The 51,554-nt window shown below is 71.3% G+C and carries 43 protein-coding genes, 1 pseudogene and 1 riboswitch; of the genes and pseudogenes, 26 read left to right on the forward strand and 18 right to left on the reverse strand.

Features of this window, described 5'->3' with window-relative positions; genetic code table 11:
- Nucleotides 1-23: 23 nt before the first annotated feature.
- Nucleotides 24-650 carry a peptide deformylase gene (def, locus tag CCL05_RS25300; protein ID WP_086562795.1) on the reverse strand — a complete coding sequence of 209 codons (627 nt, stop codon included), beginning with the start codon at nt 648-650 and terminating at the stop codon, nt 24-26.
- Between the two features lie 263 nt (nt 651-913).
- Nucleotides 914-1,747: a C40 family peptidase gene (locus tag CCL05_RS25305; RefSeq protein WP_086562796.1), complete on the reverse strand. Its 834-nt coding sequence runs from the start codon at nt 1,745-1,747 to the stop codon at nt 914-916.
- 724 nt (nt 1,748-2,471) lie between these two features.
- On the opposite strand from CCL05_RS25305, the gene CCL05_RS25310 reads away from it, so the two are divergent.
- From CCL05_RS25310 to nuoN, 14 genes are read left to right on the forward strand one after another with little or no spacing between them, the layout of a single operon-like run.
- A complete protein-coding gene (locus CCL05_RS25310; protein ID WP_003992243.1) occupies nt 2,472-2,831 on the forward strand; it encodes an NADH-quinone oxidoreductase subunit A in 360 nt (119 codons plus the stop codon).
- A 13-nt stretch (nt 2,832-2,844) separates the two neighbouring features.
- Nucleotides 2,845-3,399: a NuoB/complex I 20 kDa subunit family protein gene (locus CCL05_RS25315; RefSeq protein ID WP_010041554.1), complete on the forward strand. Its 555-nt coding sequence runs from the start codon at nt 2,845-2,847 to the stop codon at nt 3,397-3,399.
- On the forward strand, nt 3,396-4,139 hold the full coding sequence (locus tag CCL05_RS25320; RefSeq protein WP_086562797.1) for an NADH-quinone oxidoreductase subunit C: 744 nt from the start codon (nt 3,396-3,398) through the stop codon (nt 4,137-4,139). The genes CCL05_RS25315 and CCL05_RS25320 overlap by 4 nt, the downstream gene beginning before the upstream one ends.
- On the forward strand, nt 4,136-5,482 hold the full coding sequence (locus CCL05_RS25325; RefSeq protein WP_086562798.1) for an NADH-quinone oxidoreductase subunit D: 1,347 nt from the start codon (nt 4,136-4,138) through the stop codon (nt 5,480-5,482). The genes CCL05_RS25320 and CCL05_RS25325 overlap by 4 nt, the downstream gene beginning before the upstream one ends.
- Nucleotides 5,479-6,339, forward strand: a complete 861-nt coding sequence (nuoE, locus tag CCL05_RS25330; RefSeq protein WP_086562799.1) for an NADH-quinone oxidoreductase subunit NuoE — start codon at nt 5,479-5,481, stop codon at nt 6,337-6,339. The genes CCL05_RS25325 and nuoE overlap by 4 nt, the downstream gene beginning before the upstream one ends.
- On the forward strand, nt 6,339-7,685 hold the full coding sequence (nuoF, locus tag CCL05_RS25335; RefSeq protein WP_086562800.1) for an NADH-quinone oxidoreductase subunit NuoF: 1,347 nt from the start codon (nt 6,339-6,341) through the stop codon (nt 7,683-7,685). The genes nuoE and nuoF overlap by 1 nt, the downstream gene beginning before the upstream one ends.
- The gene (locus CCL05_RS25340) at nt 7,682-10,186 is read left to right on the forward strand and encodes an NADH-quinone oxidoreductase subunit G (RefSeq protein WP_086562801.1); all 2,505 of its coding nucleotides are present in this window, start codon (nt 7,682-7,684) and stop codon (nt 10,184-10,186) included. Before nuoF ends, CCL05_RS25340 begins: the two co-directional genes overlap by 4 nt.
- Complete coding sequence (gene nuoH, locus CCL05_RS25345; RefSeq protein WP_086562802.1) at nt 10,183-11,562, forward strand: NADH-quinone oxidoreductase subunit NuoH; 1,380 nt, start codon at nt 10,183-10,185, stop codon at nt 11,560-11,562. The genes CCL05_RS25340 and nuoH overlap by 4 nt, the downstream gene beginning before the upstream one ends.
- Nucleotides 11,555-12,196, forward strand: a complete 642-nt coding sequence (gene nuoI, locus CCL05_RS25350) for an NADH-quinone oxidoreductase subunit NuoI (protein ID WP_010041534.1) — start codon at nt 11,555-11,557, stop codon at nt 12,194-12,196. The genes nuoH and nuoI overlap by 8 nt, the downstream gene beginning before the upstream one ends.
- Complete coding sequence (locus tag CCL05_RS25355) at nt 12,193-13,035, forward strand: NADH-quinone oxidoreductase subunit J (protein WP_086562803.1); 843 nt, start codon at nt 12,193-12,195, stop codon at nt 13,033-13,035. Before nuoI ends, CCL05_RS25355 begins: the two co-directional genes overlap by 4 nt.
- On the forward strand, nt 13,032-13,331 hold the full coding sequence (gene nuoK, locus CCL05_RS25360) for an NADH-quinone oxidoreductase subunit NuoK (RefSeq protein WP_003992252.1): 300 nt from the start codon (nt 13,032-13,034) through the stop codon (nt 13,329-13,331). The genes CCL05_RS25355 and nuoK overlap by 4 nt, the downstream gene beginning before the upstream one ends.
- Before the next feature lie 15 nt (nt 13,332-13,346).
- Complete coding sequence (gene nuoL, locus CCL05_RS25365) at nt 13,347-15,311, forward strand: NADH-quinone oxidoreductase subunit L (protein WP_086562804.1); 1,965 nt, start codon at nt 13,347-13,349, stop codon at nt 15,309-15,311.
- A 5-nt stretch (nt 15,312-15,316) separates the two neighbouring features.
- Nucleotides 15,317-16,888 carry an NADH-quinone oxidoreductase subunit M gene (locus CCL05_RS25370; RefSeq protein WP_086562805.1) on the forward strand — a complete coding sequence of 524 codons (1,572 nt, stop codon included), beginning with the start codon at nt 15,317-15,319 and terminating at the stop codon, nt 16,886-16,888.
- Entirely contained in the window at nt 16,885-18,534 is a 1,650-nt protein-coding gene (gene nuoN / locus CCL05_RS25375) for an NADH-quinone oxidoreductase subunit NuoN (RefSeq protein ID WP_086562806.1), read from the forward strand. Before CCL05_RS25370 ends, nuoN begins: the two co-directional genes overlap by 4 nt.
- 75 nt (nt 18,535-18,609) lie before the next feature.
- Here nuoN and CCL05_RS25380 read toward each other — a convergent pair whose 3' ends face one another.
- Nucleotides 18,610-19,212: a Uma2 family endonuclease gene (locus CCL05_RS25380; protein WP_086562807.1), complete on the reverse strand. Its 603-nt coding sequence runs from the start codon at nt 19,210-19,212 to the stop codon at nt 18,610-18,612.
- Nucleotides 19,213-19,411: 199 nt separating this feature from the next.
- Between CCL05_RS25380 and recQ the strand changes: the two genes are divergently transcribed.
- Entirely contained in the window at nt 19,412-21,517 is a 2,106-nt protein-coding gene (gene recQ, locus CCL05_RS25385; protein ID WP_086562808.1) for a DNA helicase RecQ, read from the forward strand.
- Between the two features lie 45 nt (nt 21,518-21,562).
- Here the strand turns inward: recQ and CCL05_RS25390 are convergent, their stop codons facing one another.
- The 8 genes from CCL05_RS25390 to fahA form a co-directional block, all read right to left on the reverse strand.
- A complete protein-coding gene (locus CCL05_RS25390) occupies nt 21,563-24,379 on the reverse strand; it encodes a fumarate reductase/succinate dehydrogenase flavoprotein subunit (protein ID WP_244204398.1) in 2,817 nt (938 codons plus the stop codon).
- 11 nt (nt 24,380-24,390) lie between these two features.
- Complete coding sequence (locus CCL05_RS25395; protein WP_107400513.1) at nt 24,391-25,188, reverse strand: ABC transporter ATP-binding protein; 798 nt, start codon at nt 25,186-25,188, stop codon at nt 24,391-24,393.
- Nucleotides 25,172-26,068 (reverse strand): ABC transporter permease, encoded by an 897-nt coding sequence (locus CCL05_RS25400; RefSeq protein WP_086562809.1) that lies wholly within the window; start codon nt 26,066-26,068, stop codon nt 25,172-25,174. The genes CCL05_RS25395 and CCL05_RS25400 overlap by 17 nt, the downstream gene beginning before the upstream one ends.
- On the reverse strand, nt 26,065-27,411 hold the full coding sequence (locus tag CCL05_RS25405) for an ABC transporter substrate-binding protein (RefSeq protein ID WP_086562829.1): 1,347 nt from the start codon (nt 27,409-27,411) through the stop codon (nt 26,065-26,067). The genes CCL05_RS25400 and CCL05_RS25405 overlap by 4 nt, the downstream gene beginning before the upstream one ends.
- 30 nt (nt 27,412-27,441) lie before the next feature.
- A complete protein-coding gene (locus CCL05_RS25410; protein WP_037669921.1) occupies nt 27,442-27,669 on the reverse strand; it encodes a 4Fe-4S dicluster domain-containing protein in 228 nt (75 codons plus the stop codon).
- A 33-nt stretch (nt 27,670-27,702) separates the two neighbouring features.
- A complete protein-coding gene (locus CCL05_RS25415; protein WP_208641617.1) occupies nt 27,703-28,491 on the reverse strand; it encodes a GntR family transcriptional regulator in 789 nt (262 codons plus the stop codon).
- A gap of 140 nt (nt 28,492-28,631) precedes the next feature.
- Entirely contained in the window at nt 28,632-29,570 is a 939-nt protein-coding gene (locus CCL05_RS25420; RefSeq protein ID WP_086562811.1) for a M56 family metallopeptidase, read from the reverse strand.
- Between the two features lie 289 nt (nt 29,571-29,859).
- Nucleotides 29,860-31,071 (reverse strand): fumarylacetoacetase, encoded by a 1,212-nt coding sequence (gene fahA / locus CCL05_RS25425; RefSeq protein WP_086562812.1) that lies wholly within the window; start codon nt 31,069-31,071, stop codon nt 29,860-29,862.
- A gap of 310 nt (nt 31,072-31,381) precedes the next feature.
- Here fahA and CCL05_RS25430 point away from each other — a divergent pair, with 310 nt between their 5' ends.
- The 5 genes from CCL05_RS25430 (at nt 31,382) to CCL05_RS25450 (ending at nt 38,552) form a co-directional block, all read left to right on the forward strand.
- On the forward strand, nt 31,382-32,641 hold the full coding sequence (locus CCL05_RS25430; protein ID WP_086562813.1) for a DegT/DnrJ/EryC1/StrS family aminotransferase: 1,260 nt from the start codon (nt 31,382-31,384) through the stop codon (nt 32,639-32,641).
- The gene (locus tag CCL05_RS25435; protein ID WP_086562814.1) at nt 32,634-34,883 is read left to right on the forward strand and encodes a lipopolysaccharide biosynthesis protein; all 2,250 of its coding nucleotides are present in this window, start codon (nt 32,634-32,636) and stop codon (nt 34,881-34,883) included. The genes CCL05_RS25430 and CCL05_RS25435 overlap by 8 nt, the downstream gene beginning before the upstream one ends.
- Nucleotides 34,884-35,149: 266 nt before the next feature.
- Nucleotides 35,150-36,964 (forward strand): glycosyltransferase, encoded by a 1,815-nt coding sequence (locus CCL05_RS25440; protein ID WP_086562815.1) that lies wholly within the window; start codon nt 35,150-35,152, stop codon nt 36,962-36,964.
- A complete protein-coding gene (locus tag CCL05_RS25445) occupies nt 36,961-37,401 on the forward strand; it encodes a hypothetical protein (protein ID WP_086562816.1) in 441 nt (146 codons plus the stop codon). Before CCL05_RS25440 ends, CCL05_RS25445 begins: the two co-directional genes overlap by 4 nt.
- The gene (locus CCL05_RS25450) at nt 37,398-38,552 is read left to right on the forward strand and encodes a glycosyl hydrolase (protein WP_425275942.1); all 1,155 of its coding nucleotides are present in this window, start codon (nt 37,398-37,400) and stop codon (nt 38,550-38,552) included. Before CCL05_RS25445 ends, CCL05_RS25450 begins: the two co-directional genes overlap by 4 nt.
- A gap of 12 nt (nt 38,553-38,564) precedes the next feature.
- On the opposite strand, the gene CCL05_RS25455 is transcribed toward CCL05_RS25450, so the two are convergent.
- From CCL05_RS25455 to CCL05_RS25465, 3 genes are all read right to left on the reverse strand, one after another.
- Nucleotides 38,565-39,320 carry a polysaccharide deacetylase family protein gene (locus CCL05_RS25455; RefSeq protein ID WP_086562817.1) on the reverse strand — a complete coding sequence of 252 codons (756 nt, stop codon included), beginning with the start codon at nt 39,318-39,320 and terminating at the stop codon, nt 38,565-38,567.
- Nucleotides 39,321-39,463: 143 nt separating this feature from the next.
- A complete protein-coding gene (locus CCL05_RS25460) occupies nt 39,464-40,753 on the reverse strand; it encodes a glycosyltransferase family 2 protein (RefSeq protein WP_107400514.1) in 1,290 nt (429 codons plus the stop codon).
- A gap of 31 nt (nt 40,754-40,784) precedes the next feature.
- A complete protein-coding gene (locus CCL05_RS25465) occupies nt 40,785-41,849 on the reverse strand; it encodes a GNAT family N-acetyltransferase (RefSeq protein WP_244204400.1) in 1,065 nt (354 codons plus the stop codon).
- A gap of 192 nt (nt 41,850-42,041) precedes the next feature.
- Here CCL05_RS25465 and CCL05_RS25470 point away from each other — a divergent pair, with 192 nt between their 5' ends.
- Nucleotides 42,042-42,890 carry a Cof-type HAD-IIB family hydrolase gene (locus CCL05_RS25470; RefSeq protein WP_086562819.1) on the forward strand — a complete coding sequence of 283 codons (849 nt, stop codon included), beginning with the start codon at nt 42,042-42,044 and terminating at the stop codon, nt 42,888-42,890.
- Here CCL05_RS25470 and CCL05_RS25475 read toward each other — a convergent pair.
- Nucleotides 42,854-43,621: a LysM peptidoglycan-binding domain-containing protein gene (locus tag CCL05_RS25475; protein WP_086562820.1), complete on the reverse strand. Its 768-nt coding sequence runs from the start codon at nt 43,619-43,621 to the stop codon at nt 42,854-42,856. The two genes, CCL05_RS25470 and CCL05_RS25475, sit on opposite strands and share 37 nt — an antisense overlap.
- A gap of 3 nt (nt 43,622-43,624) precedes the next feature.
- Nucleotides 43,625-43,794, reverse strand: a riboswitch (cyclic di-AMP (ydaO/yuaA leader).
- A gap of 511 nt (nt 43,795-44,305) precedes the next feature.
- On the opposite strand from CCL05_RS25475, the gene CCL05_RS25480 reads away from it, so the two are divergent.
- From CCL05_RS25480 to CCL05_RS25495, 4 genes are all read left to right on the forward strand, one after another.
- A complete protein-coding gene (locus CCL05_RS25480; RefSeq protein ID WP_086562821.1) occupies nt 44,306-45,316 on the forward strand; it encodes a polyprenyl synthetase family protein in 1,011 nt (336 codons plus the stop codon).
- Nucleotides 45,317-45,548: 232 nt separating this feature from the next.
- A complete protein-coding gene (locus CCL05_RS25485) occupies nt 45,549-46,802 on the forward strand; it encodes a LolA family protein (RefSeq protein WP_086562822.1) in 1,254 nt (417 codons plus the stop codon).
- 25 nt (nt 46,803-46,827) lie between these two features.
- Nucleotides 46,828-47,778, forward strand: coding sequence for an ABC transporter ATP-binding protein (locus tag CCL05_RS25490; protein WP_086562823.1), 951 nt, complete (start codon nt 46,828-46,830; stop codon nt 47,776-47,778).
- Nucleotides 47,765-48,643, forward strand: coding sequence for an ABC transporter permease (locus CCL05_RS25495; protein ID WP_086562824.1), 879 nt, complete (start codon nt 47,765-47,767; stop codon nt 48,641-48,643). The genes CCL05_RS25490 and CCL05_RS25495 overlap by 14 nt, the downstream gene beginning before the upstream one ends.
- Nucleotides 48,644-48,646: 3 nt before the next feature.
- Here CCL05_RS25495 and CCL05_RS25500 read toward each other — a convergent pair whose 3' ends face one another.
- From CCL05_RS25500 to CCL05_RS25510, 3 genes are all read right to left on the reverse strand, one after another.
- On the reverse strand, nt 48,647-49,228 hold the full coding sequence (locus tag CCL05_RS25500; RefSeq protein WP_086562825.1) for a flavodoxin family protein: 582 nt from the start codon (nt 49,226-49,228) through the stop codon (nt 48,647-48,649).
- Between the two features lie 83 nt (nt 49,229-49,311).
- Nucleotides 49,312-50,466, reverse strand: a complete 1,155-nt coding sequence (locus CCL05_RS25505; RefSeq protein ID WP_086562826.1) for an amidase — start codon at nt 50,464-50,466, stop codon at nt 49,312-49,314.
- A gap of 5 nt (nt 50,467-50,471) precedes the next feature.
- Nucleotides 50,472-50,975, reverse strand: a complete 504-nt coding sequence (locus CCL05_RS25510; protein ID WP_086562827.1) for a DUF6668 family protein — start codon at nt 50,973-50,975, stop codon at nt 50,472-50,474.
- Between the two features lie 157 nt (nt 50,976-51,132).
- On the opposite strand from CCL05_RS25510, the pseudogene CCL05_RS25515 reads away from it, so the two are divergent.
- Nucleotides 51,133-51,554: pseudogene (locus CCL05_RS25515) on the forward strand (tetratricopeptide repeat protein); the annotation flags it as partial.

Raw genomic sequence — 51,554 nt, forward strand, 5'->3', positions numbered from 1 at the left:
GGCCTTCGGCGCCGAAGGCCCGCTCAGCCGCTCAGCGCCGCGATGTTGGCGGCCCGGCGCGCGAACACCGCCTCGCGCCGGTCCGCCATCTGCCGCAGCGCGTCCTTGCGTTCCCGCCCGGACAGCCGGTCCAGGTACACCTGCCCGTCCACATGGTCGGTCTCGTGCGCCAGGCAGCGGGCGAAGTAGCCCGTGCCCTCGATCACGAGCGGTTCGCCGTGCCGGTCGTACCCGCGCACCACGGCCCGGTCCGGACGCGGTACGTCCATCGTGGCGCCCGGCACCGACAGGCAACCCTCGCCCTCGTCGAGCAGCCTGCGGTCAGCGGCGTCCAGCGGCTCCAGCACCGGGTTGACGATGTGCCCGACGTGCCGCACGCCCTCGTCGTCCGGGCAGTCGTACACGAACAGCCGCAGATCGACCCCGACCTGGTTCGCCGCGAGTCCGGCACCGTCCGCGGTGTACATCGTCAGGAACATGTCGTCGATCAGCGCGGCGAGGTCCGGACCGAACTCGGTGACGTCCCGGCACGGCTTGTGCAGGACCTCCTCACCGACCTCGGTGATCCGCCGGACCTGCCCGCGCCGGGCCTCGGGCGCGAGCCTCGGGTACGAGTCGACGGGCCGTCCTTGGACGAAGACGCTCGGCATCTGTCTCTCCCTGTCTGCATGAGGATGCTGTGGGGAGTCATCACAGCAGAACACCCGCAGCGGTCCCAGCGGCAGACCGGCCGTACCCGCAGACGCCTCCTCACGGCCGCCAGGAGAGCCGCCGGCGCCGTCGCCCAGGTGCTGGGCCTCACGAGGGCCGCGGCGGCCTCCTGCGGCAGCAGGGCGCCTCGCCCTTCCCCCGGACATGCCGGGAGGGCCGCTGCCCCCGAGTGGCAGCGGCCCTCAAGCCCGAATGCGTGCGGTCAGAGGACGCGCACGGCGCCCGACGCCGGGTAGCCCGACAGGTCCTGGATGACGACGCCCTTGGACGGGTTGGCCGCGTCCAGGTACTGGCCGTCGCCGATGTAGACACCCACGTGGTACGCGGAGCCCTTGCCGCCCCAGTAGAGGATGTCGCCGACCTGGACGTCGGACAGCGGCACGTCCGTGCCGGCCATCGACTGGTCCTGCGAGACGCGCGGCAGGTCCACACCGACCTGCTTGTACGCGGCCTGCACGAGCGAGGAGCAGTCCCAGGCGTTGGGACCGGTGGCGCCCATGACGTAGGCGTCGCCCACCTGAGCCTTCAGGAAGGCGATGACGGTCGCGACGCTGCCGCTGGAGGGCGCCGACACCGACGTGGAGGCGGACGCGGAGGCGGAGAGCGTGGCGCGCTCGGTGCTGCGCGTGGCGCGCTCGGCGGCGGCCTTGCGGGCGGCCTCGGCGGCCTTCTTCTTGGCCTCCGCCTTCTTCTTCGCCTCGGCGAGGTCCTTCTTGGCCTCCGCAGCGGCCTTGGCGGCGGCGGCGTCACGCTCGGCGCGCAGTTCGTAGTTCGCGGCCGCCTGCTGGGTGGCGGCGGCGGACTGGGCGACCTGAGCGGACAGGTCGGCCGTCAGGGTGGGCAGTTCGATGGTCTGCGTCACCGGCTCGGCGGCGTTCGCCGAGGCCGACGCACCAGCCGCTGCCATGCTGAGAACGCCACCGGCAACTCCGGCACGCAGGGCGATCGAAGAGGTCGCGCTGCGGCGGGGTTTCCGGTGGCTGCGTATGTGAGCGGTGTGGGACATGGGAACAACCGGTACCAGGGGCTCCTTCATATCTTCAAGAAACGTGTGCTGCGCCACAGTTGTTCAACCGGGCCCCCAAAATCCCCGCACGAGGCCCTTTATTGACGCCGTAACGGACATTGCGGGCTCACCGTAACCGGCCTGTGATCACGGTCTTTGATCAATACGCCCGAATTGCCTCGCACCTACCATCGGTGGGGTTGATTGGCCAAGCCCCGTTCTCATGGGCCTCTCATCTGTGTGACGGAGGTCACGGAACGGCCGCCGTCGCGGGCGCGTCCGGCGCCGGAGATCACGACCGGATCACGGCCTCGCGAAGATCGTGAACGAATGCACGCGTCCACACCTCGCTCCGCACGCCCCCTGAGATGTGAACGCGCCTCTATCAAGAGATCGAGTCCATCGCCAATTTGCATGCAAGGGAACTCTCTTGATATTGAGACGCCCCCTCCGGCCTGCGCTGACGAGCCAAAATGTCACCTCTGGTGATCACTCGGACGCTTCGGGTGTGAAGATCACCGCTCATCCGACTTCATGATCGATCGTCAGGTGGTGGAGATCACAAAGCTTGTGCAATACCCCGTGTCGCAGATCACAGAGCGTCGGGCATAAGATGCACGCGGTTGGGCTTGTGACCTGCTTCACATGTTCCCGATCTTCGCCGGGGCAGGCGGGGTTCGCGGGACAGGCGGGGCGGATGTGAGCCCGATGCAAACCGCCAGCAGTCAGTGCCGACTGAGAGGAGCGAGGAGCGGTGAACGCTTATGCGCCCATCCTCGTACTGGGAGCCCTCGGGGCAGGCTTTGCGATCTTCTCCGTGGTCATGGCCACGTTGATCGGGCCCAAGCGGTACAACCGGGCCAAGCTCGAGGCCTACGAATGCGGGATCGAGCCGACCCCCACGCCGGCCGGCGGCGGGCGCTTCCCCATCAAGTACTACCTGACGGCGATGCTCTTCATCGTCTTCGACATCGAGATCGTCTTCCTCTACCCCTGGGCCGTCACCTTCGACGCCCTGGGGATTTTCGGGCTCGTGGAGATGCTGCTCTTCGTGCTCACCGTCTTCGTCGCGTACGCGTACGTATGGCGGCGCGGCGGCCTGGAATGGGACTGAGGGGCCACAAGTCATGGGACTCGAAGAAAAGCTGCCGAGCGGCTTCCTGCTGACCACCGTCGAGCAGGCCGCGGGCTGGGTGCGCAAGTCGTCCGTCTTCCCCGCCACGTTCGGCCTCGCCTGCTGCGCCATCGAGATGATGACCACCGGCGCCGGGCGCTACGACCTGGCGCGCTTCGGCATGGAGGTCTTCCGGGGCTCGCCGCGCCAGGCGGACCTGATGATCGTCGCCGGCCGGGTCAGCCAGAAGATGGCGCCGGTGCTGCGGCAGGTCTACGACCAGATGCCGAACCCGAAGTGGGTGATCTCCATGGGGGTCTGCGCCTCCTCGGGCGGCATGTTCAACAACTACGCCATCGTCCAGGGCGTCGACCACATCGTGCCGGTCGACATCTACCTCCCCGGCTGCCCGCCCCGGCCGGAGATGCTGATGGACGCGATCCTCAAGCTCCACCAGAAGATCCAGACCTCCAAGCTCGGCGTGAACGCCGAGGAGGCGGCCCGCGAGGCGGAGGAGGCGGCGCTCAAGGCCCTGCCCACGATCGAGATGAAGGGGCTGCTGCGGTGAGCGACGCGAACGGCGCCAACGGCGCGAACCCCGAGAAGGACCTCAGCGCGTCGAACCTCCCGGGCCAGCGCGGCCAGGGCGGTGAGGAGATCCGCGTCCAGCGCGGCATGTTCGGCGCGAACAACGGCGGCGACACCTCCGGCTACGGCGGCCTGGTCCGCTCGGTCCGGCTCCCGGGACCGGCGACCCGCCCGTACGGCGGCTGGTTCGACGAGGTCGCCGACGAGCTGGAGGGCGCCCTGGAGGAGCAGGGACTCCTCCCCGAGAACGCCATCGAGAGGACGGTCGTCGACCGCGACGAGCTGACCTTCCACATCGAGCGCGAGCACCTGGTGCGGGTCGCCAGGACCCTGCGCGACGACCCCGCCCTGCGCTTCGAGCTGTGCACCGGCGTCAGCGGCGTCCACTACCCGGACGACAAGGGCCGCGAGCTGCACGCCGTCTACCACCTGCGCTCGATCACCCACAACCGGCTGATCCGCCTGGAGGTCAGCTGCCCCGACAGCGACCCGCACATCCCGTCGCTGTACTCGGTCTATCCGACGAACGACTGGCACGAGCGCGAGACGTACGACTTCTTCGGCATCGTCTTCGACGGCCACCCCGCCCTGACGCGGATCATGATGCCGGACGACTGGCAGGGCTTTCCGCAGCGCAAGGACTATCCCCTCGGCGGCATCCCCGTCGAGTACAAGGGCGCCCAGATCCCGGCTCCGGACCAGCGGAGGTCGTACTCATGAGCACGTCGCACGCATCCGACGCCGCCGCCGCGGCCGCCGCGGCGCGCGAGACCACCGAGGGCACCGTCTACACGGTCACCGGTGGCGACTGGGACGAGGTCGTCCAGTCCGCGGCCCGCGCCGACGACGAGCGCATCGTCGTCAACATGGGCCCGCAGCACCCGTCCACGCACGGCGTGCTCCGCCTGATCCTGGAGATCGACGGCGAGACCGTCACCGAGGCCCGCTGCGGCATCGGCTACCTCCACACCGGCATCGAGAAGAACCTCGAGTACCGGACGTGGACGCAGGGCACCACGTTCGTGACGCGCATGGACTATCTGACGCCGTTCTTCAACGAGACGGCGTACTGCCTCGGCGTGGAGAAGCTCCTCGGCATCGAGGACCAGATCCCGGACCGGGCCTCGATCATCCGCGTACTCCTGATGGAGCTGAACCGGCTCTCCTCGCACCTGGTGTGCATCGCCACCGGCGGCATGGAGCTCGGCGCCACCACGATCATGATCTACGGATTCCGTGATCGTGAACTCATTCTCGATATCTACGAGCTGATCACCGGCCTGCGGATGAACCACGCGTACATCCGCCCCGGCGGACTCGCCCAGGACCTGCCGCCCGGCGCGGTGGACCAGATCCGCGAGTTCGTGAAGAAGATGAAGAAGAACCTCCCGGAGTACGACAAGCTCGCCACCGGGAACCCCATCTTCAAGGCCCGCATGCAGGACATCGGCTACCTCGACCTGGCCGGCTGCATGGCCCTCGGCGCGACGGGCCCGATCCTGCGCTCCACCGGCCTGCCGCACGACCTGCGCAAGACGCAGCCCTACTGCGGCTACGAGACGTACGACTTCGACATCCCGACCGCCGACACCTGCGACGCCTACGGCCGCTTCCTCATCCGCCTGGAGGAGATGCGGCAGTCGCTCAGGATCGTCGAGCAGTGCCTGGACCGGCTCCAGCCCGGCCCGGTCATGGTCGCCGACAAGAAGATCGCCTGGCCGGCCCAGCTCGCCCTGGGTCCCGACGGCCTCGGCAACTCCCTCGACCACATCAAGAAGATCATGGGCACCTCCATGGAGGCCCTGATCCACCACTTCAAGCTGGTCACCGAGGGCTTCCGCGTCCCGCCGGGACAGGCGTACGCGGCGGTCGAGTCGCCCAAGGGCGAACTCGGGGTGCACGTCGTGTCCGACGGCGGCACCCGCCCCTACCGGGTCCACTTCCGCGACCCGTCCTTCACCAACCTGCAGGCCATGGCGGCGATGTGCGAGGGCGGCCAGGTCGCCGACGTCATCGTCGCCGTCGCGTCCATCGACCCCGTGATGGGAGGCGTCGACCGGTGACCACCTCTTCTTCCGAGCGGGGCGTCAGCCTGGGCATGCCCGAACTGCCCGCACCCGCCTACCCGGACGACGTCCGGGCCCGCCTGGAGACCGACGCGCGCGAGATCATCGCCCGCTACCCGGACTCCCGGTCCGCCCTCCTGCCGCTGCTGCACCTCGTGCAGTCCGAGGAAGGCCATGTCACGCGCACCGGCATGCAGTTCTGCGCGGACATGCTCGGCCTCACCACGGCCGAGGTCACCGCCGTCGCCACCTTCTACACCATGTACCGGCGCAAGCCGAGCGGTGACTACCAGGTCGGGGTGTGTACCAACACCCTGTGCGCCGTCATGGGCGGGGACGCGATCTTCGAGGAGCTCCAGCAGCACCTGGGCGTCGGCAACGGCGAGACCACCGACGACGGCAAGGTCACCCTGGAGCACATCGAGTGCAACGCCGCCTGCGACTTCGCGCCGGTCGTGATGGTCAACTGGGAGTTCTTCGACAACCAGACCCCGTCGAGCGCCAAACGCCTCGTCGACGACCTGCGCGAGGGGCGGCCGGTCACCCCCACGCGCGGGGCACCGATGTGCACCTTCAAGGAGACCGCCCGGGTCCTGGCCGGTTTCCCCGACGAGCGGGACGGGGCCGTCGAGTCCGGGGGAAGCGCGGGACCCGCCTCCCTGGTCGGCCTGAAGCTCGCCAAGGGCGAGTCCGCCCCCGCGCGCGTGGTGCATCCGCGCGGGGAGGCGCCCCGGGACGACACGCCGCACGAGCCGTCACCGACGGAGCACCTGAGCTCGCACGACGCGCCGCAGGACACGTCGGCCTCCGACCCCGCCCACCCGGCCGGGCCTGTCGCCGAGGAGGGGGAGTGATGACCTTGGCACCCGAGCTGAAAGACATGAGCCCCGAGAAGCTGCTCGCACCGGTGCTGTCGGCCTTCTGGGACGAGGACAGGTCCTGGACGCTGGACGTGTACCGGCGGCACGACGGGTACGAAGGGCTGCGCAAGGCGCTCGCCATGTCGCCGGACGACGTGATCGCGTACGTCAAGGAGTCCGGTCTGCGCGGACGCGGCGGCGCGGGCTTCCCCACGGGCATGAAGTGGCAGTTCATTCCCCAGGGGGATGGAAAGCCGCACTATCTAGTTGTCAACGCCGACGAGTCGGAGCCCGGGACGTGCAAGGACATCCCGCTCCTCTTCGCGAACCCGCACAGCCTCATCGAGGGCATGATCATCGCGTGTTACGCCATCAGGTCTTCGCATGCGTTCATCTATCTGCGTGGTGAAGTCGTCCCGGTGCTGCGGCGGTTGCACTCGGCCGTCCGCGAGGCCTATGAGGCGGGCTTCCTCGGCGAGAACATCCTGGACAGCGGACTCGACCTCGACATCACCGTGCACGCGGGCGCGGGCGCGTACATCTGCGGTGAGGAGACCGCACTGCTGGACTCGCTCGAAGGCCGCCGGGGTCAACCGCGGCTTCGTCCCCCCTTCCCTGCCGTCGCGGGCCTCTACGCGTGCCCGACTGTGGTGAACAACGTCGAGTCGATCGCGTCGGTTCCCGCGATCATGAACCGGGGCAAGGAATGGTTCCGGTCGATGGGGAGTGAGAAGTCGCCCGGCTTCACGCTCTACTCCCTGTCCGGCCATGTCGCCGGCCCCGGCCAGTACGAGGCGCCGCTCGGGATCACGCTCCGCCAGCTCCTCGACATGAGCGGCGGAATGCGCCCCGGGCACCGCCTCAAGTTCTGGACGCCGGGCGGCTCCTCGACCCCGATGTTCACCGACGAGCATCTCGACGTCCCTCTTGATTACGAAGGAGTGGGCGCCGCGGGTTCCATGCTCGGCACAAAAGCTCTCCAGTGCTTCGACGAGACGACCTGCGTGGTGCGGGCCGTGACGCGCTGGACCGAGTTCTACGCCCACGAGTCCTGCGGCAAGTGCACGCCCTGCCGCGAAGGGACCTACTGGCTCGTGCAGTTGCTGCGCGACATCGAGGCCGGCAAGGGACGGATGTCCGACCTCGACAAGCTGAACGACATCGCCGACAACATCAACGGCAAGTCCTTCTGCGCCCTCGGCGACGGCGCCGCCTCGCCGATCTTCTCCTCGCTCAAGTACTTCCGCGAGGAGTACGAGCAGCACATCACGGGCCGGGGCTGCCCCTTCGACCCGGCCAAGTCGACGGCCTGGGCCGACCGCACGGAGGTGAACGCATGACCGTGACCACCAGCTCTCCCGCGGGTGGGGGAGAGGCGGCGGTCCCGCCGGAGGACCTCGTGACGCTGACGATCGACGGCATCGAGATCAGCGTGCCCAAGGGCACCCTGGTCATCCGGGCCGCCGAACAGCTCGGCATCGAGATCCCCCGGTTCTGCGACCACCCCCTCCTCGACCCGGCCGGCGCCTGCCGGCAGTGCATCGTCGACGTCGAGGGCCAGCGCAAGCCCATGGCGTCCTGCACCATCACCTGCACCGACGGGATGGTCGTCAAGACCCACCTCACCTCCCCGGTCGCCGAGAAGGCCCAGAAGGGTGTGATGGAGCTCCTGCTCATCAACCACCCGCTGGACTGCCCGGTCTGCGACAAGGGCGGCGAGTGCCCGCTGCAGAACCAGGCGATGTCGCACGGCGATGCCGAGTCCCGCTTCGAGGGCCGCAAGCGGACCTACGAGAAGCCCGTCCCGATCTCCACGCAGGTGCTGCTCGACCGTGAGCGGTGCGTGCTGTGCGCCCGCTGCACCCGGTTCTCCAACCAGGTCGCGGGCGACCCGATGATCGAGCTGATCGAGCGGGGCGCGCTCCAGCAGGTCGGCACCGGCGAGGGCGACCCGTTCGAGTCGTACTTCTCCGGCAACACCATCCAGATCTGCCCCGTGGGAGCGCTGACCTCGGCGGCGTACCGATTCCGCTCCCGCCCCTTCGACCTGGTCTCCTCCCCGTCGGTGTGCGAGCACTGCTCCGGCGGCTGCGCCACGCGCACCGACCACCGGCGCGGCAAGGTCATGCGGCGGCTGGCCGCCGACGACCCCGAGGTCAACGAGGAGTGGATCTGCGACAAGGGGCGGTTCGGGTTCCGGTACGCGCAGCAGCGGGACCGGCTTCAGACGCCGCTGGTGCGCAACGCCGAGGGCGAACTGGAACCGGCCTCCTGGCCGGAGGCGCTCCAGATCGCGGCCCAGGGGCTGCTGGCCTCCCGGGGCCGCACCGGTGTGCTGACCGGCGGCCGGCTCACCATCGAGGACGCCTACGCGTACAGCAAGTTCGCGCGCGTGGCGCTCGACACCAACGACATCGACTTCCGCGCGCGCGTGCACAGCAGTGAGGAGGCCGACTTCCTCGCCGCCCAGGTCGCCGGGCGCGGCCGGGACCTCGACGGTACGGGCGTCACGTACACCGCACTGGAGAAGGCACCGGCCGTCCTGCTGGTCGGGTTCGAGGCGGAGGAGGAGGCGCCCGGCGTCTTCCTGCGGCTGCGCAAGGCCTGGCGCAAGCACGGGCAGAAGGTCTTCTCGCTGGCCACGCACGCCACGCGCGGTCTGGAGAAGGCCGGCGGGACGCTGCTGCCGGCCGCCCCCGGCACCGAGACCGAGTGGCTGGACGCGCTCGCGGGCAACGTCGGCCTGGAGGGTGACGGCGCCGCGGCCGCCGAGGCGCTGCGCGCCGAGGGCGCCGTGATCGTCGTCGGTGAGCGGCTGGCCGCGGTGGCCGGCGGTCTGACCGCCGCCGTACGCATCTCCTCCGCGACCGGTGCCCGGCTGGCGTGGATCCCGCGCCGGGCCGGGGAACGCGGCGCCGTCGAGGCGGGCGCGCTGCCGTCGCTGCTGCCGGGCGGACGTCCGGCCACCGACCCACGCGCGCGTGACGAGGTCGCCACCGTCTGGGGCGTGGCAGGTCTCCCGCACCGCTACGGCCGTGACACAGGCCAGATCGTGGAGGCCGCCGCGACCGGCGAGCTCCAGGCCCTGCTGGTGGCGGGCGTCGAGATCGCCGACCTGCCCGACCCGGCACGCGCGCGTGCGGCACTCGACGAGGTCGGCTTCCTGGTCTCGCTCGAACTGCGGCCCGGCGAGATCACCCGCAAGGCCGATGTCGTCCTGCCCGTCGCCGCGGTCGCCGAGAAGGCCGGCACCTTCCTCAACTGGGAAGGCCGGGTCCGCTTCTTCGAGGCCGCGCTCAAGCCCGACCACATGACCCGCCGCCTCGCGCCCACCGACGCGCGCGTGCTGCAGATGGTGGCCGACGCCATGGACGTCCACCTCGGACTGCCCGATCTGCGCACCGTACGGGCGGAGATCGACCGGCTCGGCGCCTGGGACGGCCCGCGGGCCACCGAACCCCTGGAGACGGCCGGCGCCCTGCCCCGTCCGGCCGCCGGTGAGGCCGTGCTCGCCGGACACCGGCTGCTGCTCGACCAGGGCGTCCTCCAGCAGGGCGACGAGGCGCTCGCCGGCACCCGGCACGCCGCACACGCGCGTGTGTCGGCCGCGACGGCCGCCGAGGCGGGCGTCAAGGACGGCGACCTCCTCGCGGTGACCGGCCCCCAGGGCGTCGTCGAACTCCCGCTCCAGATCAGTGAGATGCCCGACCGGGTGGTGTGGCTCCCGCTGAACTCCACGGGCGGCGGCGTCGCCTCCGACGCCGGGGCGCGGCCCGGCTCCCTCGTCCGCATCGGACCGGCGACCCTCGCCGGCGAGGCCCCCAAGGAGGTGGAGGCATGAGCCCGTCGTCCCTCGCTGCTGCAGACCTCTCGATGTTCGGCACCGACCCCTGGTGGCTGGTCGTCATCAAGGCGGTGTTCTGCTTCGCCTTCCTGATGGTGACCGTGCTGATCTCCATCGTCATGGAGCGCAAGGTCGTCGCCTGGATGCAGCTGCGCATCGGCCCCAACCGGCACGGCCCCTGGGGGATGCTCCAGTCGCTCGCCGACGGCATCAAGCTGATGCTCAAGGAAGACGTCGTCGTCAAGCGCGCGGACAAGGCGGTGTACGTCCTCGCGCCGATCGTCGCGGCCATCCCGGCCTTCATGGCGATCGCGGTGATCCCCTTCGGCCCGGCCGGCAACGAGATCTCGATCTTCGGCCAGCGCACCACGATGCAGCTCACCGACCTGCCGATCGCGATGCTCTACATCCTCGCGGTCGCCTCCGTCGGCATCTACGGCATCGTGCTGGCGGGCTGGAGCTCGGGATCGACGTATCCGCTGCTGGGCGGTCTGCGGTCCTGCGCGCAGATGATCTCGTACGAGATCGCGATGGGCGCCGCCTTCGCCTCCGTGTTCCTCTACTCGGGGTCGATGTCGACGTCGACGATCGTCGAGCAGCAGACCGACCGCTGGTACATCCTGCTGCTGCCGCTCTCCTTCGTCATCTACATCGTGACGATGGTCGGCGAGACCAACCGAGCCCCGTTCGACATGCCGGAGTCCGAGGGCGACCTGGTCGGCGGCTTCAACACCGAGTACTCGTCGATCAAGTTCGCGATGTTCATGCTCGCCGAGTACGTCAACATGGTGACCGTCTCGGCCGTCGCCACGACGCTGTTCCTCGGCGGCTGGCGGGCCCCCTGGCCGATCAGCACCTTCTGGGAGGGCGCGAACCACGGCTGGTGGCCGATGCTCTGGTTCACGGTCAAGGTCCAGTTGCTGTTGTTCATGTTCATCTGGATCCGCGGCACGCTCCCCCGCGTGCGCTACGACCAGCTGATGAAGCTCGGCTGGAAGGTCCTCATCCCGGTCTCGCTGGTCTGGCTGATGCTCGTCGCCAGCGTGCGCGCCCTGCGGAACGAGGGCTACGACTTCGCCGACATCGCCCTCTACGTCGGCGGCGGCGTGCTGGCCCTGCTGGTGCTCTCCTTCGTCGTCGACATGTTCCGCGAGAAGGCGAAGGAGGACGGGCAGCCGGGCGAGACCCCGGTCGCCTTCGACCCGATGGCGGGCGGATTCCCCGTACCGCCCCTGCCGGGACAGGAGCTTCCAGCAGTCCCGCGGCGCCGCTCGCGCCGTGAGCGGGAGCTGATTGTCAGTGGTGGGCCCGATACTCAGAGTGACGGATCTCTGGGCGGAACTACGGATGGAAAGGAGGCGTCCGATGGCTGAGGAACCGAAGGACACCAAGCCCGGTTTCCAGAACCCGGTGGCCGGCTTCGGCGTGACCTTCAAGGCCATGTTCAAGAAGCGGCTGACCGAGCAGTACCCGGAGCAGCAGAAGACCACGGCTCCGCGCTTCCACGGACGGCACCAGCTCAACCGCCATCCCGACGGCCTGGAGAAGTGCGTCGGCTGCGAACTGTGCGCGTGGGCCTGCCCCGCCGACGCGATCTACGTGGAGGGCGCGGACAACACCGACGAGGAGCGCTACTCGCCGGGCGAGCGGTACGGCCGCGTCTACCAGATCAACTACGCCCGCTGCATCCTGTGCGGCCTGTGCATCGAGGCGTGCCCCACGCGCGCGCTGACGATGACGAACGAGTTCGAGCTCGCCGACTCCAGCCGGGCCAACCTCATCTACACCAAGGAGCAGCTGCTCGCCGGCCTGGAGGAGGGCATGGTCGACACGCCCCACGCCATCTACCCGGGCACGGACGAGCAGGACTACTACCGGGGCCTGGTCACCGAGGCCGCGCCCGGTACGGAGCGGCAGGTCGCCCACTCCAAGGGCGAGGTCGTCCAGGAGGCCGACTCGACCTTCGGCGGGACGGAACCGGCGTCGGAGAAGGTGATCGGCCGATGACCACCCAGCTCGCCGCCTACTCCACCTCCACCGGAGAGGCCGTCCAGTTCTGGATCCTCGGGACGGTCGCGGTGATCGGCGCCCTGTGCACCATCCTCATGAAGAGGGCCGTGCACAGTGCCCTCTGCCTCGCCGGGACCATGATCATCCTGGCGGTGTTCTACCTCGCCAACGGCGCCTACTTCCTGGGCGTCGTGCAGATCATCGTCTACACCGGCGCGATCATGATGCTGTTCCTGTTCGTGGTGATGCTCGTCGGCGTCACCGCGGCGGACTCCCTGAAGGAGACCATCAAGGGCCAGCGCTGGCTGGCCCTGCTGTGCGGCCTCGGCTTCGGCGTCCTGCTGATCGCCGGCATCGGCAACGCCTCCCTGAAGGAGTTCAACGGCATCGGCCAGGCGAACGCCGGCGGCAACGTGCAGGGCATCGCCACCCTCCTCTTCACCCGTTACGTCTTCGCGTTCGAGATCACCGGCGCCCTGCTCATCACGGCCGCCGTCGGCGCCATGGTGCTCACGCACCGCGAGCGCACCGAGCGCGCCAAGACGCAGCGGGAGCTCTCCGAGGAGCGGGTCCGCGAAGGAAAGCAGCTGCCGCCCCTGCCGGCGCCCGGTGTGTACGCCCGGCACAACGCGGTCGACATCGCGGGCCTGCTGCCCGACGGCACACCGTCCGACCTCACCGTCAGCAAGACGCTGCGGGAGCGGGGCCAGATCCGGGACGTGTCGCAGGAGGCGCTCAACGACCTGCGGGCCCTGGAGCAGCGTGCCGAGGAGCGCCTGGAGCGGAAGGCCATCGAGCCGACCACGTTCAAGCGGCCCGAGGAGGCGTCGAAATGAACCCGGTCAACTATCTGTATCTCGCGGCCCTGTTGTTCACGATCGGCGCCACCGGCGTACTGATCCGGCGCAACGCGATCGTCGTGTTCATGTGCATCGAGCTCATGCTCAACGCCTGCAACCTCGCGTTCGTCGCCTTCTCCCGGATGCACGGCAACCTCGACGGCCAGATCATCGCCTTCTTCACGATGGTCGTCGCCGCCGCGGAGGTCGTGGTCGGGCTCGCGATCATCGTGTCCCTGTTCCGCGCCCGCCACTCGGCCTCGGTCGACGACGCCAGCCTGATGAAGCTGTAAGGGGTCGGAAGAATCGTGGAGAACCTGATTGCGCTGCTGGTGGCGGCGCCTCTGCTCGGAGCGGCGGTCCTGCTGTGCGGCGGACGCCGGCTGGACGCCGTCGGCCACTGGATCGGCACGCTGCTCGCGGCCGCCTCCTTCGTGCTCGGCCTGGTGCTGTTCAGCGACATGCTCGCCCAGGCGCCCGAGAACCGCGTCATGAGCCAGCACCTGTTCAGCTGGATCCCGGTCGAGGGCTTCCAGGCGGACGTCGCCTTCCAGCTCGACCAGCTGTCCATGACGTTCGTCCTGCTCATCACGGGCGTCGGATCGCTGATCCACCTCTACTCCGTCGGGTACATGGAGCACGACGAGCGGCGCCGCCGCTTCTTCGGCTACCTGAACCTGTTCCTCGCGGCGATGCTGCTGCTCGTCCTCGCCGACAACTACCTGCTGCTGTACGTCGGCTGGGAGGGCGTCGGTCTCGCCTCCTACCTGCTGATCGGCTTCTGGCAGCACAAGCCCAGCGCCGCGACGGCCGCGAAGAAGGCCTTCCTGGTCAACCGCGTCGGCGACATGGGCCTGTCCATCGCGATCATGCTGATGTTCCTGTGGTTCGGCACCTTCGCCTTCGGGCCGGTGCTCGGCAGCCACACGGAGGCCGGGCTCGCCGGTGCCGCCGGTGAGGACAAGCTGACCGCGATCGCGCTGATGCTGCTGCTCGCCGCCTGCGGCAAGTCCGCCCAGGTGCCGCTGCAGTCCTGGCTCGGGGACGCGATGGAGGGCCCGACCCCGGTCTCGGCCCTGATCCACGCCGCGACCATGGTGACGGCGGGCGTGTACCTGATCGTCCGTTCCGCGGCCGTCTTCAACGGCGCCCCGGACGCGCAGCTGGTCGTGACGATCGTCGGCGCGGTCACGCTCCTCTTCGGTGCGATCGTCGGTTGCGCGAAGGACGACATCAAGAAGGCCCTGGCCGGTTCGACCATGTCGCAGATCGGCTACATGATCCTCGCCGCGGGCCTCGGCCCCATCGGCTACGTCTTCGCCATCATGCACCTGGTGACGCACGGCTTCTTCAAGGCCGGGCTCTTCCTCGGCGCCGGTTCGGTCATGCACGGCATGAACGACGAGGTGGACATGAGGAGGTACGGCGGTCTGAGGAAGTACATGCCGATCACCTTCGTCACCTTCGGCCTCGGTTACCTCGCGATCATCGGCTTCCCGGGTCTGTCCGGCTTCTTCTCCAAGGACAAGATCATCGAGGCGGCGTTCGCCAAGGGCGGCACCGAGGGCTGGATCCTCGGCGCCTGCGCCCTGCTCGGCGCGGCCATCACCGCGTTCTACATGACGCGCGTGATGCTGATGACGTTCTTCGGTGAGGAGCGCTGGCGCAACGCCCCGACGCCGTCCCCGGCCGAACCGGACGTGGAGCCCGCCGCCGAGACGCGCGGCGAGTACACCCCGCCCCACCCGCACGAGTCGCCCAAGATCATGACGATCCCGATGATCGTGCTGGCCGTCGGATCGGTGGCCGGCGGTGCGTTCTTCAGCATCGGCGACCGCTTCCTGCACTGGCTGGAGCCGATCACCGGGCACAGCCACGGCAACCCGCCGATCAGCGCGGGTGTCGTCACCGGTGCGACCGTCGCGTGCATGATCATCGGCGTCGCCGTCGCCTGGGCGCAGTACGGACGCCGCCCGGTCCCGGCCGTCGCCCCGCGCGGCTCGCTGCTCACCCGGGCCGCCCGGCGTGACCTGCTCCAGGACGACTTCAACCACGTCGTCCTGGTCCGCGGCGGCGAGCACCTCACGCGGTCCCTGGTCTACGTCGACCACACCCTGGTCGACGGCGTCGTCAACGGCACGGCGGCCTCGGTCGGCGGCCTCTCCGGGCGGATGCGCAGGCTGCAGAACGGCTTCGCCCGCTCCTACGCGGTCTCGATGTTCGGCGGCGCGGCGGTCATCGTCGCCGCGACCCTGCTGATGAGGGCGGTCTGATACCGATGTCCTTTCCTCTGCTGACAGCGACAGCGGCGCTCCCGGCCGTCGGGGCGATCGCCACGGCCGCCGTACCGGCCGCCAAACGCACCGCCGCCAAGTGGCTGGCGCTGCTCGTCTCGCTCGCCACGCTCGTCCTGGCGATCGTCGTCCTGGTCCGCTTCGACCCGGACGGCGGCCGCTACCAGCTCACCGAGTCCCACGCCTGGATCGCCGACTTCGGTGTCCGCTACGAACTGGGCGTGGACGGCATCGCGGTGGCGCTGATCGCGCTCACGGCCCTGCTGATCCCGTTCATCATCCTCGCGGGCTGGCACGACGCCGACCCGCTGGAGACCGGCAGCAGCCGGTGGCGGCCGACACAGGGCTTCTTCGCCCTGATCCTCGCCGTCGAGGCGATGGTGATCCTCTCCTTCGAGGCCACCGACGTCTTCCTCTTCTACATCTTCTTCGAAGCCATGCTGATCCCGATGTACTTCCTCATCGGCGGCTTCGGGGACCGTGCCCACGAGCACGGCGAGAAGGCGGCGGCGACGCAACGGTCGTACGCGGCCGTGAAGTTCCTCCTCTACAACCTGGTCGGCGGCCTGATCATGCTGGCCGCGGTGATCGGTCTCTACGTGGTCGCCGGGAACTTCTCCCTCCAGGAGATCGCCGCGGCCCGGGCCAACGGCACGCTCGACATGGCGACCGGCACCGAACGCTGGCTGTTCCTGGGCTTCTTCTTCGCCTTCGCGGTGAAGGCGCCGCTGTGGCCGCTGCACACCTGGCTGCCCAACGCCATGCAGGAGTCCACCGCCCCGGTCGCCGTACTGATCACGGCGGTCGTCGACAAGGTCGGCACCTTCGCGATGCTCCGCTTCTGCCTCCAGCTGTTCCCGGAGGCCAGCAAGTGGGCCACGCCCGTGATCCTCGTCCTGGCCCTGATCAGCATCATCTACGGGGCGCTGCTCGCGGTCGGCCAGCGGGACATCAAGCGCCTGGTGGCCTACGCGTCGATCTCGCACTTCGGCTTCATCATCATGGGCATCTTCGCGATGACCAGCCAGGGCCAGTCCGGCGCGACGCTCTACATGGTCAACCACGGCATCTCGACCGCCGCGCTGATGCTGGTGGCGGGCTTCCTGATCTCCCGGCGCGGCTCGCGGCTCATCGCCGACTACGGCGGTGTGCAGAAGGTCGCTCCGGTGCTGGCCGGCACGTTCCTGATCGGCAGCCTCGCGACCCTGTCGCTGCCGGGTCTGGCGCCGTTCGTGAGCGAGTTCCTGGTCCTGGTCGGCACGTTCACGCGCTACCCGGTGATCGGCATCATCGCCACCTTCGGCATCGTCCTCGCCGCGCTCTACACCCTCGTCCTCTACCAGCGGACGATGACGGGCCCGGTGAAACCGGCAGTCAGTGCTATGCCGGACCTCAGAGTGCGGGAACTCGTGGTGGTCGCCCCGCTGGTCGTACTGCTGATCTTCCTGGGCGTCTACCCGAAGCCCGTCACGGACATCGTCAACCCCGCGGTGAAACAGACCATGTCCGACGTACAGAAGAAGGACCCCCAGCCCGAGGTGGAGGCGGCCAAGTGAGCGCAACAGCCGTCCACAGCCTGTGGACAACCGCGGCCGAGCCGATCACCAAGATCGACGCGCCGAAGTTCGAGTACGGACAGTTGGCGCCCACCCTGATCGTCGTCGGTGCGGCGATCCTCGGGATCCTCGTCGAGGCGTTCGTACCGCGCAAATCCCGTTACTACGTCCAGATGTTCGTGTCCGTCGTCGCGCTCGCCGCCGCCTTCGCCGCGGTCGTCGCCCTCGCGGCCGACGGATACGGCACGACCAAGGCGCGCATCGCGGCGATGGGCGCGATCGCCGTCGACGGACCGGCCCTGTTCCTCCAGGGCACCATCCTGCTGGCGGCGCTGGTCGGCCTGTTCACCTTCGCCGAGCGGCGGCTCGACCCGGTGGTGCACGGCAACCGGGTCGACTCCTTCGCCGCGCAGGCCGCGTCCGTGCCGGGCAGCGAGAGTGAGAAGGCCGCGGTCAAGGCCGGGTTCACCACCACCGAGGTGTTCCCGCTGCTGCTGTTCGCCGTCGCCGGCATGCTGATCTTCCCGGCGGCCAACGACCTGCTGACGCTCTTCGTGGCGCTGGAGGTCTTCTCGCTCCCGCTGTACCTGCTGTGCGCCCTGGCCCGGCGCAAGCGGCTCATGTCGCAGGAGGCGGCGGTCAAGTACTTCCTGCTCGGCGCGTTCGCCTCCGCGTTCACCCTGTTCGGCATCGCCCTGCTGTACGGCTACGCGGGCTCGATGTCGTACGCGACGATCGCACAGGTCGTCGACGGCACGGTCGCGGACGTCAACCCGGCGCTCGCGGGCACCATGGGCAACGACGTGCTGCTGCTGATCGGTGCCGCGCTGGTGGTGATGGGCCTGCTGTTCAAGGTGGGCGCGGTGCCGTTCCACATGTGGACGCCGGACGTGTACCAGGGCGCGCCCACGCCGGTGACCGGTTTCATGGCGGCGGCGACGAAGGTGGCGGCGTTCGGCGCGCTGCTGCGGTTGCTGTACGTCGTCCTGCCGGGCCTGCGCTGGGACTGGCGGCCGGTGATGTGGGCCGTGGCGATCGTCACCATGCTGGGCGGTGCCATCGTCGCGATCACACAGACCGACATCAAGCGGCTGCTGGCCTACTCGTCGATCGCGCACGCCGGGTTCATCCTCGCGGGTGTCATCGCGACCACGCCGGACGGTGTGTCGTCCGTCCTCTTCTACCTGGCCGCGTACTCGTTCGTGACGATCGGTGCCTTCGCGGTGGTCACGCTCGTGCGCGACGCCGGCGGCGAGGCGACGCACCTGTCCAAGTGGGCGGGGCTCGGCCGGCGCTCGCCGCTGGTGGCGGCCGTGTTCGCGGTGTTCCTGCTGGCCTTCGCCGGCATTCCGCTGACCTCCGGCTTCGCCGGGAAGTTCGCCGTGTTCAAGGCGGCGGCGGAGGGCGGGGCCGCCCCGCTCGTCGTGATCGGTGTGATCTCGTCGGCGATCGCGGCGTTCTTCTACATCCGCGTCATCGTGCTGATGTTCTTCAGCGATCCGCGGCCGGAGGGCCCGACGGTGGCCGTGCCGTCGCCGCTGACGATGACGGCGATCGGGGTCGGTGTGGCGGTCACGCTGGTGCTCGGAGTGGCGCCGCAGTACTTCCTGGATCTGGCGGGGCAGGCGGGGGTGTTCGTGCGCTGACGCTCCGCTCGGTGCGAGACAGCGGCCCGGTTCCCCTCGGGGGGTGCCGGGCCGCTGCCTTGTGCGTCGTGGCGGTTACTCGCCGCTCTTGCGGCGCGGTTTGATGCCGGTGAGATCCAGATCCACGGGAAACGGGGAGCTGACCTTCATCCGCTCACGGAAGATCCCCGTGCTGGTGTACGCACGGGTGGTGGGCTCCAGCTCGAAGACGTGCACGGCGGCGAGGCCCTTCTCGTTCTCCACGCGCCAGTAGTGGGGGATACCGGCCCTGGCGTACTTCAGCGGCTTGGTCTCGCGGTCCCGGGAGACGGAGTCCGCCGAGACGACCTCGATGGCGAGCAGGACGGACTCCACCGGATAGCGGGTCTGCTCGGGATCCTCCACCACATCGCCGCGTACCACGATCACATCCGGCTCGGGCCGGTTCTGACGGTCGATGTCGATGGTGAATCCCAGAATGACCTCGAATTCCGAGGGGGCCAGAGACTGGAGCTGCCCATTGAAGAAGTCGACAGCGCGTGAGTGGAAAACAGTCTGCGGACTGACGAAGACCAGGCTCCCGTCGATCAGCTCCGTGTGCGGAGGCAGATTCGGAAGGTGGTCAAGGTCGTCGGCGGTCCAGCCGCCTTCCGGCGGGGTCGGCCAGGTCGGCGTGGACGCGTTCGGTGCGCCGCTCATCCGTGCTCCCATGGGACGGAGTCTCGCCGGGTCTTTCAGACCATCGGGCGGAAAGGGCGGGGTCTCCCGCGAACGTGTGAACGACTGTCGTGTCCTTGACGCAGGCGTTCGGGGCGGCCTGTGGATAACTCCGGGGCTGTCGGTGCGGGCGCCTATGGTGGACGCAGTGGTCGAGGGGCGACGTACGGGGGACGGAACGATGGGCGCTACCGGCGGGACGGGTGTGATGACGGAACTGGACGCGGTGACGGAGACCGGGGCCGGGGTCGGTGCGGGCGGCGGCCCCGCCGGGCCCCTCGGCGCCGAGGCGAGCGAGGCGGTGGCCGCGCTGCGCCGGGTCTTCGGCTACGAGGCCTTCCGGGGAGAGCAGGAAGCCGTCATCGACCACGTCGTGGCGGGCGGCGATGCTGTCGTGCTCATGCCGACCGGCGGCGGCAAGTCGTTGTGCTACCAGATCCCGTCCCTGGTCAGGCCGGGTACGGGTGTGGTCGTCTCCCCGCTCATCGCCCTCATGCAGGACCAGGTGGACGCGCTGCGGGCCCTGGGCGTGCGGGCCGGGTTCATGAACTCCACGCAGGACTTCGACGAGCGGCGGATGGTCGAGGCCGAGTTCCTCGCCGGCGAGCTTGACCTGCTGTACCTGGCGCCGGAGCGGCTGCGGCTGGAGAACACGCTCGACCTGCTCTCCCGCGGGAAGATCTCCGTCTTCGCGATCGACGAGGCGCACTGCGTGTCGCAGTGGGGCCACGACTTCCGGCCGGACTACCTCGCGCTGTCGCTGCTCGGCGAGCGCTGGCCGGACGTACCGCGGATCGCGCTCACGGCGACGGCCACGCGGGCGACGCACCAGGAGATCACCGAGCGGCTGAACATGCCGGCGGCCCGGCACTTCGTGGCGAGTTTCGACCGGCCCAACATCCAGTACCGGATCGTGCCGAAGGCGGACCCGAAGAAGCAGCTGCTGAGCTTCCTGCGCGAGGAGCACGCGGGCGACGCGGGCATCGTCTACTGCCTCTCGCGCAACTCGGTCGACAAGACGGCGGAGTTCCTCAGCCGCAACGGCATCGAGGCTGTGCCGTACCACGCGGGCCTGGACGCGGGCACGCGCGCGGCCCACCAGTCCCGCTTCCTGCGGGAGGACGGCCTGGTCGTGGTGGCGACCATCGCCTTCGGGATGGGCATCGACAAGCCGGACGTACGCTTCGTCGCCCACCTCGACCTGCCCAAGTCGGTCGAGGGCTACTACCAGGAGACGGGCCGGGCCGGACGGGACGGGCTGCCGTCGACGGCCTGGATGGCGTACGGGCTGAACGACGTCATACAGCAGCGCAAGCTGATCCAGTCGGGCGAGGGCGACGAGGCGTTCCGGCGGCGGGCCCAGGCGCACCTGGACTCGATGCTGGCGCTGTGCGAGACGGCCCAGTGCCGCCGGGGCCAGCTCCTCGCCTACTTCGGCCAGGACCCGGACCCGGCCGGCTGCGGCAACTGCGACACCTGCCTGACCCCGCCGGAGACCTGGGACGGCACGGTCGCGGCGCAGAAGGTGCTGTCGACGGTGGTGCGGCTCCAGCGGGAGCGGGGGCAGAAGTTCGGCGCGGTGCAGATCGTCGACATCCTGCTGGGCAAGCGGACCGGCAAGGTCATCCAGTTCGACCACGACCAGCTGTCGGTGTTCGGCATCGGTGACGATCTGACCGAGGGCGAATGGCGGGGCGTCATCCGGCAGTTGCTGGCCCAGGGGCTGCTGGCGGTGGAGGGCGAGTACGGCACGCTGGTGCTGACCGAGGCGAGCGGGGCGGTGCTGCGGCGGGAGCGTGAGGTGCCGCTGCGGAAGGAGCCGAAGAAGCCGGTGACCTCCCGGTCGGGGTCCTCGTCGTCCTCGGGCTCGGGGCGGGGCGAGCGCAAGGGCAGGACGGCCGCCGCCGAGCTGCCCGAGGAACTGCTGCCGGCCTTCGAGGCACTGCGCGCCTGGCGGGCCGAGCAGGCTCGCGAGCAGGGCGTCCCGGCGTACGTCATCTTCCACGACGCCACGCTGAGGGAGATCGCCACGGTGTGGCCGGGCTCGGTGGCCGAACTCGGCGGGATCAGCGGGGTGGGGGAGAAGAAGCTCGCGACGTACGGGGAGGGCGTGCTGGAGGTGCTCGCGTCGCTGGGCGGGCCGGCAGGCTCCGCTCCTGCGGGCGACTCGCCCTCGGCCCAGGCGCCCGGCCGGGCTCCGGCCCACGCCGCCGCCGGTCAGGACGCCGGGGAGCCGTACCACTGGCCGGAGACGGACGCGGAGCCGGAGCCCGACGACTGGATATAGGGCCAGGCTCCGGCCGGGGTCACAGGGGCTGGGGAGCCGGGCCCGTCACAGCGCCCGTCCCGCGTACGCCCTGACATCCGCGTCGGAGTCCGTCGTCGCCGTGGCCAGGGCCGCCCGGGCCTCCTCGGTGGCGCGGTGCCGGGTCAGGGCCAGGACGGCGGCCTTGCGGACATCGGCGTTGGCATCCGAGAGGACCTTGGCGAGCGCCGGGACGGCCACGTCGGGGTCGGCGACGGACAGGGCCGTGGCGGCTCCGGCCCGGACCTGCCAGGCCGACTCGGACAGGGCGGCCACCGCGCGTGCGGTGAGGGGCTCGGGGCAGCCGGTGGTGCCCAGTGCTCCGTAGGCCGCTGCGCGGACCAGGGCGTCGGGGTCGTCGAGGAGGCCGGTGAGGGCCGCTTCGATGGCGTCGGCGGCGGGATGGGCGGCGGCCGTGGTGTCCTGCGCCGGCCGCTCGGCACCCACCGTGGCGAGGCCCTTGGCGATCGCCACCCGGACCTCGCGGGACGGGTCGCCGGTCGCCGCCCGGGCCAGTTCGCCGGCGGCGTCGACCGACACGAGGGCGCGCACGGCCTCGATGCGGACGGCGATCTCGGAGTCGGCCAGACAGACCGCGAACAAGGCGGCGTCTCCCAGGCGCAGGGCACGCAGGACGTCCAGCGCCGCGGCGCGGACCACCGGGTCCGGCTCGGCCAGGGCGGCGGCGAGGCCGTCGCGCAGATCGGGCTCGGCCGGGAGCGTCTCGACGAGCTCGCGCAGTGACGCTGCGGCGGCGGCACGCACCTCGGCGGCGTTGTCGCGCAGAGCGGCGGCGAGGGCGGTCCCCGTCCCCGCCGGCAGCGTCTCGGTGAGCACGGCGACGGCCTCACGGCGGACAGCGGGCACCGGGTCGGTCAGGTAGGGCAGAAGGGCGTCGAGTTCGGGCTCCTCGTCGGCGAGGGCGACGAGTTCGAGGAGGCGGGCGGCGGACCGCTCGCCGGACGGCGCGGTGGGCGAGACATGCGGAGCCGAAGCCGCCTCCGGCTCCGCCGTCCCCGCCCGGCCCGCCACCGGCGCCACGTCCTGCGACCCCGCCGTCGCCACGTCCTCGGCGTGGACCTCGCCGAGAAAGCGGGACAGGCCGCCGACGGGGGCGAAGCCGTCGACCGGAACGAGATAGGGAGCCACGGGACGGGCCGTGAACTCCATCGCACCAGAGGGGGACTTGTGCAGATCGAGATGGTGGAACCAGGACGCGTCGTCGCGAGCGGGGTGGTCGAGGCGGTCGTGGTAGAGGCCCCAGCGGGACTCCGTGCGCGCGAGGGAGGACCGCGCGGCCATCTCCGCGCAGTCGCGGATGAAGGTGACCTCCGCGCAGCGCATCAGCTCGTGCGCGGTGCGGGCGCCCATCGCGGCGATGTCGGCGCGCATCCGCTCGAACGCCTCCAGGGCCAGCGACAGCCGGGCACCGGACTTCGGCGGGGCCACGTAGTCGTTCACGAAACGGCGCAGCTTGTACTCGACCTGGGGCTGCGGCGGGCCGTCGGGGTTGCGCAGCGGGCGGTAGATCAGCTCGTGCGCCTCCCGGAGCTGCTCACCGGGCAGCTCCCCTTCGTACGCCGAGTACTGGGACGCGTCCGCGCCGGCCAGGTCGCCGAAGACGAACGCTCCGATCATGTAGTTGTGCGGGACGCAGGCCAGGTCGCCGGCCGCGTACAGGCGGGGGACGGTCGTGCGGGCGTGGTCGTCCACGCGGACGCCGGAGGCGGAGTGGCCGCCGCACAGGCCGATCTCGGAGATGTGCATCTCGACGTCGTGGGTGCGGTAGTCGTGGCCGCGGCCGGAGTGGAAGGTGCCGCGGGTCGGGCGTTCGGTCGAGTGGAGGATCGTCTCCAGGGCGGAGACGGACTCCTCGGGGAGATGGCTCAGCTTCAGGTAGACCGGGCCCCGGTCGGACGCCACCTCCGCGGCGAACTCGGCCATCATCTGGCCGGACCAGTAGTCGGAGTCGACGAAGCGCTCGCCGTGCCGGTTGACCTGGTAGCCCCCGAAGGGGTTGGCGACATAGGCGCAGGCGGGGCCGTTGTAGTCCTTGATCAGCGGGTTGATCTGGAAGCACTCGATGCCGGTGAGTTCGGCGCCCGCGTGGTAGGCCATGGCGTAGCCGTCGCCCGCGTTGGTGGGGTTCTCGTAGGTGCCGTAGAGGTAGCCGGAGGCGGGCAGGCCGAGGCGGCCGCAGGCGCCCGTCGCGAGGATTACCGCACCGGCGCGGACCTGGACGAACCGCCCCGTGCGGGTGTTGAAGCCGGCCGCCCCGACAGCTCGCCCGTCCGCCGTGAGGACCCGAACCGGCATCACCCGGTTCTCGATGCGGATCCTCTCCCGCATCTCGCGCCGCCGCAGCTGCCGGTACAGGACCTTCTTGACGTCCTTGCCCTCCGGCATCGGCAGGACGTAGGAGCCGGAGCGGTGGACCTGGCGGACCGCGTAGTCGCCGTGCTCGTCCTTCTCGAACTTCACGCCGTACGACTCCAGCCGCTGCACCATGGCGAAGCCGCGGGTGGCGGTCTGGCGGACGGTGGACTGGTCGACGATGCCGTCGTTGGCGCGGGTGATCTCGGCGACGTAGTCGTCGGGTTCGGCGCGGCCCGGGATGACCGCGTTGTTGACGCCGTCCATGCCCATGGCGAGCGCGCCGGAGTGCCGGACGTGGGCCTTCTCCAGGAGCAGCACGTTCGCGCCGTGCTCGGCGGCGGTCAGGGCCGCCATGGTGCCGGCGGTGCCGCCGCCGATGACGAGGACGTCGCAGGTCAGTTCCTCGGCGTCGGTGAGGGACGGGACGGCCAGGGGAGTGTCCGCAGGGGGGTTCACGGAGGTGGTCACCGGGGTGCCTTTCACGTACCGAGCGAGGTGAGGACGTCGCGCCGCAGGGCCAGGCGCGCCGGGTCGTCGTGCGCGCCGCGCTCGCGCGGGCGGGGCACGTCCCGTACGGCGACGAGGCCGCCCGCGCCGAGCAGGGCCACGCGGTCGCCGAGGAAGAGCGCCTCGTCCACGTCGTGGGTGACGAAGACGACGGTCGCGCCGGTGCCGTGCAGCACCTCGACGAGCAGGTCCTGCATGCCCGCGCGGGTCTGGGCGTCGAGCGCGCCGAACGGCTCGTCCATCAGGACGGCGCGGGGGCGCGCGGCCAGGGCGCGGGCCAGTTGGACCCGCTGGCGCTGGCCGCCGGAGACGCGGTGCGGCAACTGCCGTGCCTGCGTGCCGAGCCCGACCCGCTCCAGCCAGGCCTGGGCCTGCTCCCGGCGTTGGGCGCGGGGCACACCGCGGATGGCGAGGGGGAGTTCGATGTTGGCGCGCAGGGTGCGCCAGGGGAGCAGGGCGTCCTCCTGGAAGACCAGGGCGCGGTCGGCCGAGGGGCCGTTCAGCGGGTGCCCGTCCTGCGTGATCTCCCCGGCGAGCGGCGGCAGCAGGCCGGCCAGGGTGCGCAGGAGGGTCGACTTGCCGCAGCCGGAGGGGCCGACGACGGTGAGGATCTCGCCGGGGGCGATGTCCAGGTCGACGCCGTCCAGGGCGGGCGCGCCGGGGCGTCCGAGGCGGGCGCCGGACAGCGTGAGCCGGGTGCCGCGGACCGGAGCGCCGGTGGCGACGGCCGCGGGCGAGGCGCTCAGGACGGACTCAGACGAGGTGCTCATCGCGTGCCTCCTCGGATGCGGGCCCGCCGGGTACCGCGCCGGGTGCGGCCGGCGCGGGTTTCGCGGACCGGACGGACCGGACGGACCGGGCGGGCCTGGGCGGCCGGGCGTCCGGGGCGTACGCGGTGCGGGGCAGCCAGCGGGTGAGGCGGCGGCCGAGCAGCTCCACGGCCGTGGAGGTGACCCAGCCGAGCACGCCGATGGTGACCATGCCGACGAAGACGCCCGGGTAGTCGACGACGGTGTAGTCCTGCCAGGTGCGGTAGCCGACGCCGTACTGGCCGGAGATCATCTCGGCGGAGATCACACAGATCCAGGACACGCCGATGCCGACGGACAGGCCGCCGAACACCCCGGGCAGCGCGCCCGGCAGGACGACGGAGCCGAGGATCCGCCACCGGCCGCCGCCCATGGTGCGCACGGCCTCCTCCCACGTGGGGGCCAGGTCGCGCACCGCGTGCCGGGTGGAGACCAGGACCGGGAAGAAGGCCGCGGCGCAGGTGATGAAGACGATGCCCTGTTCGTTGGAGGGGAACAGCAGGATCGCGACGGGGACGAGCGCGATGGCCGGGATCGGGCGGATGACCTCCAGCAGGGGGCCGAGCAGGTCCTCGGCGAGGCGCGAGCGGGCAACGAGCACGCCCGTGGCCACGCCCAGGACGGCGGCCAGCAGGAAGCCGGTGAGGATCCGGGTGAGGCTGTCGGTGAGGTCCGTCCAGTAGTCCGGCCCGGACAGCCGGGCGGCGAAGGCCCGGGCCACGTCGGTGACCGTCGGGAACTGCGAGAAGCGCAGCCACAGGTCGACATTCAGGCTGGTCAGCGTCTGCCACAGGCCGAGCGCGGCGGCCAGCGAGAGCACGCGGAGCACATAGCGCCTCACGACGCCCGCTCCAGGGCGTCGGCGTACGGGACGACCCGCGCCCCGCCGTGCCCGGCGACGTACGCCTGCGCGGTGTCGGGGGCGACGAAGGGCAGCAGCTTGTCGCCGTCGGACACCCACACGGCCTTGTCGGCGAACCACAGGGTGCCGGTGGTGGTGTCGGGGACGTAGGCGGCGCGCAGGGTGTCGCGGTGCCCGGCCACGTAGCGCAGCAGCTGAGAGGGGGAGTTGAAGGTGACGGTCTTCGAGGCGCCCTTGGGCCAGGCCTCGCTCGCGGCCGGTGCGGGCTTCGCGGCGAGACGCTCGGCGTACGCCTTCGATCCGAGGGCCTTCTTCACGTACTGGTCGTCGACGAAGGAGTCGACGTCCACGTCGCCGGTGAGTTTCGCCGACTTGAGGACCGAGACGTCCTGCTTCAGCGCGGAGACGAGCCGGGGCTTGATCGCCGGGTCGAAGGTGGCGATGCCGTGAGCGCCGTTGTAGAGGTAGACGACCTCGGCGGGCAGGCCGGTCGCCTTCGCGACCTTCTCGGCGGCGTCCACCGGGTGGTCGTTCAGGTAGTCCGTCGCCTCCGCCTGGGCCTTCAGGAACGCCTCCAGCACGGCCGGCCGCTCTTTCGCGAAGTCCTCGCGGGCGGTGACGCCGTGGAAGGTGGGCAGGTTCAGCCGGGCGCCGTCGTAGATGGCCTTCGCCTTGCCCTGGTAGGCGAGCAGGCCCGGCCAGGCGACGAACTGCGACAGCGCGTCCGTGCTGCCCGCCGCGAGGGCGGAGGCGCCGACGGAGGGCTGCTGGTTGAGCTTCTCGATGCCGCTCTCGGGGTCGATGCCGGCGCGCTGGAGGGCCCGCACGAGGGTGCCGTCGGCGGCCGAGCCGACGCTCGTGGAGACCTTCTTGCCCTTCAAATCCTTCAGCGAGTTCAGCTTCGAACCGGGCGCGGTGACGATGGTGTTGAGGCCGCCGCGCAGGTTGTAGCCGGTGACCGAGACCAGCCGGGTCGGGCTGTTCAGCTGCTTGCCGCGGGCCGCGTTGATGAGCAGCGGGAAGTCGCCCATCGAGCCGATGTCGATCTTCCCGGCGGTCATCTGGGCGGTGATGGGCGCGCCGGTGGCGTAGTCCTGCCAGTCGACCTTGTAGTGGACTCCGTCGTGCAGCGAGTTCAGCTGCTTCTCGAAGGAGCCGAGGGAGCGCAGCAGGGTGCCCGCCGTGACGGTGTTGATCGTCCTGGACTGGTAGCCGACGGTGACGGTGACCGTGGAGCCGCTGCCGGCCTCGGCGTCACCGCCGCAGGCGCTGAGCGGGAGCAGGAGGACGACGGCAAAGACGGCGACTGCTGTGCGTTTCACGGAGGTTCGGGACATGGGTGTTCGGGCCTCTCACCGGAGCAGATAGGGCATGTTGACCGTGACGGCTCCGGTGGGGCAGCGGGCCGCGCACGGGCCGCAGTACCAGCACTCGTCGACATGCATGTACGCCTTGCCGTTGCGCTCGTCGATGGCGAGGGAGTCCAGCGGGCACATGTCCACGCAGAGCGTGCAGCCGTCGATGCACTTCGACTCGTCGATGGTCACGGGCACGTCGGCCCGCTGGGGCGCCAAGGTCATGGCTGTCTCCAGGAATCTGCGCGAGCGGGTGGGTTACTGGGACCGGTGCAGCAGGCCGCTCATGGTGATGCGGTCGCCGCGGAAGCGGATGAACTCCAGGTCGACCGGGCGGCCGTCCGCGAGGTGGGTGAGGCGTTCCAGCATGAGGACGGCGGCGCCGCGCGGGGCCTCGAGCACGGCGGCCGAGTGGGTGTCCGCGCTGACCGCTTCCAGGGTGATCTCGGCGTGGCCGAGGTGTTGGCCGGTGACGGCTTCCAGGAGTCGGAAGACGTCGGTGTTCTCCAGGTCGGCGCCGAGCAGTTCGGTGCCGATGTCGAGGGGGATGTAGGTGAGGTCGAGGGACAGAGGGAGGCCGTTCAGGCGGCGCAGGCGTTCGATGTAGAGGACATCGGTGCCGGGCGCCAGGTGGAAGCGTTCGGCGACCGGCGCGGGTGCCGGGGCGGGTCCCATGGTGCGGACCTCGTTGGTGACCCGGCCGTGTTCACGGAGGGTTTCCGCGAGGCCCATCAGACGGTCGAGACCGTGGGTGTACTTGTGGGCCACGACCACGGTTCCGACGCCGGGCTGGCGCTCCACGAGACCCTCGGCCCGCAGCAGGTCGAGGGCCTCGCGGACCGTGTTGCGGCTGGCGCCGTAGTCGGTGGCGAGGGTCGACTCGTGGGGGAGGGTGCCGTCGGGGAAGGCGTCGGCGAGCAGCTGCCGGCGGAGCAGGTCGGCCAGTTGCCGGGCCCGGTCGGCGCGCAGCCGACGCCGCGCGCGGTGGGCGGCGACGGTGGTCGCGGCTCCCTGGCCGGCGTGGTCTCGGATGCGGTCGCTGGGCATGGCTCGGACCATACCTATCCGATAGGAAAAGTAGTGTTGCGGGAATGTTGCGCCACCGGGATTGTGACCGGTTCGACTGTTGAGCTGCGGCTTCGGCGGGCCTGCGGGGAGATCCGCCACCGGCCGCCACTCCGGTACGGCTACGACAGGGCGGTCAGACCCGGCGCGAACACGATCAGCAGGGGCAGCAGCGGTACCAGCGCGGCCGTGGTGGTCGTCAGGGCCCGGTGCCGGCGGCCCAGCCGGGGCGGCGGTTCCAGCAGCCGGTCGACCCGCTCGCCCAGCAGACGGTGGCTGGAGGCGCAGGACAGGACGCCGCGGTGCTGGTTCAGCTCGATCAGCGCCAGGGCCGTGGTCAGGTGGCCGCAGCGGCGGGAGGCCGTGTCGTCGGCGGCCAGTTCGACCAGGCGGTGCGTCTGGTCGCAGAAGTGGGCGAACAGCGGGATGCGGGGAAAGCCCGTGGCCAGGGCGGTGGACAGGTGCAGCAGCCAGTCGTGGCGGGCCCGGGCGTGGCCGCGCTCATGGGTGAGGACGGCGTCGAGCTGGTGGTCCGTGAGGCGGTGCAGGGCGCCCGTGGTGACGATCAGCTGGGGTGGGCTGCCGGGCATCCACCAGGCGTCGGGGTATTCGTCCTCCAGGACCAGGAGGGGGCCGCGGGCGGCGGGCAGTCCGGCCGGCAGGTCGGGGGCGCGTTCGCGCAGGTGCGCGCGGGCCTGCGTGCGGCGCCGGCGCGCCTCGACGAGTTCGCGCGCGAGCATCGCGGTCGTCCAGGCGGCGCCGCAGGCCAGCAGCAGGGTGAGGGCGGCGGCCCACGGCGGGGCGGTGGACAGGTCGTACGCCGCCGTCACCGCGGCCGGAGCCGGGGCGAAGAGCTGGGCGCGGACCGTGCCGAACACGGCGGCGGCGCCCAGGGCGAGTGCCGTCACGCAGCACAGCAGGACGGTGGCGACCAGGCACTGCCACACCCACAGCCCGACCACCGGTTCCCGCTCGGGCCAGGCGGCCCGGGTCAGCGCGCGGGGAACGGGGACGGCGGCCGTCACGGCGACAACGCTCAGCAGGAGCAGGCAGACGGTCATTGCCACGGGCTCCGGTTCCTGGTCGGAAGAGGGGCGGCTACGGGTCGTGCGGGGAAGGGCGGCTGCTGTGCGCAGCGGTGACGCGGTCGACGTACCCGACGCGCCCGCTGACGAGTGCGCCGGACGTGCCGTGCACCGCGTGCCTGCGGGCACACCGCCCGAACCCAGTATGACGGTGCCGGGCGGTGTGAGTCAGGGGTCGAGCGGCATCGGAAGAGCGGCAAGGGGCGACTGTCGGCCAGATCCGGGCCCCGGGGGGTGTCCGCACGGTCCCGCCCGCCCCGCGCCGTCAGGCCGGCACCACCCGTCCCGTCACCTCGCCCAGCCCCACCCGTACACCGTCCGGCCCCGGGGCCCAGGCGGACAGGGTCACCACGTCGCCGTCCTCCAGGAACGTCCGCTTGCCGTCGGGGAGTTCGAGCGGGTCGCGGCCGTTCCAGGTCAGTTCGAGGAGGGAGCCGCGCTCGCGGTCCGCCGGGCCGCTGACCGTGCCCGAGCCGTACAGGTCTCCGGTGCGCAGGGAAGCACCGTTGACGGTCATGTGGGCCAGTTGCTGGGCGGCCGTCCAGTACATGGTGGAGAAGGGCGGCTCGGAGACGACGTGGCCGTTGACGGCGACGCTGATCCGCAGGTCGTAGCCGCCGGGTTCCTCGTTGCTGTCGTCCAGGTAGGGCAGCAGCGCGTGCGTCCGGGCCGGCGGGGCCACCCGGGCCTCCTCCAGGGCGTCCAGCGGGGTGATCCACGCCGACACCGACGTGGCGAAGGACTTGCCGAGGAACGGGCCGAGCGGGACGTACTCCCAGGCCTGGATGTCGCGCGCGGACCAGTCGTTGAGAAGACAGAGGCCGAAGACGTGCTCGCGGAAGCCGTCGAGGGACACCGGCGCGCCCATCCGGGACGGCACGCCGACCACGAAGCCGACCTCCGCCTCGATGTCCAGGCGGACGGACGGGCCGAAGACCGGAGCCGGATCCGCGGGCGCCTTGCGCTGGCCCGCGGGGCGTACGACGTCCGTGCCCGAGACGACGACCGTGCCGGAGCGGCCGTGGTAGCCGATCGGCAGGTGCTTCCAGTTGGGGGTCAGGGAGTCCTCGGCGTCGGGGCGGAAGATCCGGCCGACGTTCCGGGCGTGGTTCTCGGACGCGTAGAAGTCGACGTAGTCCGCGACCTCGAAGGGGAGGTGCAGCGTCACCGAGGACAGGGGGTGGAACATCGGTGCGAGGGTCTCGCGGTGGGACGGCACGGTCACCCACGCCGTCAGCGCCCGGCGGACGTCCGACCAGGCCGTGCGGCCCGCGGCCAGCAGCGGGTTGAGGGTCGGCCGCGCGAGCAGGGAGGCGTACGGGGAGCCGAGCGCGTGGGCCGCCGCGCCGGCGTCCAGGACGTGGTCGCCGAGCCGGACGCCCACGGTCCGGTGGGAGGAGCCGGGGAGGGAGAACACGCCGTACGGCAGGTTGTGCGGGCCGAAGGGGTCGCCCTCGGGGACATCGAAGGGGGGCATCGGGTGCTGCCTCGCTTTCGGGTGTGCCGTGTCGTCGCCACGTGTTCGTGGTCGTGCCACACGTTACGGGTGGCACACCGGTCCTGGGCAGTGTCCGAGGAGGCCGATACGGGCGAACGGAGCAGGTGGGGCCGGGTGGGGCCGGACGGTGCGACTCGGGCGCGGCGGACGGGACGTCACATCCGTACGAGCCGGAAGTTATCCACAGGACGCGACGCAATCTTGACGGAGCGGTGCGAACGGGGCGACTCTGGGCGGGTGCCGGAAGGCCTCGGGGAGGGGGCGTTCCGATGGCACACCAGGGGGGCGGATGGCCATTGGGGAGGCCGGCGCGGGCTCGGTGCGGCGTGGTGTGCAGCCGAAGCGGCTGGAAGAGACCATGCGCATGCGGCTCGGCCGGGAATGCGTGTATGTACCGTCGTGCCGTTTCGGGTTGTACGTGGCGCTGCGCCACTGGTGCCCGCCCGGCGGACGCGTGCTGATGTCGCCGGTCAACGACGACGTCATCCTCTTCGTCGTGCTCGCGGCCGGACTGCGCCCGGTGCAGGCGCCGTTGAAGCCGCTCGACGCGTCCATCGACATGGATGCCGTGCCGGACGAGACGTGGAGATCGGTGTCCGCCGTGCTCACGACGAACCTGTACGGGAATCCGGACCCGGCACCGAGTCTCAGGCGGAAGTGCGACGCGCTGGGGATCCCGCTGTTCGAGGACGCGGCGCACGCCATCGGCAGCCGGGTGGGGGACCGGCCGGTCGGGGCGTGGGGCGAGGCCTCCGTGTTCAGCCTGTCCAAGCACGTCGGGGCCAAGGCCGGGGGCATGCTCTCCCTCGCCGACCCGGGGCTGCGGGACGCGGTGGAGAAGACCTGCGCGGGGCTGCTCACGCCGCGCCGGCCGGGCTCCGAACTGGCCTATGCGATCCGGCCGTACGCGGAGGCGGCGGTGCGCGGGTTGCGGCTGCGGCGCGCCGCCTGGGCCGCGATCCGGCTGCTGGGGCTGGCGGACCGCGAGGAGATCCGGATGCCGCTGCGCCCGGACGACCTCGCGCGGGCCGCCCGCCACGCGCCCGGGCTCGACGCCCACCACCCCTGGGTACGCGTCGACATGCACGACTACCGCCAGGAGTCCGGCCGGCTGCGGCTGCGGCGCGTCGGGCGCAGGCTCGACCGGCTGGACGAGCTGCTGGACGCCTGCCGGGCGGGCACGGAGCTGCTGCTGTCCACACCCTGGGCCAAGCCCCGTGACGCGCACGGCACCCAGCCGCTGTTCCGCGTCCCGCTGTTCGTGGCGGACCGGGACGCGGCGATCGCGGCCCTGGCACGGCGGGGCATCGTCGTCGGCTACCTCTACGACCCGCCCCTGGACGACTACGCCGGCGAGCGGTTCACCGACCTCTCACCGGCCCCCGAGGCGGCCCGCTGGTTCGCGCGGCACGCGCTGCCCGTGGACCCGCTGCGGGCCCGGACGGTCGTGGAGGTGCTGGAGCGGTCCGGGGCACGGCCGGCCGAGGCACCGGGAGAACCGCCCCGCGGCAGGCCGGCACCGGGAGGGCCGGTTCAGTCCCGTGGCTGAGATCCAGGTGCACGAGCCCGCCACCACGCGCGCCGACGGCGGCGGACCGACGCCCGCCGCCGACGAGCACACACACGACTCGCTGTTCAAGAACGCCTACTTCCTCATGCTCAGCACCGGCGTGTCCGCCGTCCTGGGCCTGGGCTTCTGGCTGGTGGCCGCCCGCTACTACTCCGAGGAGGCCGTCGGCCAGGGCTCCGCCGCCATCGCCGCGATGCGGCTGCTCGCCAGCATCACGGCGACGACGATGATCGGCGCCGTCGTGCGTTTCGTCCCGCGCGCGGGCCGGGAGACCGGGCGCCTGGTGTGGGGCATGTACGCGGCCAGTTCGCTGGTCGTGGCGCTCGCCGCCGCCGTCTTCCTGCTCACGCTCGACGCCTGGGGGGCGTCGTACGCCCCGCTGGGCACGCCCATGGCGGGCGCGGTGTTCGTCGCGGCGTGCGTGGCCTGGGCGCTGCTCACGCTCCAGGACGGGGTGCTCACCGGACTGCGCAAGGCGGAGTGGGTGCCGGCCGGGAACGCGGTGTTCTCGGTCGGGAAACTGGGCCTGCTGGCCGTCTTCGCCGGCACGCTGCCCGTCCTCGGCATCTTCGTCTCCTGGGCCGTGGCGATCGCCTTCTCCACGCTGCCGCTGGGCTGGCTGATCTTCCGCCGGCTCATCCCGCGCCAGGCCGAACTCGACCGGGAGAAAGAGCCCCCGAAACTGCGCGACATGGGCCGCTTCCTGGCCGGGGACTCGCTGGGCGCGCTCTTCAGCCTGGCGATGATCAACCTGCTGCCGGTGATGGTCGCGGTCCGCTTCAGCGCCGCGGAGAACGGCTACTTCTACGTGGCGTACACGGTCGGCGGCACGATGGAGTTCATGGCCATCAACATGGCCTCGTCCCTCACCGCGCACGCCTCCCACGACCCCCGGCAACTCGCCGACGGCGTCCGGGGAGCCCTGCGGCGCATGACGCTGCTGCTGGTCCCGGTCGTGCTGGTGCTGGTCCTCTTCGCCCCGTACATCCTCACGCCCTTCAGCCCCGACTACGCCGAGCACGGCTCGACCGTGCTGCGGCTGCTCGCCCTCGGCGCGCTGCCCCGGGTCGTGGTGGAGCTGTACATCGGCGTACTGCGCGTGCAGGGGCGCACGGGTGTGCTCGCCGCGCTCCAAGGCGCCATGTGCGCCCTGGTGCTGGGCAGCGCGGCCGTGTTGTTCACCCCGGCCGGTATCGCGGGCGCCGGCTGGGCGGTGCTGCTGAGCATGACGCTGATCGCCGTCGTCTCCACGGCCGGGCTGCGCGCGGCACTGCGGCACAACGACAGCGCGCCCGCGGCCCGCACGCCCACCGATACCTCCCTCTCCTCCTACGGCACCCGCTGGGCGAAGCTGAACGCCACCGCCGGGTACGGCACGACCTGGGCCCGCCGGGCCGCCTACCAGCCCAAGGACGGCGACGAGGACACGGTCACGCTGTTCATCGGGCGCCCCGGATACGAACGGGAGGCGCTCCAGGGAGACACACTGGCGCTGATCGTGCGGCCGGAAGGGCCGACCGGGGAGCCACCGCGCCACGAGCTCGCGGAACCGGACCAGGAGCCGCAGGAGCGGCGGCTGAGAGGCGCCCTCTGGAGCCTGCTCGGCGTCGCCACCGTCTTCTTCTGGGCGCCGTTGCGCGACCTGCCCTGGCTCGACCACGCCACCGAAGCGGCACTGACCGGGCGCCAGTTGCTGGACGGCCTGCCGCTGCCGTCGCTCACCGCGGGAGGCCTGCTGCTCGTGGTGTTCGTCGCCGCTGTCACGCTGTGCACCCGGCGCGACCCGTGGCTGCCCGGCGCGGCGCTGTACGCCGCCCTGCTCGCCCTGTACGCCGCACCGGCCGCCCTCGGGCGGGAACCGCGGCCGGTGGGCGGGGCGTTGTATGAGAAGACGGCCGGCTTCCTCGCGGACACGGTCGGGCTCGACGGGCCCGAGCCGCTGTTCCGCTGGGCGCCGCCGGTCTGCCAGTTGCTGTGTCTCGTACCGCTGTGGCTGCTGCTCGCGAGCGCGGGCGGACGGCTGCCGTGGCCGGGGCGCTGGGGGGTTCTGTATCTCGTCGCGGTCGGCGGCTGGGTGTGGCGTGAGGCGCTCGCACCGGTCGCGCCGCCCCTGCTCGCCGTCCTCGTCGTACTCGTCCTGCTCCTGCCGCTGTGCCGCCGTGCCGCGTCGGTCCTGGGGCGACCGCACCGCAGAAGTCCGACCGGCCGACCCAGCGCCTGACCAAGCTCCGGAGCCGAACAGAGCGAACAGAGCCGAACAGAGCGAACAGAGCCGAACAGGGCCCCAAGAGAGCCGAAGAGAGCCGAAGAGAGCCGAACCGCCAGGGGGGAACCACCGTGCGTCCGCCAGTAACTCCGAGGGGGAGATCCACGCCGGAACCCACACCGGCACGGGACGGCGCGAGCACCCCCGGCAGCAGCCCCGAGACCGCCGGCCAGTCCTCCGGCTCCTCGTCCTCGGAGTCGTCGAGCCCCGCCCATGAGCCCGTGACGGATCTGTCCGACCTGCCCCCCGCCTTGCCCGGTCGGCGGGCCCTGGCCTGGCCCGGCGTTCCGCTGCTCGTCGCGCTCGCCCTGTGGGTGTACGCCGTGCGGCACACCGACGTCTCGCGGCTCGACGACTACGGGCTGGTCACCGCGCTGCACCCGGCCTTCTGGGCCGGCCTCGTGGTGCTCACCACCGGCTTCTGGTTCACGGTCCGCGATCCGCGCAGGGCGGGCGCCTGGGCGGCGGCCTACGTCCTCGGGCTGCTGGTGATGGAGCGGGCCACGCAGGCCCTGGTGTACCCGACCCCGCTGTACGCCTGGGCGTGGAAGCACGAGGCGGTCATCGACCATCTGCTGACGGCAGGCGGTCTGCAGACGGCCGACCAGGTCGGCGACATGGCGGTGTACGACCAGTGGCCCGGCTTCTTCGCCGCGCAGGCCGCCCTGATGCGGCTGCTGGGCGTGGACTCGGCGGCCATGTTCATGGCCTGGTGGCCCCTGGTCTCCAGCCTGATGCTGCTGCTCCCGCTGCTGCTGATCTACCGCACCTTCACGGAGGACCGGCGGCTGATCTGGACCGCGGTCTGGCTCTTCTACGTCGCCAACTGGGTCGGCCAGGACTACTTCTCCCCCCAGTCCGTGGCGTACGCGCTGCATGTCGGCGTCCTGGCCCTGGTCCTGCGCCGCTTCGGCCGGTCCGCCGTGCGGGGCGGGCGGCCCCGGCAGGCCGTGTGGACGGTGATGCTCATCGTCATGGTCGTGGCGATCGTCATCTCCCACCAGCTCACCCCGGGCATGCTGGTCGTCTGCCTGCTCGCCCTGTGCCTGAGCCGCCGCTATCGCGACTGGGTCCCGGTGGCCACGACCGTGGTGATCTTCCTGGCCTGGTGTCTGACCGCCGCGCTGCCCTTCCTGTCCGCGGCGATGCCGGACATGATCCGCTCGGTCGGTGACGTCGGCGCCAACGTGGAGACGGGGTACGGCGCCACCCCGACCGGCACCGGAGCGATCGCCACCTCCTGGGCGGCCCGGCTGCTGTCCGCCTCCGTCCTGCTGCTCGCGGCCGTCGGCGTCCTGCGCCAACGCGTGCTGCGGCACCGGGCCCGGCCCCTGCTGCTGATCGCGGCGGCCCCGCTGCCGATGTTCGCGGCGAGCAGCTACGGCAGCGAGATGATCTTCAGAGTGCTGCTGTTCATGCTGCCCGGCGCGGCGTTCTTCGCCGCCGCCGCGCTGCTGCCCGAGGTCCGCACGCTGGCCGCCGACGCCGCCGCGAAGGAGGCCGGCAGCCGGCAGGCCGCCCCCGTGCAGGCCCGCAGACGTGGGCTCGGCACCTGGGCGGGGCTGGCCGCACTGCTCGGCGGAACCCTGGCGTTCGTGCCGGCCTACTCGGGCAAGGACCGGATCAACTACTTCCCGCCCCAGGAAGTGGCCCTTGTACGGCAGCTCTTCGACCAGGCGCCCGACGGCTCGCTCGTCGTGGCCGCCAACCGCAACTACCCGCTCGCGCATGCCTCCTACTGGAGCGTCGACCACTACTGGTTCCTGGACGACGCCCGCAGCCACGTCGACCGGATCGTCCGGAACCCGGCGGGCACGCTCGCCGGTGACATGGCGGGGGTGGAGCGGCCGGCCCGGGCCTACTTCCTGCTCACCCAGGGGCAGTCGGCCAACTCCGAGATGAACGGACAGCTCGACAAGGCGCAGCTGGACCGTATCCAGAAGTCCGTCGCCGCCTCACCACGCTTCCGGCTCGTGGCGGAGAACAGCGCCGGATGGCTCTACGTACTGAAACAGGGCGGGGGAGCGGAGCGATGACACCGCAGGAACTCGTGGTCCGGATGCTGCCGCCGTTCAGTGGCTGGCTCGCGCTCGCCGCCCTCGCCCTGCCCGGCGGATCGCCGCTGCGGGGCGCCGCCGTCGCCCTCTTCCTGGCGGCGGGCCCGGGCGCGGCCATGGTCAGAGTCTGCGCCCCCGCGCTCGGGGAGCGGCCCGCCGAAGGTCCCGTCGAGCGCCGGGACCCGGGCTTCGCCCGCCACTCCGACCTGCTGGAGCGCCTGATGCTGGTGCTGTTCCTCAGCATCGGCGCCGTGATGCTCGTCGCGACCGTACTGATCGCCACGCATGCCTTCAGCGCACAGCGGGTGCTGCTGACACTGACGCTGCTGACCACACTCGCCGCGTTCTGTCCGCCGCTGCGCGCCTCCCCGCCGCCGAGGACGACACCGAGGACACCGAAGGGTTCTGCTCAGTGAGGTTCAACCGTCCCCACCGTCCCTTTCGCCGCAAGCCGACCACGACCGGGCAGCACCGCAGGAGGCCGCAGTCACACCAGGAGCAGCCGTCCGCCGGCCCGTTCACGTCGAGCCGGCGCCGTCTGCTGATCATGTCCGCCACGATCGTCAGCGCGGTCCTGGTCGGCGTACTCGCCCTCCGGAACGCCTCCGGGCCGGACGACCAGGGAGCCGCCGGTTCCCGGGCGGACTGCCGCCCCACGGCGCTCCTGGAACCGCCCTGCGGCGCCTGGTTCGGGGCGTTCGTGCCGCACGAGCGGGACGACCTGCCGGAGAAGGTGCGCGCCTATGAGAAGCGCGTCGGCCGCGAGCTCGACATCGTGTACACGTACCACGACATGTCCCTGCCCCAGGGCACCCGCCGCGAGGGCCAGTTGCTCACCCCCGAGGAACGGCGCGTCGGCGAGGACCACCTCCTGCTGCTGTCCTGGGAGAGCAAGTGGTGGGGCGGCACGAAGGAGCAGCAGCCGACCTGGCAGCAGATCGCCTCCGGTGAGCTGGACAGGACCGTCATCGACGTCCAGGCCGAGCGCGTCAAGGACTACGGCAAGAAGGTGTTCCTCTCCTTCGACCTGGAGATGGACACCCGCACCCCGGCCAACGGCACCCCCGCCGAGTACGTGAAGGCGTACCGGCACATCCACGACCGGTTCCGCGCACTGGGCGTCGACAACGTGGTGTGGACGTGGATCACCACCGGCTACCTCGACCACGCCGACGAGATGAAGCGGATGTATCCCGGCGACGCGTACGTCGACTGGATCGGCTACAACCAGTACAACTACTACCGCTGCCACAACACCGGCTGGCGCACCTTCGCGCAGACGCAGCACTCCGTGCACGACTGGATCCGCGAGCACATCTCCGACGACAAGCCGCTGATGCTCTCGGAGTTCGGCACCGCCGCGGACCCGTCCCGCCCGCAGCGGCAGGCCGAGTGGTACGCGCAGGTGCCCGGCGTGCTGAAGGGCCTGGACGGCGTGAAGGCGGCCCTCCAGTGGAACTACCGCGACCCCGGACCGCACTGCAACCTGGCCCTGGCGAACGACGCCGCCTGGGACAGCCTGCGCAAGGCGGTCGCCGACCCGTACGTCAACCAGCCGCTCACGTGACTCGGGCAGGGATCAGCCCGCGAACTCGGGCCCGTGCAGCACCGCGCGGGCCCGCCGGTACCACCGCCACGCGATCGTCTTCGGCCCGTCCCGGTAGGGCGCGACCCGGGCGCCCGCGCCCGCCAGCCAGGCCTCGACGTCGGCGACGGTGTGGGTACGCCGGACGATGAGCCGGGCGATGCGGTAGCGCTCGTCGCGGTCGGAGCTGAGCGCGTGCCGTACGGCGGTCGCCGTCTCGTAGCCGGCCCGGGCCGACATCGCCCGCACGCGCGGGCTGTTGTAGCCGTGCGGATAGGCGAGATGGCGGACCTCGTGCCCGAGGGCGTCCTCCAGCACGGCCTTCGACGCGCGCAGTTCGTACGCCAGGTCCTTGCCGGACAGGGTGTCGAGCTGCGCGTGCGTGACCGTGTGGCTGCCGATCTCCATGCCGTGACGTTCCAGCTCCGCCGCCCGGTCCAGGGTCATCATCGGCGCGGGTGGCAGCAGGCTGCGGCCGCCCGGGGCGATGGCTCCGGTGGTGAGATAGGCGGTGGCGGGCAGCGCCCGCTCCGCCAGCGCCTCGGCGGTGGGGCCGGGCAGGTCGGCGAAGCCGTCGTCGAAGGTGAGCAGCACGGGCCGGGGCGGCAGGGGCGCGCGCCCGGCCAGATGGTCGGCGATCGCGCTGATCGTGACGGGCGTACGGCCGCTGCGGACCACGGCGTCGAGATGTGCGGCGAACTGCTCCGGCGTGACAGTGAACTCGGCGATCCAGCCGGGCGGATCGTCCATCACGGAGTGGTACAGGAAGACCGGGATGGCCGGTGAGCCGACCGCACCCGGTGGGGATATCGGCCCCTCACCTTCCTGAGCACCCCGCTCCGCCCGGCCTCTGCCGTCCCCCTGCCCCTCGTCCCGCGCACGTGGCGACGTCCTCATCCCGCCCCCTCACCCCGCGTGCGCAGCGCCCGCCGCGCGCGCAGATAGCCGACAGGTCCGTACACCATCCCCCGGCGCTGCAACCGCGACAGGCGCCGCGGCCAGGGATGCGTCCGCGTGTCGTGGTCGCCCGGCGCCCCGCCGCCCTCCGTCGCGCGTACGGCGGTCAGCGCGTGGGCGCGGGCGAGGCCGCGGGGCAGTTTCGCGAGGAACGCCGGCAGCAGCGCGGGCCGGTTCACCAGCACCGCGGTGAGATACGCGGTGAGGCCGGCGCCGTAGCCGTACGCCTGCGTCTGAAGGTCCTGCCAGGTCTCCCGGTGGTGGTGCCAGACCAGTGCGGACGGGGTGTAGCGCAGCCGGTGGCCCTCGGCGAGGACGCGGACGAAGCCGTAGAGGTCGTCACCGCCCCGGGCGGCCGTGCCGGCACCGGTGGCCGGGTCGAAACCGCCGACGGAACGCAGGACGGCCGTCCGGAAGGCCATGTTGGCGCCGGAGCCGAACCGCCCCGCCGTGAACGGGAACAGCGGCTCGTCGCCCGGCGGCCGCGCCGGGTCGTACGTCCTTGGAGTGAAGCCTTTCGCGAAGCCGCCGTGGCTCTCCAGCAGCACCTGGGCCGGGGTGGTCAGCCGCGCGGGCAGGATCAGCCCGGTGCTGCACCCGAGTCCGGGGTCGGCGGCGAAGGGCGCGGTCAGCTCGGTCAGCCAGCGCGGGTCGGCGACCACGTCGTCGTCCGTGAAGGCGACGACCTCGCCGCGCGCGGCCGCGAGGCCCGTGTTGTGCGCGACCGCGAGGCCGGGCACCGGCTCGTGGACGTACCGCACGCGCTCGGCGTACTTCCGCTCGACGAGCTCCCGCGTCCCGCTCGTCACCGGAGCGTTGTCCACGACGACGATCTCGAACCGCGGATGGTCCTGCGCCAGCAGCGAGTCCAGCGCCCGGGCCAGCTGCCCGGCACGCTCCCGGGTGGCGACCACGACACTCGCGTACGGAGGCTCACAGACCTCAGAACCCTGCCGCGCCTTGGCCTGCTCCCCGAGCACGGCCTTCGCCCGCTCCGCGAGCACCGCCTTCGCGTCCGCCCCCTCCGGCACCCGCCCGAGCAGCGTCCCCACGGGCCGCCCGCCTTGTCTGACCAGCACGAACACCTCGCCGTGCGTCACCGGCGGACTCCCCGGGCCCGGTCTGAGCACCGCCTCGTCACCGTCGAGGTCGAGCTCGGCGACCTGTACCGCCTCGATGTCCAGGAATCGCCGTATCTCCTCCTGCGCCCGTGCCGAACGGGCCATGGGGCCCTCCCCCTCGTCGTCAGGATCGTCGTCAGGTACGGCGCAGCCGGGCCGCGCCCTTCAGGGTCCGTGCGGCCAGCGCCGCCAGCCGCGGCCTGCCCCGGACGAAGCTGTGCGCGCGGCGCGCCGGCTCGCGGCTCAGCCAGTGCAGCGCCGCGCCCGCCCCCGGACGCGTCACCGCACCCTCGTACACGGGCAGTTCGCCCGTCTTCAGCGCGTCCTTGTACTCGGCCGCCCCCCGCCCCAGATCGAGCATGCCGATGCCCTCGGCGGCCGCCGCCTCGGCCATGCGCAGGTGCAGCACCAGACCCGGCGAGTACTTCGCGAACTCCGGGTCGTAGGCCGGGAACCAGCAGGCCAGGACCGATGCCGAGCGCAGTCCGAAGTGCGCGGCCAGCGGCCGTCGGCCGGCGTACAGCACGGACAGCGTGCCGGTGCACTCCGGTGCCCGGGTCTCGGCCAGCCGCCCCACGAGCCGGGTGATCCACTCCTGGGCGAACCGGTCCCGGCGGCCCGTCCTGCGGTACTGCGCCGACTTCCACTCCATGAGCGTGCGCAGCGCCGCCGGCTCGCGTTCGTCGAAGACGAACCGCAGCTCGCCGACCTGCCGGCCCAGCCTGCGCTCCTTGGCCAGGGTGGTCTTCAGGAACTTCGGCGACTGGGCGCGCAGCACCGACTCGTACGTCTCGTAGCCCTTCTCCACGTCGATGACGTAGGTGGCGTGCTCCTCGGCCGCGTACCGGACGAACAGCCGCTGCTCGGCCTCCAGATTGTCGAAGGCGAAGCTCGACAGGGCGCAGCCCCGCAGCAGTTCGCCCGTGTCCAGACGCAGGCCGGGCCGCAGGATCGCGCCCTGCGCGTCCGAGACGCCCAGCCCGATCGCCCGGCCCTGCCCCAACGGGCCCCGCTCATGGGGCAGGAAGCCGACCGGATCCGGCCCCTCGTACACCACCGCGACCCGCGCCTGCGGCCTCACCAGCCCGACGGCTGCCGTGAACTCCGGTTCCATGAAGGGGTTGCGCGGTGTCTTTGACGCCGCGCGCAGCGCGCGCCAGCGCTCCTTCTCCCCCTCGCCGAGCTCCCCGGGCACAGCCACACGAACACGCCCACTGCTCAACTCGACCCCCCGATCAAGTCCCCCCTGGACACTTGGAAGGTACCGCCCGAGACGCCCCCGGCGGTAGGTAGCGGACCATGTTGTTGCCAACTGGTGCAGACGCCTTCAACCGGGCAATCGGCGTGCGCCGCGCGATGAAACGGAGGGGCGCGCTGTCCGTATTCTCTGATCATGGCCGCACCCATCGCATATTCACTCATCGCCACCGACCTGGACGGGACGCTGCTGCGCGGCGACGACACCCTGTCCGACCGGTCCCTCGCCGCGCTCACGCGGGCGAGGGACGCCGGTGCCCAGCACCTCGTGGTGACGGGCCGGCCGGCGCCGAGAGTGCGGCCGCTCCTGGACGACCTCCGCTGTACGGGGCTCGCGGTGTGCGGGCAGGGTGCGCAGGTGTACGACGCCGGCGCGGACCGGCTGCTGTGGTCCATCACCCTGGACCGGGAGCTGGCGGAGACCGCCCTCGGCAAGATCGAGGCCGAGGTGGGGCAGGTGTACGCCGCGGTCGACCAGGACGGGGTCGAGGGCCTCACGCTCATCGAGCCCGGCTATCTCATGCCGCACCCGACCCTGCCGGCGGTACGGGTCGACCGGCGCGACGACCTGTGGGGCGAGCCCATCAGCAAGGTGCTGCTGCGCCACCCCAGCCTGACGGATGACGAGTTGGCGGCGACGGCCCGCTCGGTGGTCGGTTCACTGGCGACGGTGACGATGTCGGGGCCCGGCACGGTCGAGCTCCAGCCGTGCGGCGTCACCAAGGCCACCGGCCTGGCGCTGGCCGCCGAGCACCTGGGGCTGCGGCCGGCGGACACCATCGCCTTCGGGGACATGCCCAACGACATCCCGATGTTCGACTGGGCCGCCCACGGCGTCGCCATGGCCAACGCGCATCCCGAACTCAAGGCCGTGGCCGACGAGGTCACCCTGTCGAACGAGGACGACGGCATCGCCGTCGTCCTCGAACGACTGCTGGGCGGGACGGCTCAGTACGGGCCGTTGACGTTGTCGATCGAGCCGTAGCGGGCCGCCGCGTAGTTGCAGGCCGCGGTGATGTTGGCGACCGGGTCGTACGGGTCCCACGACGTGCCGTCCACGTGGTAGGCCTGGAACGTCGGGTCGATGGTCTGGAGCAGGCCCTTGGACGGGGTGCCCTGGGCGGCGTTCGAGTCCCAGTTGTTGATCGCCAGGGGGTTGCCGGACGACTCGCGCATGATGTTGCGGTAGATGCCGTCGTACGAGCCCGGAATCCCCTTCTGCGCCATGATGTCCAGCGCCTCGCGGATCCAGCCGTCCAGGTTGTTCGGGTAGGACTTCGCGGCGGCCTGGGTGGCCTGGGCGACACCGCCGGCCGGCTTGGCGGGGGCGGAGGACTTGGTCGCCGTCTTCTTCGCGGCGTCCGCCTTGGCCGTCTTCACCTTGAGCTTCAGACCCGGGTGGATCAGCTGCGGGTCGTCGCCGACGGCGGCGCGGTTGTCCTTGTAGAGCTGCTTCCAGCCGCCCGACACGTCGTATTTCTTCGCGATGCGGGCGAGCGAGTCGCCCTTGGCGACGGTGTATGTGAGGGACGTGGCGGGCTGGGCCGCCTGCGGCACGGACTGCGCGACGGTGGGTGCGCTCTGGGCCGGCTGGGCGGCGCTGGCCTGCGTCGCGCCGATCAGCGGCAGGGCGAGGGCCGCTCCGCCGGTGCCGGCGGCCACGACACGACGGGTGAGCTGACTGGTTCTGGTGCGACGGTGCTTGCCTCGGGGCATGGGGATGTTCCTCTCCGGCGCCTGCGAGGTGAGCTGTCGGGTTCGGGCCGGGAGGTGCCCGGCCGCGCACGGCACTGTGTGCCGTACGCGGCTTCACCCCGAGCCGTTCCGCTGCGCGGACCGGCGACTTACCTGGGTCCCCCGCTCCTGCCCTGCGTGAGTGTGTGGGTTCGTGTGGGGAGTCCTGGCGGTGGCAGGATTCGGCGTCCGCCGGACAGGCCCGGAACGTATGCGAGAGCACATGTCGGGAACAAGCACCGGAGTCACATATCGAGCGGTTGACCTTGGTCAGGGGCTTATGAGGCACTTGATCCTTTGCTGAAGCCAAGGCTCAACTCGCATACGGCGGAAGGAGGTACGCGCCGGTGCCGGAGTGGGGCGTCACAGGGGATAACGTGATTCAACTCACTGATCACGAGTCCGTGGGGCAATGTGCACCTAGAGGAATTTGCTTATCCAATGCGGCAAATCGTGCATAGCTCGCTATCGCCTGGTAAGTCGATAAATGTCTGTTCTTATGAGCTGATCGAAAACATTGCGGTCGTGATCGGATACCACCCGGCCTGTAACCCTGGGCGCTGGTGGTGATCGAAACGTGACCGGATACGCTGACTCGAGTGATGGCAGCGACCTATCGACAAACCGCGTAATCACCGGCAGACACCAGCAGACAGGAGACCCCTCGTGACCGACGTCGGGCCGTTCGGGCTGAGCGTGCGGGACCAGGCTCTGGAAGCCGATGTCCAGGCCGGATTGACGGCTGTCGAGGAAGGCTTGCTCGAGGCCACCAAGAGTGAGGTGCCCTTCATCACGGAGGCCGCCCAGCACCTGGTCCGGGCCGGCGGCAAGCGGTTCCGTCCGCTGCTCGTGATGCTCGCCGCCCAGTTCGGCGACCGGTACGCGCCCGGGATCGTGCCGTCGGCCGTCGTCGTGGAGCTGACCCACCTCGCCACGCTGTACCACGACGACGTGATGGACGAGGCCACCGTGCGGCGCGGGGTGGCGAGCGCGAACGCCCGCTGGGGCAACTCCGTCGCGGTCCTCACCGGTGACTTCCTGTTCGCCCGCGCCTCGCACATCCTGGCCGACCTCGGCCCGGAGGCGGTGCGGGTGCAGGCCGAGGCGTTCGAGCGGCTGGTGACCGGGCAGATCCTGGAGACGGCCGGACCGCAGGACGGCCGCGACCCGGTCGAGCACTACCTGGATGTGCTGGGCGGCAAGACCGGCTCGCTGGTGGCGGTGTCGTGCCGGTTCGGCGCGATGATGTCCGGCGCCGACGACACGGTCGTGGACGTGCTGACCCAGTACGGCGAACGGCTCGGCGTCGCCTTCCAGCTCGCGGACGACGTCCTGGACATCGCCTCCGACTCCCACGAGTCCGGCAAGACGCCCGGCACCGACCTGCGCGAGGGCATCCCCACGCTGCCGGTGCTGCGGCTGCGCGAGCGCGCGGCCCGGCTCGGGCTCGCGGACGACATCGCCCTGTGCGAGCTGCTGGACTCCGACCTCACCGACGACGACCGGCACGCCGAGGCCCTGCGCCTGCTGCGGGCCCACCCGGCCCTGGAACAGGCCCGGCAGGACACCGTCCGCTACGCCCAGGACGCCCGCTCGGCGCTGGCCCCGCTGCCCGAGTGCGCCGCGAAGACGGCGCTGGTGGAGCTGTCCGACGCGGTGGTGCACCGGGCCGGTTAGCGCGTTTTCCCCCACGACCCCTACGGGTCGGGGGGAGAAGCCGCCCTGTCGTGTCATACCGCAGCAGTACGTGGAGTTGAGCCCGGGGTCTGACGTATCTCGCCGGCCGATTTGGTCAGATAGTCACCACGGAAAAACACCACTCCTCACCAGTTCGGGTGAGAATGGCGGCTCAGGGACGAGTGCGTGCACGACACGGACAGCCGCCGCCGATCACGGAGGTAGGGCACACATGGCACCGTACGCATCCGACGACAGCACGACCGCCGGGGAGGTCGACGAGCAGCGCTCCGGGCGGCGCAAAGCCGCGCGGTACGTCGTCCCGGTCACGGTGATCGGGGTGGCGGCCGCGACGATCGGGCTGGTCCCCGCACTCGCCGACTCCGGTGACCCCGACCTCCCGAAGATCACCGCCCAGCAGCTCATCGAGAAGATCGCCAAGTCGGACGTGGAGCAGCTGTCCGGCACGGTGAAGATCAGCACGGACCTCGGCCTGCCGGACCTCGGCGGGCTGGAGAGCAGCCTGATGTCCGGTGCGGCCGGCCCGGACCAGGGCGGCTCCTCCGCCGACCCGACGGCCAAGCTCACGGAACTGGCCTCCGGCACGCACACCCTGCGCGTCGCGGCCGACGGCCCGGACAAGCAGAAGCTGTCGCTGCTGGAGAACGCCGCCGAATACAGCATCGTCCACAACGGCAAGGACGTCTGGGGCTACGACAGCAAGTCGAACGAGGTCTACCACGGCACCGCCTCCGACAGCCCGGAGCGCGGGAAGGACCAGCAGCCGCCGGTCACGCCGAAGGACTTCGCCGAGGAGGCCCTGAAGGCCACCGACGACACGACGTCCGTGACCGTGGACGGCACCGCCCAGGTCGCCGGCCGGGACGCCTACAAGCTGGTCATCAAGCCCAAGCAGTCCGGCTCGACCGTCGGCGCGGTCACCGTGGCCGTGGACGCGAAGACCGGCATGCCGCTGAAGTTCACGCTGACCCCGGCGAGCGGCGGCGCCGCCGTCGTCGACGCGGGCTTCACCCAGGTCAGCTTCGGCAAACCGGCCGCGTCGACCTTCGACTTCACCCCGCCCAAGGGCGCGAAGGTCACCGAGGAGAAGGACGCCGGCAAGGACTTCCGCAAGGGCTCTGGCAAGGACTTCGGCAAGGGCTTCGAGAAGGGCGCGCCGCGCGAGCACGCCCCCAAGGCCGGTGAGGACCTCGGCAAGGGCCTCGACGGCATGAAGACCATCGGCGAGGGCTGGAGCTCCATAGCCACCTTCGACACCGGTGGCGAGGGCGTGCCCTCGGGCGAGGCCGGCGGCGACCTCGGCGGCTTCGTGAACTCGCTCGGCGACAAGGTCACCGGCAAGTTCGGCTCCGCCACGGTCTTCTCCACCCGCCTCGTCAACGCCCTGATCACGGACGACGGCAAGGTCTACGTGGGCATGGTCACCAAGGACGCGCTCGTGAAGGCGGCCGACGCCGGGAAGTAAGTCCTTTCGAGAGAACGAGGAGCCGATGGGCGAACTGTCCGCCGGGGAACCGGTCATCGCCACCCGTGCGCTCACCAAGCGCTACCGCGGCGGACAGCTCGCCGTCGACGGCCTCGACCTGACCGTCCCGGCGGGCAGCGTCTTCGGCTTCCTCGGCCCCAACGGCTCCGGCAAGACCACCACCATCCGCATGCTGATGGGCCTCATCGAGTCCACCTCCGGCACGGCGACGGTGCTCGGGCAACCCATGCCCCGGGCCACCCGCGCCGTGCTGCCGCACGTCGGCGCCCTCATCGAGGGCCCGGCCCTCTACGGCTTCCTCTCCGGCCGCGACAACCTCATCCGGTACGACTCCGCCGACCCGGCCGCCGATCCGCGCACCCGGAAGGCCCGGGTCGCCGCCGCGCTGGACCGGGTGGGCCTGACGGCCGCCGCGGGCAAGAAGGCCAAGGCGTACTCCCTGGGCATGAAACAGCGCCTGGGCCTCGCGGCCGCGCTGCTCCAGCCGCGCCGGCTGCTCGTGCTCGACGAGCCGACCAACGGCCTCGACCCGCAGGGCATGCGCGAGATCCGCACCCTGATACGGGAGCTGGCCTCGGACGGCACGACCGTCTTCCTCTCCTCCCACCTGCTCGACGAGATCGAGCAGGTCTGCACGCACGCGGCCGTGATGACGCAGGGCCGTCTGATCACCCAGGGCGCGGTCGCCGAGCTGTCCGCCGGGGCGCGCGGCCGGCTGGTGGTGACGACGCCGGACCCGTCGGAGGCGGCCCGGGTGCTGAAGGAGCAGGGCGTCGGCGACGTCGTCGTCACGGACGACCGGGTGACCGGCGAACCGCCGGACCGCGACCTCGCCGACGTGAACGCCGCGCTGGTCACGGCCGGTGTACGGGTCCGCGGCTTCACTGTCGAACGGGCCTCGCTGGAGGACGCGTTCGTGGCGCTGACCGGGGAGGGTTTCGATGTCGCTGGCTGAAAACGCAGGGGCCGTACGGCCGGTGAGCCCGCTGTGGACCTTCGGGCTGCTGCGCAGCGAGCTCACCACCACCTTCCGGCGCTGGCGCACCCTCGCGCTGCTGGCCGTGCTGGCGGGCGTGCCCGTCCTGGTCGGCATCGCCGTCAAGATGGAGACGAGCGACGGTTCGTCGCCCGGCGGCGGTGGCGGCGGGGGACCGGCGTTCATCTCGCAGATCACGAACAACGGCCTGTTCCTCGTCTTCACCGCGCTGGCCGCCACCCTCCCGTTCTTCCTGCCGATGGCGATCGGTGTCGTCGCGGGCGACGCGATCGCCGGCGAGTCGAACGCCGGCACGCTGCGCTACCTGCTCGTCGCCCCGGCCGGCCGCAGCCGCCTGCTGCTCACCAAGTACGCGACCGTCGTCATCTTCTGTCTGGCCGCCACCCTCGTGGTGGCTGTCTCGGCGCTGACCGTCGGCGCGCTGCTGTTCCCGCTCGGCGATCTGACGACCATCTCCGGCACGCAGATCAGCTTCGCCGAAGGTCTGGGCAGAGCCCTGCTGATCGCCCTGGCCGTCGCGGCGTCACTGATCGGCGTGGCCGCGCTCGGGCTGTTCGTCTCGACGCTCACGGGCAGCGGCATCGCGGCGATGGCGACCACCGTCGGCCTGCTCATCACGGTCCAGATCCTCGACCAGATCCCGCAACTGCACGCCCTCCAGCCGTACTTCTTCTCGCACTACTGGCTGTCCTTCGCCGACCTCATGCGCGAACCCGTCTACTGGGACGACCTGGCGAAGAACCTCGGCCTCCAGGCCCTGTACGCGGCGGTGTTCGGCTCGGCGGCCTGGGCGCGCTTCACCACGAAGGACATCACCGCGTAAGCCTCAGTGCTCGTACACGAACCGGGCCAGGGGCGCCTCCTGCGCGAAGAACGTCTTGGCGCGGGTCAGTGCCTCGGTGTCGTGCAGCACGTCACCGGGCTTGCTGCCGTTGCCGAGCAGCACTCCGCCGAACCGCATCCCCAGGTACGCGGCCGAGTTGTTGAGCGTCCCGACCAGCGGGTCGGCCACCTCCGGCTCCGTGTGCGCGAGCGCGGTGACGCCCCACAGGGTGCGTCCGGCCAGGGTCGTCTTGAAGTCGAGGCCGGGCGTGCGCAGCCAGCCCGACCAGTGGTCCAGGTAGCGCTTGGTGTGCGCGGAGACCGAGTACCAGTACAGGGGCGAGGCGATCACGATGTCCGTGGCCGCGAGGGTGGCGTCGAGCAGCAGCGCCACGTTGCCCTCGGTCGGGCGGACGTGGTCGCTGTCGTGCCGCAGGTCCTCGAAGTCGGGCACCGGATGCTCGGCGAGGTCGATCCACTGCTGTTCGGCGTCCGGGGGCAGTTGCTCGGCGGCCCGGCGGGCCAGCAGCTCGGTGTTCCCGTCGGCACGGGCGCTGCCCAGGACGAAGAGGAAGCGACGGGTCATGGATGTCCCCCAGAAATTAGGCGCACGTCAATTACACGCGCTTGCATCATATGCGTACGCATCTAAATTCGCCAGGGGTGTCCTCAGCTCCCGGTGCGCAGCTCCGCCTCCCGTGCCACGGCCAGCAGCAGCGCCTCCCGCCCGTGCTGTGCCACCAGTTGCAGTCCGGCCGGGCAGCCGTCTTCGCCGAAGCCCGCCGTAAGGCTCAGCGCAGGATGCCCGCTGAGGTTGAACGCCCAGGTGAGAGAGGTGGAGTAGCGGTCGCCCGGACCGTCGTGACCGTGCGGTGGGGTGGGCGTGGTCGGCGTCAGCAGCAGCTCCGCTTCGGCGAACAGTGCGGCCAGCCGCCGGTCGTTCTCCGCCCGGACACGGTGGGCTTCGCCCGGATCGGCACCCGGGGTGCGCAGGGCGAGCCAGGCAGGCCCCGGATCCGTGAGCCGCAACGGCATCCGCGGCCGTACGAGCCGTACGACACCGGCCGCCGCCAGCCGTTCCGCCGCCACCCGGGCGAGCGCGAGGGGCTCCGGGTCGGGCCCGGCGAAGCCCAGGTCGGACGACCAGACGGCGGTGACGGGAAGCGGTGTGCCGACCGGCACCGGCTCCTGGGACACCACCCGCCACCAGGCCGCCGCGTCCGACGCCGAGCGGGCGAGCACCCCGGGGACGGCGAGCCCCGTACGGTCGGCGGAGGGCAGCCGTCCGGCCGTGGTCTTCAGACCGGTCACCCCGCACCACGCCGCCGGGATCCGCACCGACCCGGCCCCGTCGCCGCCCGTCGCCAGCGGCACCAGCCCGGCCGCCACCGCCACCGCGGCCCCGGCCGACGAGCCGCCCGGCGTACGGTCCGCCCGCCACGGGTTGACGGTCCGGCCGCGGGCGCCGAGCCCCCAGGTCTGCCAGGGCGTTCCCGGCCCGGGTACGGAGGTCGCGCCCACGGGGACACAACCGGCCGCGAGCAGCGGCTCCGCCGCGCGCAGCCCGTGTCGCCCCTTCACGGCGATCGGCACCCCGGCCAGCGGCAGCGCTTCCCCCTTTCGGGGGACATCCCCCGCCCGTCGGCCGAGCAGCGCGTCCACTTCGCCCGCCCGCCGCAACGCCCCCTCGCGCCACACCTCGACGAACGCGCACAGCTCCGGATCGGCCCGCTCGATCCGCTCCAGCGCCGCCTCGGCCACGTCGACCGCGCGCAGCTCCCGGGCCCGTACGCCCGCCGCGATCTCCGCGGCCGACGGGGACACCGCCGTCAGTGCGCCGCTCCCGTCAGCCGGACCAGGGCCGAGGTCTCGCGCGGCGGGCGCCCCAGCTCGCCCAGCCGCCAGGCCGGCACCCACGGCACCCGGTACACGTCGATGACCGACTCCAGGGACTTGACCCGCTGGGCGAGCGGACGCGGCAGCCGACCCGGGGCGTCCGCCACGAGGACGACGGCGTCGAGGTCCAGTCCGGGCGGGGCCTGACCGCGTCGGAAGATCTCCACGGCACCGGCGGCCGTGTCCAGCCCGGCCGCGTGCGTCCGCGCGACCAGCAGTACCGACGACGGATCGCCCGGGCCGGGCCAGGCGCGGCCGCTGTCATGGCCGCCGTAGACCGCGGCGAGGGTGGAGACACCCGCGCCGCCGTGGGTGCCGACCCAGGAGAAACGCCGCGCCGCGGCATGGGCGTGAGCGGGCTCCGGCGGCCCCGGCTCCTGGTCGGTCACCGGGCCGCGGATCCAGATCTCCGGCCCCTGTCGCATGCCTGTCTGCATGCCCCTCTCCTCCCTCGTACTGCCGATCCTCATGCCAAGCGGAACGATCCATGCCGGGACCTGGAACCCTTGGGACGAGCCTGTGACACCGCGGTGACGTGAGAAACGGGAGCGAGCGGACACACTCGACTGTAGGACGACGCCGAATGAGGGGACGATGGCCCGACTCAGCCGCGAGAAGAAGCGGGAACAGAAGCAGGCCGCGCGTGCGGCGACCCCGGCGGCGCCGCTCGACGTCCGCGTCCCCGCGGCAGGAGCGGACCCGGCAGGAGCGGGGCCGGGAGCCGGCGCGGGAGGTGCCGGCGACGGTGCGTCGGTCGGCGGCGTCCCCGTCTTCGCGGCCCCCGGCGAGGAGATCCAGCAGGCCGTCCTGAACCGCCTTCACCACATCGCCCTGGCCACCGGCCATCCCGTCCTCGCCACGATCCACGACGAGCGCATCGGCTACGTCGTGCCGCTCCAGGTCGACCCGGACGGCTCCAGCCGCTTCACCGCGGAGCCGGTCCGCACGGCCCCGCCGGAGGACGCCGTCGCCGCGAACACGCCGGTGACGGAGCCGCCCGTGCCGCCACCGCCCGG

Origin of the sequence: Streptomyces africanus (assembly GCF_002150735.1) — a bacterium.
Lineage (GTDB): Bacteria > Actinomycetota > Actinomycetes > Streptomycetales > Streptomycetaceae > Streptomyces > Streptomyces africanus.

What these genes read in the sequence shown, in the direction of transcription:
- CCL05_RS25370 (WP_086562805.1), top strand. Translation starts at nt 15,317, where the DNA reads ATGTCCTTTCCTCTGCTGACAGCGACAGCGGCGCTCCCGGCCGTCGGG.
- CCL05_RS25455 (WP_086562817.1), bottom strand. Translation starts at nt 39,320, where the DNA reads ATGGACGATCCGCCCGGCTGGATCGCCGAGTTCACTGTCACGCCGGAG.
- CCL05_RS25430 (WP_086562813.1), top strand. Translation starts at nt 31,382, where the DNA reads ATGGCCATTGGGGAGGCCGGCGCGGGCTCGGTGCGGCGTGGTGTGCAG.
- CCL05_RS25355 (WP_086562803.1), top strand. Translation starts at nt 12,193, where the DNA reads ATGACCACCCAGCTCGCCGCCTACTCCACCTCCACCGGAGAGGCCGTC.
- nuoF (WP_086562800.1), top strand. Translation starts at nt 6,339, where the DNA reads ATGACCTTGGCACCCGAGCTGAAAGACATGAGCCCCGAGAAGCTGCTC.
- CCL05_RS25380 (WP_086562807.1), bottom strand. Translation starts at nt 19,212, where the DNA reads ATGAGCGGCGCACCGAACGCGTCCACGCCGACCTGGCCGACCCCGCCG.
- CCL05_RS25510 (WP_086562827.1), bottom strand. Translation starts at nt 50,975, where the DNA reads ATGCAGACAGGCATGCGACAGGGGCCGGAGATCTGGATCCGCGGCCCG.
- CCL05_RS25325 (WP_086562798.1), top strand. Translation starts at nt 4,136, where the DNA reads ATGAGCACGTCGCACGCATCCGACGCCGCCGCCGCGGCCGCCGCGGCG.
- recQ (WP_086562808.1), top strand. Translation starts at nt 19,412, where the DNA reads ATGGGCGCTACCGGCGGGACGGGTGTGATGACGGAACTGGACGCGGTG.
- nuoH (WP_086562802.1), top strand. Translation starts at nt 10,183, where the DNA reads ATGAGCCCGTCGTCCCTCGCTGCTGCAGACCTCTCGATGTTCGGCACC.
- CCL05_RS25475 (WP_086562820.1), bottom strand. Translation starts at nt 43,621, where the DNA reads ATGCCCCGAGGCAAGCACCGTCGCACCAGAACCAGTCAGCTCACCCGT.
- CCL05_RS25470 (WP_086562819.1), top strand. Translation starts at nt 42,042, where the DNA reads ATGGCCGCACCCATCGCATATTCACTCATCGCCACCGACCTGGACGGG.
- CCL05_RS25445 (WP_086562816.1), top strand. Translation starts at nt 36,961, where the DNA reads ATGACACCGCAGGAACTCGTGGTCCGGATGCTGCCGCCGTTCAGTGGC.
- CCL05_RS25495 (WP_086562824.1), top strand. Translation starts at nt 47,765, where the DNA reads ATGTCGCTGGCTGAAAACGCAGGGGCCGTACGGCCGGTGAGCCCGCTG.
- CCL05_RS25420 (WP_086562811.1), bottom strand. Translation starts at nt 29,570, where the DNA reads ATGACCGTCTGCCTGCTCCTGCTGAGCGTTGTCGCCGTGACGGCCGCC.
- nuoI (WP_010041534.1), top strand. Translation starts at nt 11,555, where the DNA reads ATGGCTGAGGAACCGAAGGACACCAAGCCCGGTTTCCAGAACCCGGTG.
- CCL05_RS25415 (WP_208641617.1), bottom strand. Translation starts at nt 28,491, where the DNA reads ATGCCCAGCGACCGCATCCGAGACCACGCCGGCCAGGGAGCCGCGACC.
- CCL05_RS25395 (WP_107400513.1), bottom strand. Translation starts at nt 25,188, where the DNA reads ATGAGCACCTCGTCTGAGTCCGTCCTGAGCGCCTCGCCCGCGGCCGTC.
- CCL05_RS25340 (WP_086562801.1), top strand. Translation starts at nt 7,682, where the DNA reads ATGACCGTGACCACCAGCTCTCCCGCGGGTGGGGGAGAGGCGGCGGTC.
- CCL05_RS25485 (WP_086562822.1), top strand. Translation starts at nt 45,549, where the DNA reads ATGGCACCGTACGCATCCGACGACAGCACGACCGCCGGGGAGGTCGAC.
- CCL05_RS25460 (WP_107400514.1), bottom strand. Translation starts at nt 40,753, where the DNA reads ATGGCCCGTTCGGCACGGGCGCAGGAGGAGATACGGCGATTCCTGGAC.
- fahA (WP_086562812.1), bottom strand. Translation starts at nt 31,071, where the DNA reads ATGCCCCCCTTCGATGTCCCCGAGGGCGACCCCTTCGGCCCGCACAAC.
- def (WP_086562795.1), bottom strand. Translation starts at nt 650, where the DNA reads ATGCCGAGCGTCTTCGTCCAAGGACGGCCCGTCGACTCGTACCCGAGG.
- CCL05_RS25315 (WP_010041554.1), top strand. Translation starts at nt 2,845, where the DNA reads ATGGGACTCGAAGAAAAGCTGCCGAGCGGCTTCCTGCTGACCACCGTC.
- CCL05_RS25500 (WP_086562825.1), bottom strand. Translation starts at nt 49,228, where the DNA reads ATGACCCGTCGCTTCCTCTTCGTCCTGGGCAGCGCCCGTGCCGACGGG.
- nuoK (WP_003992252.1), top strand. Translation starts at nt 13,032, where the DNA reads ATGAACCCGGTCAACTATCTGTATCTCGCGGCCCTGTTGTTCACGATC.
- CCL05_RS25410 (WP_037669921.1), bottom strand. Translation starts at nt 27,669, where the DNA reads ATGACCTTGGCGCCCCAGCGGGCCGACGTGCCCGTGACCATCGACGAG.
- CCL05_RS25305 (WP_086562796.1), bottom strand. Translation starts at nt 1,747, where the DNA reads ATGAAGGAGCCCCTGGTACCGGTTGTTCCCATGTCCCACACCGCTCAC.
- CCL05_RS25490 (WP_086562823.1), top strand. Translation starts at nt 46,828, where the DNA reads ATGGGCGAACTGTCCGCCGGGGAACCGGTCATCGCCACCCGTGCGCTC.